This window comes from Streptomyces sp. NBC_01451, assembly GCF_036227485.1.
Classification (GTDB): Bacteria; Actinomycetota; Actinomycetes; order Streptomycetales; family Streptomycetaceae; genus Streptomyces.
In genome coordinates this window covers 8,932,565-8,989,064 of record NZ_CP109479.1, presented here as the reverse complement: position 1 = coordinate 8,989,064, position 56,500 = coordinate 8,932,565, and the positions used below count along the sequence as shown (strand labels likewise).

Sequence of the window (56,500 nt, the reverse complement as noted above, 5' to 3'; positions counted from 1 at the left end):
CGACCACCGCGACGACGGGTGCCTGGCCACGCAGAACGGAAGGGCGCGGCGGGGCGGTGACGGTCCCGGTCCGGATGTCGGGGGCTGTCATGGTCGTACGTCTCCTACGCGCCTGTGTGCGCAAGCAGGGACGCGGTTCGGATACGACGGGCCCCACCGCCGCGCCGCGAAGGGAATCACGGCCGCTGAACAGCGTAACGGCAGAGGCCGCGTACGGCGCCCCGGCAGGGGTGCTGGGCCGTATCGGTCTGCGGCTCCGCCGGGTGGGTGCGACCGGTCGTCACCGGCCCGCGGTCGACTCGCACACCAGGTTCGGAGACCCCCCGGCTACCACCCCTTCTCGAACATCCGCGCCACCTCGGCGATGCGGATCTCGTCGGGTCGGTAGAAGGTTCGCCAGCGGATCCGCTTCGTCCGGACCGCGCCGATGCCCGCCAGCAGGCCCAGGTGGGTGGTGGCGACGGAGAGGGGGACGCCGAGTTTCGCGGCGACGGCCGCCGCCGTGACTCCGTCCTCGACCGGATCGCCGTGCCGCTGGGGCGGGAAGTGCGCGCCCGGGTCCTTCAGCCACTCCAGGATCTCCAGGCGTTGCCCGCCTACCGGTCTCTTCAGCATCGCGCCTCCTCGTCCCGGTCACCGCGTGCCCTGCCCCCCAATGTCCCGCAGTTCGGGCCGCCACGTCCGGGGCTTCGCACCTGTTGGCCGAGGTCGGTCGCTTTCCGCCACGCACGTGAGTTCGAGCAAGCCCTTGCATCCCTGTGCGCAGGGGCCCGGCCACCCCCCTCAGGCAGCCGGGCCCCCGTCACTTCCGGCTCAGCGGTGGCTGAACCACGTCATCGCGGGGAGCGCCTTGTCGTCGTAACCGAACAGGGCCTGGTTCTCCCAGCCGTTGCCGGAGGAGGCGTCCGTGGGGTCCCAGCCGTTGCCGGTGACCGCGGTCCAGGTCGCCTCCCAGTAGAAGACGCCGAGACCGCGGCCGTTCGGCACGGCCTCCACGATGTTCAGGATGTCCCGGAACCAGGCCGACTGCCCGGCTGTGGACGCCGCGTACCCGGAGACGAGCTCACCGGTCGTGTCGATGATGTTCTCGTGCGAGTCCTCGCTGTCGAGCCGGAAGGGGTAGGCCGTCTCGGCGACGAACACCGGCTTGCCGTAGCGGGAGGCCGCGTCGTCCAGGGTGGTCTGGAAGTCGTAGAGCGAGCCGTGCCAGTAGCCGTAGTAGGACAGGCCGATGGCGTCGAACTTCACTCCGTTGGAGACCGCGCTGTCGAACCACCAGCGGGTGCCCGACAGGTCGCCGCCCTTGGCCAGGTGCAGCGCGACGGTCGTGCCGGAGTTGACCGCCTTCACCGCGTCGTAGCCGGAGTTGAGCAGCCCGGCGAGCTGCGACCAGTTGTCGGTCGAACCCTCGGACCACAGCATGCCGCCGTTGATCTCGTTGCCGACCTGGACCATGTCGGCCGTGGTGCCCTGGGACTTGAGGGCGTTGAGGACGTCGTAGGTGTGGTTGTAGACGTCCGTCTTCAGCTGGCTGTACGAGTGTCCGGCCCACGCGGACGGCTTGCTCTGGGCGCCCGGGTCGGCCCAGGTGTCCGAGTAGTGGAAGTCGACCAGCAGCTTCATGCCCTGCGCCTTGACGCGCTTGGCGACGGCGAGGACGCGCGCCTTGTTGTTGTAGCCGTCGGCCGGGTTGACCCAGACCTTGACGCGCGCGTAGTTCATGCCGGAGTTCTTCAGGACGGTGAGCGCGTCGCTCGTCGTTCCCGAAGCGGTCTTGTAGACGCCGCCCAGCGCCTCGCTCTTGGGGAGGGAGGAGATGTCGGCGCCCTTGACGGGCACCCCGCCCGTGCCGGAGGCGAAGGTCAGGTCGTCGACGTTGATCCAGTTGCCCGCGTTGGCATCGGAGTTGACGCTGATCGTGCACTGGTTGTTCGTCACGGCGATCGGCACGACGATGCGGATCCACCCGCTGGCGGAGACCGGCAGGTCGGTGCGCTGCTCGGAGCTGCCGCAGTTCTTCAGCGCTATGTAGGCCGACTTCTGGCCGCCGCCCGAGCGGACCCACGCGGTGAGCCTGTAGTTGCCGTTGGTCAGCCCGGACAGGTACTGGTAGGTCTCCACCTTGTAGGCGGAGGCGGAGTAGTGGGACAGGCGGTAACTGCCGCCGTGGCCACCGGACTCCACGTACGAGGCGCCCGTGTCCCCGTACTCCGACCAGCCGGCCGGGACGGCCGCACCCGAACCGTCGGCCTCGAACCCGCCGTTGGTGAGGGTACTGGCCGCCTGCGCCGACGTGGCGGGGAGCGCGGTGAGGGCGAGACCCGCGGCGAGCGGGAGCAGCAGGGCCCTGAGTGTGCGCCTGGTGGTGCGCCCTGGTGTGCGTCTGGGATGGAACATCGTCGTCCGTCGTCCCTTCGACGTAATGGGTTGGGGGTGTCCCTCCTGAGGGGCGGGAGGGGCCCCTCCGCCCGCGGCTCTCGTGGCACGCACGGGCGGAGGGGAACTTGCGGCTCAGCCGTCGAGTCGTACGACCCGGACGGCTCCGGCGGGCAGCGCGAGGCGGCCCGCTGCCCGTTCGCCCGTCAGCAGTTCGGTGCCGGGGGCCTCCAGGGGCACCTTGGCGTCCGACGCGCTGTGGTTGACGGCGAACAGGTAGGTGCCCGACTCGCCGGTGCGGCGGACGAGTTCGACGTCGTGCGGGAGATCGGCGCGGGGTGCGATGTCGGCGTCCTCGGTGGCCCAGCCGAGCAGGGCGTCCAGGCCGTACGCGTCGAGGCGGGTCGACACGTACCAGGCGGTGCCCTCGCCGAGGCGGTGGCGGGTGACGGCCGGCTGGTCGGCGGTGAGTCCGTCGGCGTACGTCCACACGGTCTCGGCGCCGCGCGGGACGACGGACTCGGTCCACACGTCGCCGGTCAGCTCGGAGCCGTCGGGGCCGGTGATGCGCACGGAGTCGCCCTGGAGCAGCGGGGAGAACTCCTCGACGGTCAGGCCGAGTACGTCGCGCAGGGCACCCGGGTAGGGGCCCTCGTGCACGGCGTCGTGCTCGTCGACGATGCCGGAGAAGTACGAGACGACGAGGGTGCCGCCGTTCTCGACGTATTCCCTGAGGTTGTTCCCGGCGGCCTCCGTCATCAGGTACAGGGCGGGAACGACGACAAGGGGATAGGCCGACAAGTCGGCTTCGGGGTGGGCGAAGTCGACCGTGAGGTGGCGGTCGTACAGGGCCTCGTAGAAGGCGTCGGCACGCTCGCGCGGGTCGTGGTCCTCGCTGGGGCGCCACTGGAGGTTCTGCGCCCACCAGGAGTGCCAGTCCCACAGGACGGCGACGTCGGCGACGGTGCGGGTGGAGCGGATGGACGCCAACGAGTCGAGGGAGGCGCCGAGTTCGACGACCTCGCGCCAGACGCGGGTCTCCGTGCCGCCGTGCGGGAGCATCGCCGAGTGGAACTTCTCGGCGCCGCGCCGGGACTGGCGCCACTGGAAGAACATCGCGCCCTCGGAGCCCCGGGCGACATGGGCGAGGGAGTTGCGGGCCATCTGGCCCGGTGCCTTCGCGGGGTTGCGGGCCTGCCAGTTGACGCCCGAGGTGGAGTGTTCGAGGAGGATCCAGGGGGCGCCGTCGCCGACGGATCGGGTGAGGTCGGCGGCCATCGCCAGGTTGACGTGGGTGCGGCGGCCGTCGGTGATCAGGTAGTGGTCGTTGGTGACGATGTCGACCTCGCGGCCCCAGGCCCAGTAGTCGACGGAGTCGCACTGGCTGAGCGCGGTCATGAAGTTGGTGGTGACCGGCACGCCGGGCGACAGGCGGTGCAGGATGTCCCGCTCCATCACGAAGTTCTCGCGCATGGTGGCGTCGGCGAACCGCTTGTAGTCCAGTGCCTGGCCCGGGTTGCCGACGGTGGGCGTGGCGCGCGGTGGGTTGATGTGCTCGAACGTGGCGTACCGCTGGCCCCAGAAGGCGGTTCCCCATGCCTCGTTGACGCCGTCGACCGTCTCGTACGCCGTCTCCAGCCAGCGGCGGAAGTGGGCGGCGCAGGAGTCGCAGTAGCAGGCGGAGACGGGGACGCCGTACTCGTTGTGGACGTGCCACATGGCGAGTGCCGGATGGGCGCCGTAGCGCTCGGCGAGTTTCGTGGTGATGTTCGCGGCGGCGGCTCGGTAGTCGGCGTTGCTGTGACAGATCGCGGCGCGGGAGCCGAACTCGAAGCGCACACCCTCGGGGGTGACCGGCAGCGCGTCCGGGTGCTCGCGGTAGAACCAGGCCGGCGGTGCCACGGTGGGCGTACCGAGGTCGGCGCGGATGCCGTTCTCGTGCAGCAGGTCCAGCAGGCGGTCGAGCCAGCCGAAGTCGTACACCCCGGGCGCGGTCTCCAGCAGGGCCCACGAGAAGATTCCGACGCTGACCATCGTGACACCGGCCTCGCGCATCAGCCGGACGTCCTCCGGCCAGACGCTTTCCGGCCACTGCTCGGGGTTGTAGTCCCCGCCGAAGGCAAGCCCGGTGAGGCCCGTGGGGGTGGTCTCCGGCATGGAATGTCTCCCGGTCGGTTGGTCACTCTGGAACGAATCTTGGGAACGTGCACACACAGCTTCCGTGGTGCGGGGCCTAGATAACCGCACGGCAACAACCATTGACAAGTGTCCAGTGTGTTTCTCTACTGTGAACGCTCACAGAAGCATGGCGGGTCTTCGCAGCAGGCGAGGGCCCCACCGGGTCAGGGGAGAACGTTCCATGCCGAACACGAAGCAGTGGCGCCTCGTGGCAACCGCAGTCGCCGTCACGCTCGGCGCCACCACACTCGCCGCTTGCGGGTCCGACGACGACAGCGACGCCCAGTCGGGCCCGGTGTCGCTGACGTACTGGACCTGGACGCCCGGCATGGACAAGGTCGTCGACCTGTGGAACAAGGGGCCGGGCAAGGAGCAGCAGATCACCGTCACGGTGAAGAAGCAGGCTTCCGGCGACACCCTGGTCACCAAGATCCTCACCGCGCACAAGGCCAAGAAGGCGCCGGACCTGGTGCAGGCCGAGTACCAGGCGCTGCCGACGCTGGTCAGCAATGACGCGCTCGCGGACATCTCGGGCGATGTCGGCGACACCAAGAAGGACTTCGCCGACGGTGTCTGGCAGCAGACGACGCTGGGCACGGACGCGGTGTACGCGGTGCCGCAGGACATCGGACCGATGATGTTCTACTACCGCGAGGACCTCTTCAAGCAGTACGGCCTGAAGGTCCCGACCACGTGGGCCGAGTTCGCGGACACCGCCCGCGCGCTGAAGAAGAAGGCCCCGGACAAGGACCTCACCACCTTCTCCGCCAACGACTCCGGCCTCTTCGCGGGGCTGGCCCAGCAGGCCGGCGCCAAGTGGTGGACGACCTCCGGCGAGAAGTGGAAGGTCGGGATCGACGACGCGGCGACCCAGAAGGTCGCCACGTTCTGGGGCGGCCTCGTCAAGGAGGGCGCCATCGACAACCAGCCGATGTACACCCCGGCCTGGAACAAGGCGCTCAACACCGGCAAGCAGATCGCTTGGGTCAGCGCGGTGTGGGCGCCTGGCACGCTGACGACGGCCGCACCGGACACCAAGGGCAAGTGGGCCATGGCCCCGCTCCCCCAGTGGTCGGCCAGTGAGGACGTGACGGGCAGCTGGGGCGGCTCCTCGACCGCCGTCACCACCGACTCGGGCCACAGGTCGGCCGCCGCGAAGTTCGCCGCCTGGCTGAACACCGACCGTGCCGCGCTGGCCGCGCTCGCGAAGGAGGGCGGGATCTACCCGGCCGCCACGGGCGCCCAGCTCAGCGGCGCGTTCGTCAAGTCGCCCGACTTCTTCTCCAACCAGGCGGACTTCTACACCAAGGCCGCCGAGATCGCGAAGACCACGGCGCCCTCCGCGTGGGGCCCGAACGTGAACGTGGCGTACACCTCCTTCAAGGACGCGTTCGCCGCCGCCGCGAAGAACAAGTCGGACTTCGGTGCAGCCCTCAAGACCATGCAGGACGACACGGTCGCCGACCTGAAGAAGCAGGGCTTCGGAGTCGCGGAGTGACCAGCGCACGCCGGAGGTCGTACGGGGTCAAGGGGGCCCCGTACGCCTTCCTCCTCCCCGCGGTGACCCTCTTCGCCCTCTTCTTCGCACTGCCCATCGGCTACGCGCTCTGGCTGAGCCTGCACAAGGTGAAGGTGTCCGGCCTGGGCCTCGGCGCCGGGGCGCGGAAAGAGGTCTGGGCGGGCATCGGCAACTACACCGACGCCCTCACCGACAGCGAGCTGCTGGACGGCGCCCTGCGCGTGGTCGGCTACGGCGCGATCGTGGTCCCGGTGATGCTGGGTCTCGCCCTCGTCTTCGCGCTGATGCTCGACGCGGACAAGGTGCGGTTCACCCCCTTCACCCGGCTCGCGATCTTCCTGCCGTACGCCATTCCTGGCGTCGTCGCCGCGCTGCTCTGGGGCTTCCTGTACCTGCCGGACGTCAGTCCGTTCTACTTCGTCCTCGACAGGCTGGGGATGCCGCAGCCGGACCTGCTGGACGGCGGTCCGCTGTACCTGGCCCTCTCGAACATCGCGGTGTGGGGCGGTACCGGCTTCAACATGATCGTCATCTACACCTCGCTGCGGTCCATCCCGGCCGAGGTGTACGAGGCGGCGAAGCTGGACGGCGCCACCCCGCTGCAGACCGCGCTGCGGATCAAGATCCCGATGGTGGCGCCCTCGCTGGTGCTGACCTTCTTCTTCTCGATCATCGCGACGCTCCAGGTGTTCAGCGAGCCGACCACCCTCAAGCCGCTCACCAACTCCGTGTCCACGACGTGGAGTCCGCTGATGAAGGTGTACCAGGACGCCTTCGGCAAGGGTGACATCTACTCGGCCGCGGCCGAGGCGACGATCATCGCGATCGTCACACTGGTCCTGTCGTTCGGCTTCCTGCGGGCCGCGAACTCCCGTAACAAGCAGGAGGCAGCACGATGAGTTCTCTTGCCATGGGCAAGGCGGAAGCGGCGACGGGCACCAGGCCCGGCACCGTGCGGCGCCCGCCGCTGCGCGGCCGGATCGCCCTCGTCCCGACGCTCACCCTGCTGCTGGGCGCCCTGTACTGCCTGCTGCCGGTGGCGTGGGTGGTGATCGCGGCGACGAAGTCGGGCAGTGAGCTGTTCTCCACGTTCACGTTCCTGCCCGGCAGCGGCTTCACCGACAACGTGAAGGAGCTGAGCGCCTACCGCGACGGCGTCTACTGGAAGTGGATGGGCAACTCCGCCCTCTACGCCGGTCTCGGCGCCCTCCTCTCGACAGCCGTCTCGGCGATCAGCGGCTACGCGCTGGCGGTCTACCGCTTCCGCGGCCGGGAGACGGTGTTCAGCGTCCTGATGGCGGGCGTGCTGATGCCGCCGGTGATCCTCGCGATCCCCCAGTACCTGCTGCTGGCGAAGGCCGACATCACGGACTCCTACGCGTCCGTGCTGCTGCCGCTGATCCTCTCCCCGTACGGGATATACCTCGCGCGGATCTACGCCGCCGCGGCGGTGCCTGCCGACGTGGTCGAGGCCGGGCGGATGGACGGCGCGGGCGAGTGGCGGATCTTCACCCGGGTCGCGCTCCCGATGATGATCCCGGGCCTCGTGACGGTGTTCCTGTTCCAGTTCGTGGCCGTGTGGAACAACTTCCTGCTCCCCTACATCATGCTCAGCGACGACGAGAAGTTCCCGATCACGCTGGGTCTGTTCACGCTCCTCGAACAGGGAGCGAACACCCCGGCCCTGTACACGCTGGTGATCACGGGCGCGCTTCTGGCGGTCATCCCGCTCATCGCGCTCTTCCTGGTCATCCAGCGGTTCTGGAGCCTCGACCTGCTCTCCGGAGCCGTAAAGTCATGACCATGAGCAATACCGGGGGCCGGCGCAAACCGCCGACGATCCACGACGTGGCCCGCGAGGCAGGAGTATCCCGAGGCACCGTCTCACGCGTGCTCAACGGCGGGCACTACGTCAGCCCGACCGCCCACGAGGCGGTGAACGCCGCGATCCGCAAAACGGGTTACGTGGTGAACCGCCACGCCCGCTCGCTCATCACCGGCCGCTCGGACTCGATCGGCTTCCTGCTGACGGAGCCTCAGGAACGCTTCTTCGAGGACCCCAACTTCAATGTGCTGCTGCGGGGTTGCACCCAGGCACTGGCAGCGCACGACATCCCGCTGCTGCTGATGCTGGCGGGCACCGAGGACGAGCGGCGCCGCATCACGCGGTACATCACCGCCGGTCATGTCGACGGGGTGCTGCTGGTCTCCAGCCACTCCGGTGACCCGGTCGCCCAGGAGCTGTGCGAGGCGGGTGTACCGCTCGTCGCGTGCGGCAAGCCGATCGGCCTCGGCTCCAAGGTGAGCTACGTGGCGGCGGCCGACCGCGACGGCGCCCGGGACATGGTCCGCCATCTCCTGTCGCTGGGGCGCCGCCGTATCGGCATGGTCACCGGCCCGCTCGACACCCCGGGCGGGGTGGAACGCCTCGCCGGCTACCGCGAGGTCCTCGCCGAGGAGGGCATCGAGCACGACGACCGCCTCGTCGTCTCCGGCGACTACAGCCGGGCCAGCGGCGAGGCGGGCGCGGAGAGGCTGCTGGCCCAGTCCCCGGACCTGGACGCCGTGTTCGTCGCGTCCGACCTGATGGCGCAGGGAGTCCTGACCGCACTGGAGCGTGCGGGACGCAGCGTTCCCGGGGACGTTTCGGTGGGCGGCTTCGACGACTCCTCCGCCGCCCTGGCCGCCCGCCCCCAGCTGACGACCATCAGACAGCCCTACGACCGGATCAGCGCCGAGATGGTCCGGGTGCTGCTCGCCCAGATCGGCGGCGAGGACCCGGCGGCGGTGATCCTGCCCACCGAGCTGGTCGAGCGGGGCTCTGCCTGAGTCGGCTCTCACACCACCTCGGACACGTCGGTTTTTATGCATACGCATTAACATGGAGTGCATGGCAACGAACAGGGCCGGTGCGGGGCTGGCGGACCAGTGGCGGGACATCCTGGCGGCGCACGCCCGCACGATGTGCGAGATCGACCGTGTGCTGCATCCGCACGGCCTGGGCGCCAGTGACTTCGAGGTACTCGACGTCCTCGTCTCCGGGGCAGCCGCCGTGACGGACACCTCCGACTCTGGCGAGCAGTGCAGGGTGCAGGACATCGCCGGGCGGGTCCACCTCAGCCAGAGCGCGCTGTCGCGGCTCATCGGGCGGCTGGAGAAGGAGGGTCTGGTGGAGCGCAGCATGTGTGTGGAGGACCGGCGGGGGGTTCGGGTCGCTCTGACGGCCCGGGGGCGTGAGCTGCACGAAGAGGTTTTGCCGCTCCAACGTGCCGCTCTGGCGCGGACGTTGGGGACCTGAGCTGCTACGTAGTTCGTCTGCTGCGCGTCCGTGGGGGCTGGTCGCGCCGTTCCCCGCGCCCCTGTCGGGGCGCTTCCGCTCAGGTCAGTAGTCGTCTCACCGCCGCGAATGCCGCCTCCACCGTGGCCGGGTCCGCACCCGGGCGGGCCAGGGCGCTCATCGGGATCGGCGGGACCGGGGGCAGGCCCTTGTACGGGGTGAGGCCATCGGGGGCGGGGCCCACCGTAGCCAGGAGGGCCACGCCCCGGCCGGTGCGGGCGAGGTCGAGCACGCCCGCCAGATAACCCGCGTCGCCGACGACCGACGCCACGACGCCCTGCTCGGCGAGGGTCGCGATGGCCCGGCGACGGATGGCGCACGGGTCCTCGATCGCGACCAGCGGGACGGGGGCCGGGGCGGCCGGGGGCGCCCAGCCGGGCGGAGCGTGCCAGGTCAGCGGCAGACCGCCGACCGGCGTGCCCTCCGTCGCGGCTGCCTCCGTGACGTACACCGCGACATCCACACTGCCACGTTCCACCGCCTCCACCAGCCGCGCCGACCGGTCGATGCGGAACCGCACCCGGCAGCCGGGGCGCACCGCCTCGACGGCCGCGGTGAGCAGGGGCAGGAACTGGTCGGCGGCGTGCTCGGTGGAGCCGAGGGTGATGGTGTCGCCGTCGACGTCGAGCAGGGTGCGTACGGCCTCGTCGTGGACGGCGAGGACACGGCGGGCCTGTTCGAGGAGCAGCCGCCCCTCCGGGGTGAACCGCGTGCCCCGGCCCTCACGCTCGACGACGGGCCGCCCCAGGGTCTTCTCCAGCCGGCGCACGTGCTGGCTGACCGCGGACTGGCTGAGGGCGAGCGCCTGGGCCGCGCGATGGAAGCCGCCGTGGTCGGCGATCGCGGTCAGGCTGCGCAACGCCACGATGTCGAGCACAGGTTGGGGCATACGGTGACGGTAGCCCGCACCGGCCACCGATCACCATTCCCGATCGATCACGGATTCCGATCGATTTCGATGCGGAATCGTCGTTGGACGTGGCGCACCGGTGCCGGTCATGATGAGCGCATGGCGTATCCGACCGCATTTGCTGCCCTTCTCACGCAGCGCCGAGTCATCGACTTCGGCGTGGCGTGCAGCGCGCGCTGTCGTTGATCCCACGCCGCCTCCCGGCGTTTCCCTACGGCCTCCGCTGATCGGCTTCCCGCTGCTCGCGTATCGGTAGGCCGTCCTCCCGGTCCGCGCCCCGTCCTTCCCCCCTCTCCTCCCCTTCCCTCTCTCCGCACGCCCTTCTGCCTGCTCTGAAACGGGAGTTGCCCCCTCATGTCCTCTTCCACGCCCTCCTCCGCCCCGGCCTCCTGGGACGAACCCGAAGGTCTGGCCGCGCGCGGCACACTGATCGTGCTGCCGGGCCGCGGCGAACACGGCGGTGTGTACGAACGGTTCGGCCGCCGTCTGGCCTTCGACGCCTACCGTGTACGGGCGTTGGGCGACGCGTCCGCCGATCCGGCCGTGCTCGACGAAGCGGCCAAGCTTCTCGCCGACGAGTCACTGCCGGGCCCGAAGATCCTGGTCGGTTCGGACACGGGTGCCCGGTACGCCGTCCGGCTCGCCGCCGAGCATCCGGCGGGCGTCGACGCGCTGATCCTCGCCGGCCTGCCCATCGGCTCCTGGAAGTCGGGGAGTTGGGAGGAGGAACTGACGGCACGCACCGCCTGCCCGACCCACCAGGGGCGCCTCGCCGGGGACGCCGCCTTCCGGCGCGGGGCGATCGACGCGGCCGTCGACCTGCTGGGGCCACCGCTCGACCGGGTTCAGGTGCCGGTACTCGCCCTGCACGGCAAGGACGACCGGGTCAGCCCGCTCGACCGGGCTCTGGGCGCATACGCGGGACACACGAACGTCCGTACCGTGACCTTCGTCGGCGGCCGGCACGACGTGCTCAACGACGCGCTGCACCGCACCGTTGCCGCCACGGTCGTCCTCTTCCTCGAACGGTTGCGCCTCTCCCCCGAGCTGCCCGCGATCGCCGAGGAGTCGGCATGAGCAGCACGCGTGTGACAACCACTGTCGCCGAACTGCGCGAGGCCCTCGCCGCCGAGCAGTCGCCCCTGGTCCTCGACGTCCGCTGGTCGCTCGGCGACCCGTACGGCCGCGACCACTACGCGGACGCGCACATCCCGGGCGCGGTGTACGTCGACCTGGACACCGAGCTGGCCGCGCCGCCGAGCCCGGACGGCGGGCGCCATCCGCTTCCGGAGATAGGCGACTTGCAAGTGGCGGCCCGCAGCTGGGGGCTCCGGCAGGGGCAACCGGTCGTGGTCTACGACGACTTGGGCAACACCGCCGCCGCCCGGGCCTGGTGGCTGCTCCGGTACGCCGGGGTCGCCGACGTGACTCTGCTGGACGGCGCGTTGGGTGCCTGGCGGGCGGCGGAACTTCCCCTGGAATCCGGCATCCCGGCCGATCCGCAACCCGGCGACATCGTTCTGCGCGCGGGCGGACTGCCGCTCACCGATACCGACGGCGCCGCCGAACTGGCCCGCGAAGGACTCCTGTTGGACGCCCGCGCCGGTGAACGGTACCGGGGTGAGGTGGAGCCGGTCGACCCACGCGCGGGGCACATCCCGGGCGCGGTCTCCGCACCCACCGGGGAGAACCTCGCGACCGACGGGACCTTCCTGTCGCCCGAGCTGCTGCGCGAACGGTTCGAGGTCCTCGGTGCGGATGCGACGTCGCGCATCGGCGTGTACTGCGGTTCCGGTGTCACCGCCGCCCACCAGATCGCCGCACTCGCCCTCGCCGGTTTCGACGCGACCCTCTTCGCCGGTTCCTGGTCCGCCTGGTCCGCCGATCCCACCCGCCCGGCCGCGACCGGCCCCGAGCCCGCCTGACCCCGGGGCCCACGGCTGTCCCCCGGGCCCCGAGCCCCGCGAGAGGAACCCCGACATGACGACCAAACCGCTCGACGCGGTGCCCCTGGCCCCGTCGCCGCCCCCCGACACTCCCCCGGGCACTCCCCCGGCCCCCGCACCCCGGGTCACGATCCGCGGAACCGCCCGCGCGACCCGCCGCCTCCAGGTTCCCCGTTCGGTGCGCCGGGCCGCCGGACCCGTGGGCCTCGTACTCCTCTGGTTCCTGACCTCGGCCACCGGCGTGCTGCCCGAGTCGGTGCTCGCCTCCCCCGTGGACGTCCTGAAACAGGCCGTCGACCTGACGAAGAACGGTGAACTGCCCGGCGCCGTCGCCGCGTCGGGCCGCCGCGCCGCCATCGGGTTCCTCATCGGGGCGAGCGTCGCACTCGTGCTCTCTCTCCTCGCCGGGCTGTTCCGGCTCGGCGAGGACGTCATCGACTCCTCGATGGGCATGTTCCGGGCCATCCCCTGGGTGGGCCTGATCCCCCTGTTCATCGTGTGGTTCGGCATCGAGGAGACCCCGAAGATCGCGCTGGTCGCTCTCGGCGTCACCTATCCGCTGTACTTCAACATCTACGGCGGGATCAGGTCCACCGACGCCCAACTCGTCGAAGCCGCACGGATGATGGGGCTCGGCCGGCTCGGACTGATCAAGTACGTCATCCTGCCGAGCGCACTGCCCGGAGCACTCGTGGGGCTCCGGTACGCGCTCTCCACCGCCTGGCTCGCGCTCGTCTTCGCCGAGCAGATCAACGCGGACGCGGGGCTCGGCTATCTCATGAGCAACGCCCAGCAGTACTTCCGTACCGACATCATCGTGCTCTGCCTCGCCGTGTACGCACTGCTCGGCCTCGCCTGCGACTTCGCCGTACGAGTCCTGTCGCGCCGCCTGCTGACCTGGCGGGCCAACTTCGAGGGCGAGGCATGATCCCCATGGCCAACAGCGTGGAGATACGCGGGCTTTCGCGGGCCTTCGACGGCAACACCGTGCTGCACGAGCTGGATCTCGACATCAGGGAGGGCGAGTTCGTGGCCCTGCTCGGGCACAGCGGCTGCGGCAAGTCGACGCTGCTGCGCATTCTCGCCGGGCTCGACGACGAGATCGGGGGCGAGGTGACCGTGCCCGCGCGGCGCAGCGCGGCCTTCCAGTCGCCCCGGCTGCTGCCCTGGCTGAAGGTATGGCGCAACGTCGTCCTCGGCCTGCCCGGACGGCCGGACCGGGCGCTCGCCGCGAAGGCACTGGACGAGGTCGGGATCGCCGACCGCGCGACCGTCTGGCCCAAGACCCTGTCCGGCGGTCAGGCCCAGCGGGTCTCACTGGCCCGCGCCCTGGTCCGCGAGCCCGAACTCCTGCTTCTCGACGAGCCGTTCGGCGCACTCGACGCCCTGACCCGGGGCAAGGTGCAGCAACTGGTCGGCGAGCTGTGGCAGCGGCACGGCTGCGCGATCCTCCTGGTCACCCATGACGTGGAGGAGGCGCTGCTGCTCGCCGACCGCGTCCTGGTGATGGACGAGGGCCGTATCGCCCACGACCTCACCGTCGGCCTGCCCCGCCCGCGCGATCTCACCTCACCCGAGTTCGTCACCCTCCGCGCCCGCCTCCTCGGCTGGCTCGGCGTCACCGCACACACCCTCGAAGGGACCCCCTCGTGATACGCAGACTCGCCACCGCCGCGCTGAGCGTCACCGCCCTGCTGGCGCTGACCGCCTGCGGCGCGGACTCCTCGGCGGACGCCGCCGGGAGCGGCTCCGAAGTGACCCTCACCGTCGGCGACCAGGCCAAGACCCTCCAGACCATCGTCGCCGCCTCCGGGGCCCTCAAGGGCGCCGAGTACAACGTGAAGTGGGCCGAGTTCGAGGGCGCGGCCCCCCTCTACCAGGCCGTCCAGGCGGGCGCCGCCGACACCGGATTCTCCGCCGACCTGCCGGCGCTCCAGGCCCTCAGCGGCGGGGTGAAGATCAAGAACATCGCCGCCCTGAAGAACGACGGCACGCATGTCGGGATCGTGGTCCGCAAGGGCTCCGGCATCGACAGCGTCAAGGACCTCAAGGGCCAGAAGGTCGTGGTGTCCTCCGCCAAGGGCAGCATCTCGGAGTACCTGCTGGCCAACGTCCTCAAGCAGAACGGCCTGGACTACAAGGACGTCAAGGTGCAGTACCTGCTGCCCACCGACGCGCAGGCCGCCTTCTCCTCCGGCAGGATCAAGGTCTGGGCGATCTTCGGCGTCTACCAGGCCGTCGCCCTGGAACAGGGCGGCAAGCTGCTGGTCGACGGCGCGGACGGCCGGGTCAGTGGCTACGGCTTCGTCAACGCCTCCGACAAGGCCCTCGCCGACTCCTCGAAGAAGGCCGCGCTGTCCGACTTCCTGAAGCGCCTCGGTACAGCCCTGAAGTGGACCAGCACGCACAAGGACGCCTACGCCAAGGCCATCCAGGAGCGCAACGGCGCCGACGCCTCGGTGGCGAAGACGCTGGCCTCGGCGGCGTACGGCCAGGTCCTGCCGATCACCGACGACGTCAACAAGACGGTCCAGGACGTGGCCGACCTCATGAACAGCATCGGCGTCCTGGACCCGAGCGTCGACGTCGCGAAGTCGGCGGACGCGTCCCTTCTCAAGTAACCCTCACGACAAGGAAGTTCTCCATGCCTGTCGAGTTCATCAGCGCCGTCCACACCGACACCGGATCCAACGGCCCCGCCTCCAGCAGCCGCACCGGCGGCTTCGACCCCGACTTCGTCCGCAAGTACGCCCGTACCCTCGACGACGGCGGCTTCGACCACACCCTGGTCGCCTACCACTCGGCTTCCCCGGACGCCCTCCAACTCGCCCAGTTCGTCGCCAACAACACCGAGCGGATCCGCCCGATCCTGGCCCACCGACCGGGCGTGATCTTCCCGACCCACGCGGCCCGCGCGCTCGCCACCCTGGACCGGATCAGCAAGGGCCGCCTGTCGCTGCACATCATCTCCGGGGGCAGCGACGAGGAGCAGCACCGGGAGGGCGACTACCTCAACAAGTCGGAGCGCTACGAGCGTTCGGACGAGTACATCCAGATCCTGCGGAAGGTGTGGCAGGCCGACGGGCCCGTCTCGCACGAGGGCAAGTACTTCAGGTTCGAGGGTTACCACTCGGACGTGAAGCCGGTGAACGGCCTGGTGCCGATCTCCGTCGGCGGCTCCTCCCAGGACGCCTACCGGGTCGGCGGTCAGCAGGGTGACATCTTCGGGCTGTGGGGCGAGCCGTTGAAGGAGACGGCCGAGCAGATCGCCGCCGTCAACGCGGTCGCCGAGGCCGCCGGGCGCCCCCACCCCCGTATCTGGGTGTCGTTCCGTCCGATCATCGCGCCCACCGACGAACTGGCCTGGGAGAAGGCCCACCGCACGCTCGGCGTCCTCAAGGACCAGGCGTCGAACACCGAACTGCTGCGCCACTACCGGACCGACGGCCGTCCCGCGAACGTCGGTTCGCAGCGGCTGCTGGACATCGCCGAGCGGGGCGAGGTCCACGACCGGTGCCTGTGGACCGCACCGGCCGTCGCCACCAACGCGGCCGGTGCCTCGACCGCCCTGGTCGGCTCACCGGAGACAGTCGCCAAGGCGCTCCTGGACTACGTCGACATCGGCTGCGACCTGCTGTCGATCCGCGGCTACGACCCACTCAACGACGCCATCGACTACGCCCGTTACGTCCTTCCGTTGGTCCGCCAGGAACTCGCCCACCGCGCGGCCACGACCGCCCGGGCCGCCTGACCACGTCAACTCCCCTCCCACCACATCCTGTCTGCGAACACCCTTATGGAGACTCCGTGTTGCGCCGCTCACGCTCACTGCGCACGTCCGCCGCCGTCCTGCTGCTCGCCCTCACAGCGGCCTGCGGGAGCCAGGCCCAGGCCGAATCGCCGTCAGACCGCTCCGCCGTCACCCTGAAGGTCGGCGCGACCGGCTGGAAGGTCGAGGAGGCGGTCCTGAAGTTCGCCCACCTCGACGACACCCCGTACAAGGTCAAGTGGAACGTCTTCCAGGGCGGTGACCTCCAGCTCCAGGCGATCCGCGCCGGCGCCCTCGACGTCGCCTCCTCCAGCGAGATCCCGCCGATCTTCGCCGCCGCCGACGGCAAGCCGAACTTCAAGGTCGTCGCCGTGCAGCGCGGCTCCACGCTCAACCAGGAGGTCGTCGTCCCCAAGGGCTCGAAGGTGACCGGCATCGCCGCGCTGAAGGGCAAGAAGGTGGGCTACGTCCAGAACACCACCGCCCACTACTTCCTCTACCAGCTGCTGAGGCAGGCGGGCCTGAAGTGGTCCGACATCGATGCCAAGCCGCTGCTGCCCAACGACGGACTGGCCGCCCTGAACGGCGGCGGCATAGACGCCTTCGCCTCCTACGGCACGTCGATCATCACCGCCCACCAGCAGGGCGCCACCACGGTCGGCTCGGGCAAGGACATCCTGTCGGGCAACTTCCTCTGGACAGCCCGCGACAGCGTGCTGAAGAACCCCGCCCAGCAGGCGGCGACAGCCGATCTGATCGCCCGGATCACCCAGGCGTACGCGTACGTGCGGGACGGCCGCGAGGCCGAGTTCGCCGAGGTGGTGTCCCAGAACACCCACCAGCCCGTCGCCCAGGCGAAGAAGGACCTGGTCGACGCGCAGACCCAACGCCCGACGCAGGCCCGCACGGTCGGCGACGACACCATCGCCTCGCAGCAGAAGGTGGCGGACGTCTTCACCGAACTCGGCGCGCTCAAGGAGCACTTGGACGTGAAGTCGTTCTGGTCCACCGAGCTCGACGCCGAGCTCTCCGCCGACCTGAAGAAGACGCTGTGACCGCCCGCATCGCCGAACTGGCCGCCGGCTACGACCGGTCGGGCGCGTTCCCCGCCGAGTCCCTCAGAGCCGCCCACGAGGCCGGCCTGCTCACCGCCACCATCGGCGAGCGGTACGGCGGCCGGGGCGCCGGCGTCGAGGAGACCGCACGCATCCTGCACACCCTCGGCCAGGGCGACCCGTCCGTCGCCCTGATCGCCGCGATGACCCTCACCACCCACGGCCGGCAGTCGGTCCGGCCGCACTGGCCCGAGGAGCTGTACGCGCGGGTCGTCAAGGAGTCGTTCGTACGGCCTGTGCTCATCAACCACGCCCGCGTGGAACCCGAGCTGGGCTCCCCCGCACGAGGCGGACTGCCCGCCACCCGGGCTCGCCGCACCGGGGACGGCTGGTCGGTCAGCGGGACCAAGCGGTTCGTCACCGGCGCCGAGGGCCTCGACTGGTTCCTGGTGTGGGCGACCACCGACGAGCCGGAGCCGCGTGTGGGCACCTTCCTGGTGGCCGGCGACTCCCCCGGCATCGAAGTCACTGGCCACTGGGACCAGTTGGGGCTACGGGCGAGCGGCAGCCACGACGTGACGTTCCGGGACGTCGAGGTGGCGTACGAGCACGTCATCGGGCTGGCACCGTACGGTCCGGCCGCCGAGCAGGACAACCGGACGGGCGCCTCCCTTCATCTGCCGCTCGCCGCCCTGTACTTGGGCGTCGCGCGGGCCGCGCAGTCGTACTTCCACACGTTCGCGCAGACCCGGGTGCCCGCCAACCTAGGGCACCCGGTAGCCCGTACGGAACGGTTCCGGCGGACGGCCGGGGAGATCGAGGTGCTGCTCGCGGGGGCCGAGCAGCTCGTCTTCGGTGGTGCCGCCCGGGTGGACGCCGCCGACCCCTCCTACACCCCCGAACAAGCGCTGGGCGCGCGGGTGTTGGCGGACCGTCACGGCGTCCGGGCGGTCGGGCTGGCCGTGCGACTGCTCGGCAATCCCGGGCTGGCCCGGGACAACCCCCTGGAACGGCACTTCCGTGACATCCAGTGCGCGCCGGTGCACGCGCCGCAGGAGGACATCTCCCTTCTCGCCATCGGCACGAAGGCCCTGGAAACGAAAGCGTCAAAGACCCCCGCCCCGGAGAGGCAGGACCGGTGAGCGCCCCCACCACGACCGCGTCCGCTCAGCTCCTCGGCCTACTGGCCCGCGATCTGCCACCCGACCGGCTGGGCACCGACCCGGTGACGCTGGCCGCATACGCCACCGACCGTTCCGGAACACGGGCGTACGGCGGACCGCTCGCCGTCGTGCACGCGCTGCGGACGGAGGACGTGACCGTCACGCTCCGGCACGCGCACGCCCTGCGCGTGCCGGTGGTGCCGCGCGGCGCGGGCACCGGACTGTCGGGCGGTGCGACGGCCGGCGACGGCACCCTCGTCCTCGATCTGTCCGGCATGAACCGGGTCCTCGAACTGTCGGTGGACGATCAGCTCGCCGTCGTCGAACCCGGCGTCGTCACAGCCGAGTTGGACCGGGCCGCGGGCGCGCACGGCCTGCGGTACGCGCCCGATCCGGCGAGCGCCGCCCTGTCGACCATCGGCGGGAACATCGCCACCAACGCGGGCGGGCTGCGCTGCGCCAAGTACGGCGTGACACGGGACAGCGTGCTCGGTCTGGAGGCGGTGCTCGCGGACGGCACGGTGGTGCGCACCGGCCGCCGTACCGTCAAGGGCGTCACCGGGTACGACCTGACCGCACTGCTCACCGGCTCGGAGGGCACCCTCGCTGTCATCACCTCGGCGACGCTGCGGCTGCGCCCGCTGCCCGTGGCCACCGCCACCCTCGCCGCCTACTTCCCGACCTTCGAGGAGGCCGCCGAGGCCTCGCACGCGATCGGCAGGGCCGGGGTCGTACCGGCGCTGGCCGAGCTGGTCGACGGGCCGGTGCTGCACGCCGTCGACCCGGCACTGCGGGAACGGGGTGCGGCGCTGCTGCTGGTGCAGTGCGACGGGGCGGGGGCCGGCGCGGAGGCGGCGGCGGTCGCCGAGGTCCTCGCCGGGACGGGAGCGACGTCGGTCGAGCGGACCGAGGACCCGGCCGAGGCCGAGGCCCTGCTCGCCGCCCGCCGGGGCGCACTGCCCGCGCTGGAACGGCTGGGCCGTCCGCTGATCGAGGACATCGCGGTACCCCGCTCCCGGCTCGCGGAGGCGGCCCGGGAGATCCGCGACATCTCGCGGCGCCACGACGTCCCGGTGTTCACCATCGCGCACGCGGCGGACGGGAACCTGCACCCGATCATCGTCGTCGACCCGGCCCTTGACGGGCTGCCGGACGCGGCCTGGGAAGCGGCCGGCGAGATCTTCGCCCTGGCGCTGCGGCTCGGGGGGACACTGACCGGAGAGCACGGCGTGGGGGTGCTGAAGCGGCAGTGGGTCGCCGACGAACTGGGGCCCGCCGCCCATGCGCTGCAGCGGCGCATCAAGGACGCGTTCGATCCGCGGGGCATCCTCAATCCCGGCAAGTCCCTGTAGCCGGGCGGGGGTTCAGTACTGGAACGACCGGGCCAGCAGGGTGCGTACGCCCTCGGAGGTGACCGTCATCCCGTGCGGGGAGGCGGCGTCGATGGTGAGCGAGAGGTCGCCGGTGGGCCACTGGTCGGCGAGCGCGCCCAGCGGGATCAGCCGGTAGCGGGAGACGGACGGCAGCAGTTCGGCCAGTTCGGGCTCCGAGGTGAACACGGGCACGGCCTCCCGCCCGTCCGCCTCCTCCAGGACGGGCAGCGCCACGGTCGAGGGATTTCCGGCATCGACGTCACTGACGTCGTCCGGTACGGGGACAAGGACGTCGCTCATCGCGAGGACGTCCAGCGCGGCCGGGTCCTGGGAGTTGTCGGCCAGGGCGTCGAGCGCCCGTCGGGCCGGTGTGGCGGTGTGATCGTGTGCGGGCGTCTCCATGGTGGGTCCTCTGGTCGCGGCGGTGATGCGGGCCGCCCGGGACACGGTCGGCCCCGGGCACAGTGTGCGTCGCCTACCCGACCGGGTCACGGGCATGCGTGGCCCGGACGGGGATGTCCGGCCCTCGCTGCCTCCGGGTGCGGAAGGCCCGGCCCTCGCATGCAGTTCCTCCACGCCTGGAAGTAGGTGAAGGGATCGCACAACGACCGGCAGCGATGGTGAAAACGGACCAGTAGTGGTGACCCGCGCCCACGCGCGCGCCGACCGCCCCTGCCTAGCGTGGGCGTATGCCGATGCAACCCTGGTTCTCCGATGCCAAGCTGGGCATCTTCATCCACTACGGCATCTACGCCGTGGACGGCTGGGCCGAGTCGTGGTCCTTCTACACGGGCGAGGTCACGCACGAGGAGTACATGAAACAGCTCGACCGTTTCACCGCTTCGCGCTACGACCCGCAGGCCTGGGCGGAGCTGTTCGCCCGGGTCGGCGCCCAGTACGCCGTCCTCACCACCAAGCACCACGACGGCGTGGCCCTGTGGGACACCGACCACCGCAGTCTGGACGTGGTCCGGGACACCCCGGCCGGCCGCGACCTGGTCACCGGCTTCGTCGACGCCCTGCGCGAGCGGAACCTGAAGGTCGGCCTCTACTACTCGCACTCCGACTGGAACCACCCCGACTACGCGAGCGAGCGCCACCCCGGCCCGCACATCGTCGAGCCCAACGACTACTCCCACGCCCGCCCCGGCGAGGAGGACCCGGAGGCCTGGGCACGCTATCTCGCCTACCGCGACGGCCAGGTGGGGGAGCTGGTCGAACGTTTCCACCCTGACATCCTCTGGTTCGACGGCGAATGGGAGCGCACCGAGGAACAGTGGCGGATGCGGGAGCTGTCCGAGCTGATCCTCGCGGGCAACCCGGACACCATCCTCAACGCCCGCATGCTCAGCTACGGCGACTACGCCACCCCCGAGCAGGGCGTTCCGCTGACCGCACCGGACGGCCCGTGGGAGCTGTGCCTGACGATCAACGACTCGTGGAGCTACCGGGCCAAGGACCGCGACTTCAAGTCGGTCAGCCAGCTGGTGCGCTACTTCACGGAGACGATCGGCATGGGCGGCAACCTGCTGCTCGGGGCCGGCCCGGTGGAGGACGGCACGATCCCCGAGGAGCAGGTGGAGCGCCTGGAGGGCCTCGGCTCCTGGGTCACCAAGCACGCCGACGCCGTGTACGGCACGGTCGCCGGCCTGCCCGCCGGGCACCACTACGGCCCGAGCACGCTCTCCGCCGACCGCCGCACCCTTTACCTGATCTGCTTCGACGCGCCCCGCGAGGCCGTGTCGGTCCGGGGCCTGCGCAACGCCGTACGGCGCGTCTCGGTCGTCGGCACGGGCACCGAACTGGGCCACCACGTGACCGGGGGCCTGGACAAGGTTCCGGGCGTGACCTGGATCGACGCTCCGGGGGCGGCCGACCTCGACGAGTACGCGACCGTCCTGGCCGTGGAACTCGACGGTGAGCTGGATCTCTACCGGGGCACCGGCCGCGACTGACCCGCGAACGCTTCCCGGCCGACCTGCTGCCGGGCCCGGAACCCACGATCGGCCCGCCGGAACATCCGGCGGGCCGATCACCGTGCCGCGGCGGTCACGTCAGGCGAAACTCGCGAAGCCCGTGGTGTCGAACCAGGTGGGCGCCCCGGCGTCGGACATCGCCTGCTTGATCCGGAACAGCGCGAACTCGTTCAGTTCGGGCAGCGCGTCCACCGCGAACCAGCCGACGTCCAGGGACTCGTCGTCGTTGACCCGCGCCTCCCCGCCGACGGCCCGGCAGCGGAAGGTGATGTCCATGTACTGGCAGACGTCCCCGTTCTCGTACGTCACCGGGTCCAGGGCCTGGACGAGCACGACCCGTTCGGGCACGCACCGGACGGCCGTCTCCTCGTAGACCTCCCGCACCGCGCACGCCGCCGGCTGCTCGCCCGGGTCCGGGATGCCGCCGACCACCGACCACTTGCGGGTGTCGGTGCGCCTGCCCAGGAGCACCCTGTCCTCGTCGTCGAAGACGAGGGCGGTGACACCGGGGAGCCAGAGCAACTGGCGGCCGGCGGAGGCACGGAGAGCGCTGATGAAGTCAGGAGTAGCCATGCCCCGACCCTAACCGGGCCGCCCGGTCACTCCTGTTGATCACGGGGGCGTGCGACCGGCGTACGACTACACGCCACGGGCGCGCCGCCCGCGCACACCTGCGCCGATCGCCCAGCCGAGGCCGCCGGCGGCGACCAGGACGAGGAGCATCTCGGGCAGGATGCCGAGCTTGGTTGCGGGCGTCTCGGAGGAGCGCAGCGGCACCTTCTGGACGAGGGAGTCGGCGACGAACATCCCTGTCTTCTGGGTGATCCTCCCGTCGGGCATGATGATCGCGCTCACACCGCTGGTCACCGGGACCGTGACGGTCCGGCTGTGCTCGACGGCGCGGATACGGGACATCGCGAGCTGCTGGTAGGTCATCTCGCTGCGGTCGAAGGTGGCGTTGTTGCTCGGCACGGAGATCATCTGGGCGCCGTGGGTGACGGTGTCGCGCACGGCCCAGTCGAAGGCGGCCTCGTAGCAGGTGGCCAGGCCGACCTTGGCGCCGTCCATGGTGAACACACCCGGCTTCGTGCCCCGGCTGAAGTCCTGGTGGACCATGGTGGTCCAGTTCTTGTTGATGTGTTCGAGCATCGAGCGCAGCGGAAGGTACTCGCCGAAGGGCTGCACCTGCCGCTTGTCGTACGTGTCGGTCGGGCCCTTCGCCGGGTCCCACAGGATCTGCTCGTTGTAGAGCTTGCCGTCCCGTTCCACGACGCCGCCGACCGAGATGGGGGCGCCGATCGCCTTGGCCGCGTTCTCGATGACCGCGGCGGCGTCGGGGTTGGCGAAGGGGTCGATGTCGGAGGAGTTCTCCGGCCACAGCACGAAGTCGGGCTGGGCGGTTTTCCCCGCCTTGACCTGGGCGGCCAGCCGCAGGGTCTCTCGTGCGTGGTAGTCGAGCACGGCCCGCCGCTGGGCGTTGAAGTCGAGGCCCGCGCGGGGCACGTTGCCCTGGATGACGGCGACGGTCGCGGTGCCGGCCTCGGCCTTGTCGCTCACCAGTGTCCGCGCGGCCAGGGCGCCCACCACGGGGACGGCCACACTCAGCGCGGCGACGGCCGCGGCGACGCGCGGTACGGCACCGGTACGGCGCCACTCGATCACCTGGCGGACGACCTCGTACAGGCCGAATCCGCACAGAACGACCGCGAAACCGAGGACGGGGGTCCCACCCAGCGCGGCGAGCGGCAGGAAGACGCCGTCCGCCTGGCCGAAGGCGATCTTGCCCCAGGGGAAGCCCCGGAACGGCACCCGCGCGCGTGCCGCCTCGCCGGCGATCCACACGGCCGCCGCCCACAGCGGCCATCCGGGCAGCCTCGACACGGCGGCGACGCCCGCGCCGACCAACGCGACGAAGACGGCCTCGATGACGACCAGTGCCAGCCAGGGACCGGGACCGACCTCCACACCCGTCCACACCAGCAGCGGCAGCAGGAAACCGAGGCCGAACAGATAGCCGAGACCGAGCCCCGCCTTCCAGGACCGGCCGCGCAGCACCCAGCCGAAGATCCCGAAGGCCGGCAGGGCGAGCCACCACAGGGTGCGCGGCGGGAAGCTGATGTACAGCAGCACTCCGGCGAGCGCGGCGGTGGCGGCGGGCCAGAGTCGCAGCAGCCGCGCGCGGCGCGAAGCGGGCGCGAGCTGCGGTTCGAGCTGGTCCGGCTCGTCTATGGAAGGAGCGGTGGCAGTCACTCCGGGAGTGTACGGCGCCTGCCCAGGGCGCCGACAGCACGGTCCGGACCGTGGCCGCGGGCCCGCTCCGCCCGCTCGCCTGCATCGTTTCTGCGCGACTCGTCCACAAATGACACATCAGCCGTTACCGTGTGCCGGAGCCTCTGACGTGCGCACCGGTGACGGCCCCGCGCGGTCGGGGCCCGTCACGGGGCGGGGGGCGACGGGTTGGGGTCCACGGGTATGACGACGGCTGCCGGCGCATCGCCGGACGGTGAGAGACGAAACGTTTCCGACGCGGCGGGCGTCGTCGCGCTGGGTGCGTGTGCCACCTGGTCGCTGATCACGGCGGCCACCCATGACGGCCGTCCCGAGGGCGTGCTCCTCGCGGTGCTCGCGGTGGCCGCCGGTTACGCGGCGGGACGGATCTGCGGGGCGCTGCTGCCGGTCGCCGCCCCCTGTACGGCGGCGCTGGCAGGGCTCGGACTCGCGGTCGCCGCACCGCACACGCTGCCGGGGCCTCAGACCGCCACCCCGCCCGGGCATCTCGGGGCCGTGGCCGCGCTGCTGGTCCTGGCGACCGGCGCCGCCTGCTGTGCCGCCTGGGCGGCCCGCCCGCCCCTGCTGCGGCTGGCCCTGCGCAGCCTGGCCGTGGTGCTCACGGCGGCGTCCGCGGTTCTCGGCCCGCTCGCCGGATCCGCCCTCTGTGCCGCTGTCCTGCTCTGCTCACTCGCCGCCGGTCACATGCCGCGCCGGGGCATGGGCCTCGCGGGGCTGGCGCTGACGACGGTCCTGGTGACCGGGACGGCGTGGGCGGTCGCCGAGGACGTGCTGCCCGACGGGCTCGCCGACTCGCTGGAGGGTCAGGTGAGCGGTCACCGGGTCGACCTGTGGCACGACGCCCTGCTGCTGGTCCACCGGAACCCCGCGACGGGGGTGGGGCCGGGCAGGTTCGCGGAACTCGGCCCGACGGCTTCCCAGTCGCTGCCGGCCGAGGCCAGACCGCACTCCGCGCCCTTCCAGCAGGCGGCCGAGCAGGGCGTGGTCGGCGTGGCCCTGCTGGCGGCGGTCTTCTGCTGGGTGCTGTACGCCCTGTGGCGCAGTCCGCGCCCCACCTCGGTCGTCCTGACCGGGGGCGCGGCCCTGACGGCGCTGGCCGCCCTCGCCACGGTCGGCAACGTACTGAGCTTCACCACGGTGACCGTGGGCGCGGGTCTTCTCGCGGGCCTGGCGACGGCCCGCCCGTTCGTCTACGACACACCGGACACGGTGCCGACACGGGCGTGGGAGCAGCGGGAACAGCGGGAACACCACTGAGCCGCCCGGAGGGCGGCCGGCATGTCAGTGCGCGGCCCCCGCCGCACCCGACCGCAGCCGGTCCCTGATGACACGTACGGCCGCCTCCGCGTTGTCCACCGTGATCGTGAACGTATGCCCGTCACCGAGGCGCAGCACCACTCCCTCGCCCCGGCGTACGACGACCGCGGTGCCCTGGTGGGGCCGCCAGCGGTAGCCCCAGCCGCCCCACTGGCGCGGGGTGACCCTGGCCACGAACTCGGCGCCGACGATCTGGGAGAGCGGGATACGGCGGCGCGGCACACCGATGTGGCCACAGCGCACTTCGAGGGAGTCCTTGTCGACCTTCACGGCGACATGCACGAACGCGAGGGTGCCGAAGAGGACGAGCAGTCCGGCCGCGATGCAGCCCACGACGGACATGGCGAGCGGTGCGACGCCGGACGTCCACGCCGAGTCAACCGCCAGTTCGATGCCGAGCGCCATGAAGGCGCAGCCACCGAGCGCCAGCAGCCACTGGGCGCGGTTGGTGGCCCGGCCGGTCCAGATCTCGGTCGGCACGACTTCGTCGCGGGGGAGGTCCCTCATGCTTATGAGACTACTCAGGTTCCGCTGTGCGGGCACCGGCTTGCGGAGGGTGACTGCTCCGCCTGGCCGCCGGATGCCCCTCGGTCAGCGGACGGGCGTGGCCGCCTGCAGCAGCCGGCCTTCCTCGTAGGCCAGCGCGGCGGCGGGCAGCGGGCCCTCCGTACCGTTCAGCAGGGCGGTGAGCCTGCCGTCCGCCTGCGCCTCACGGGCGGGGTGTGCCCCGAGCCTGCGGAGCGTCTGGGCGGCCACCGCGCCGGCGGAACCGTGCAGGACGAGCGGCGGGTGGCCGGGCCGCTGGACGGCCGCCCGGATGCGTTCGGCGACGAGTTCGTAATGGGTGCAGCCCAGGACGACGGTCGTTACTTCGTCGGGGGTGAGCGCAGCCGCGGCGCCGATGGCGGCGTCGATGGCCGACTCGTCCGCGTGTTCGACGGCCTCTGCCAGTCCCCAGCAGGGCACCTCGGTGACCGCGACACCCTCGGCGAAGTCCCGGATGAGCCCGAGCTGGTAGGGGCTGCCGGTGGTGGCGGGCGTGGCCCAGATCGCGAAGGGCCCGCCTCCCGAGGCGGCGGGTTTGATCGCCGGAACCGTGCCGATGACGGGAAGCTCCGGTTCGAATCGGGCGCGCAGAGCGGTCAGGGCGTGCACGGTCGCGGTGTTGCAGCCGACGATCAGGGCGTCGGGCCGCCGGGCCGCGGCGGCCTCGGCGACGGCCAGGGCGCGCTCGGTGAGATCCTGCGTGGTGCGCGGGCCCCAGGGCATGCCCGCGGGATCCAGGGAGAGCACGAGTTCCGCGTCGGGCCGCAGCCGCCGTACCGCCGCGGCCGCCGGCAGAAGTCCGATTCCGGAGTCCATCAGCGCGATCTTCACCCGGTCACTATAAACGGCGTGCCCCTACGGACCGCCGGGGTGGGGCAGACTGCGGCGGGTGAGCGCCGTTGTGTGGATCGCCGTCGGATCACTCGCCGCATGGCTGTGGCTGCTGCTGTGCCAGGGCTTCTTCTGGCGCACGGACGTCGGACTGCCGTCCTACGACCGGGAGCCGGAGTCCTGGCCGTCCGTCTGTGTCGTCGTCCCGGCACGCGACGAGGCCGCCGTACTGCCCGCGAGCCTGCCTTCGCTGCTCGCCCAGGACTATCCGGGGCGGGCCGAGGTCTTCCTTGTCGACGACGGCAGTTCGGACGGCACCGGGGAACTGGCCCGGGAACTGGCGCGGCGCCACGGCGGGCTGCCGCTCACCGTGGACTCGCCCGGAGAACCGCCCGCGGGCTGGACGGGCAAGCTGTGGGCCGTACGCCATGGCATCGACTCGGCACGCGCGCGTGGACCCGAGTTCCTGCTGCTGACCGACGCGGACATCGCCCACGCGCCGGACAGCCTGCGGGAGTTGGTGGCGGCGGCGAAGAGTGGCGGCTTCGACGCCGTGTCGCTGATGGCCAGGCTACGGGTGGAGAGCACCTGGGAGCGGCTCGTCGTGCCGGCTTTCGTGTACTTCTTCGCGCAGCTCTACCCCTTCCGCCGGATCGGCAGGAAGGGAACCCGGACGGCCGCCGCCGCCGGCGGGTGCGTGCTGCTGCGTACGGAGGCTGCCGAGCGGGCCCGGATCCCGGACGCCATCCGGCACGCGGTCATCGACGACGTGGCACTCGCGCGGGCCGTCAAGGGCGGCGGGGGCCACATCTGGCTGGGGCTCGCCGAACGGGTGGACAGCGTGCGGCCCTACCCCCGTCTGCACGACCTGTGGCGGATGGTCTCGCGCAGCGCGTACGCGCAGTTGCGCCACAGCCCGCCGCTCCTTCTCGGCACGGTGCTCGGCCTCGCGCTGGTGTACCTGGTGCCCCCGATCGCCCTGGTCGCCGGGCTCGCCACCGGGACGACGCCCGCGGCGGTGTGCGGCGGCCTCGCGTGGCTCGTGATGGCGGGGACGTACGCCCCGATGCTGCGCTACTACGGGCAGCCTCTGTGGCTCGCTCCCCTGCTGCCCTTCACCGCGTTCCTGTACCTCCTGATGACGGTCGACTCGGCGGTGCAGCACTACCGGGGGCGTGGCGCCGCCTGGAAGGGACGGACGTACGCGCGTCCGGAACCCGCCGCGGACGAGAGCTGATCCGGATGTGTCACTTGCGGCCGGGGGTCCAGTTCATGCCCCAGCCGTAGACGCGGTCGACGGTCCGCTGCGGGCTCACCCCTCGGTCGGGGACGAGATAGCGGGCCTCGCGCTGGACGATCAGATCGCCGCCGTTGTTGGTGATCAGGGCGAGCGCGCACACCGTGGAGGGCACCGTGCACTCGTCGAGCGAGAAGTCGACCGCCGCCCCGTTCGCCGGGGTCAGGGTGACCGTGGCGTGCAGGTCGGCGAAGGAGCGCGCGCCCGCGTAGATGGTCACGAAGATGAGGATGCGCCGGAAGGCCTGCTTGTGGTCCAGGTTGACGGTGAGGTTCTCGCCGCTCGACACGGCGCCGGTGCGGTCGTCGCCGTCGAGGTGGATGTACGGCGGCTGGTGCAGTGCCCCGAAGGCGTTGCCGAGGGCCTGTACGACGCCCTTGCTGCCGTCGGAGAGTTCGAAGAGGGCACACAGGTCGAGGTCGAGGTCGGAGTGCTGGGCGACCGCGCGGCCCAGCTTGCTGCCCCACCCCGAGAACTGCTTGTGGACCTGCCAGTTGAGGTTGACGCGCAACGCGCCCGAGGTGCCGCCCTGCTTGGTGAGCGAGACGGAAGGGGCCTCCTTGGTGAGCGTCACCTTGGTCAGGCGTACCGGCGCCGCGGGAGGGGCGGGCGGGGTCACGGGTCGTGGAGGCGGCGGGGGCATGGTCAGCGGAGGGGCGACGGGCGGAGCGGCCAGCGGGGCGGGCGGCGTGTGCTGGGGCTCGTCCACGGTGATGCCGAAGTCCGTGGCCAGGCCCGCCAGCCCGCTGCTGTAGCCCTGCCCGACCGCGCGGAACTTCCAGGCACCCTGGCGACGGTAGAACTCGCCGAGCACGAACGCGGTCTCGACGCCGGCGCCCGCGTTGTCGAAGCGGACCACCACCGTGTCCTGTGCCGCGTCACGGACCTCGATGTACAGGTCGGGCACCTGCCCGAACGTTCCTCCGTCCGCGGAGGCGGCGAGGACCACGGTCTCGACGGCGGGCTCCACGCGCGCGAGGTCGACGAGAAGGGTGTCCGTCACCCGGCCTCCGACGTCCCGCTTGCCCTCGTGCCGGACCGCTCCGGAGGAGTGCACGGGCTGGTTGTAGAAGACGAAGTCGCTGTCGGAACGGACCTTTCCGGCCACCAGCAGCAACGCGGAGGCGTCCGCGTCGGGCACGCCCGGCCCGGACCGCCAGCCCAGTTCGACCCGGAGTGCCGCCGTGGGCACCGGAGCATTCGATCCCTTAGCCATGGACATGACCGCCCCCATCTCTGCTGGACTCGCGACCGAACCTATTCTCCCGGGCCTGTGAACTCCTGTTGAACTGCCCTGCCGAACACAGGAAGAACGCGGGGCGACCCGTCGGTAACCCAGCCGGAACCTGGCCTTTACCTGATCTCAGCATGACCCGCTGCCCCTTTTTGGCGAGTTCGGTCGCATTGGGGATCCCACGTCGCTGCCGACACGGAAAACAACCCTCTTATCGGTCTCCCCAACCAGCTCATGTGGGTTTAACTTATGTCCCATGACCTCCCCCCGCTCCACCTACGGCGGCGGCTACTACTCCGCCTTCCCGGACACTCCGATCTACGACTCGCTCGTCGCCGAGCGGGGGGCCCCGCAGATCGCTCCGATCCGGGTCCCAGCCGCGTACGACACGGGCAACAACCTGCCCGCGCTGCCGTCGGCGCTTCCCGCGCTGCCGGCCGGCCCGTCCCAGCAGGTCCCCTCCTACGGCTACCAGCAGGCGCAGCAGCCCTCGCCGCTGCAACAGGCGCCTGGGGCGTACATCCCGCAGCAGGCACCGCCGCGCGGATACCCCGGCGGCCAGCCGATGCAGCAGCAGCGTCCGGCGGCGGCCACCGGCTACGAGGCGATGCGGCCCGCCGCTCCCCGGCCCGCCCAGCCGCAGTACCAGGACCCGTACAGCAACCAGCAGCAGTACCGCGGGTACTGATCTCACCCCGGAGCGTCCGTGCCTGCTGGCACGATGGTGGTATGGGGAATGCGGAGCTGCACTCGATTCACATTCATCCGGTCAAGGCGTTCCGGGGCCAGGCGCCCCGGCAGGCCGTGGTGGAGCCCTGGGGGCTGGCCGGAGACCGCCGCTGGGTTCTGATTGACGCCGGGGGAAAGGTCGTCACTCAACGCCAGCAGCCGCGCCTGGCACAGGCGGCGGCCGAACTGCTGCCGGGTGGCGGAATTCGCTTGTCCGCGCCCGGCCGCGCGCCCCTGACCGTGCCCGTCCCGGAGGTGACGGGCACGGCGACGGTGGACATCTTCGGCACCAAGGTGCAGGCGGTGCTCGCGGGCGACGCCGCGCACGACTGGTGCGGCGGGTATCTGGGCGAGGACGTGCGCCTGCTGCACATGGACGACCCGGGCACGCGCCGCGCGGTCGACCCGGAGTTCGCACTGCCCGGCGAGACCGTGAGCTTCGCCGACGGCTTTCCGCTGCTGCTCACCACGCTGGCGTCGCTCGATGCCCTCAACTCCCTGATCGCGCAAGGCGATCAGCCGCAGGAGGGCCCGCTGCCCATGAACCGTTTCCGGCCCAACGTGGTGGTGTCGGGGACAGCCGCCTGGGCCGAGGACGGCTGGTCCCGGATCGCCATCGGCGACGTCTCCTTCCGGGTCGCCAAGATGTGCGGACGGTGCGTGGTGACCACCACCGACCAGGACACCTCCGTACGCGGGCGGGAACCGCTGCGCACACTCGGTCGCCATCGCCGCTTCGGCAACCAGCTGGTCTTCGGCCAGAACCTGGTGCCCGAAACTCCCGGCACGATCAGCGTCGGCGATCCGTTCAAGATCCTGGAATAGGCGGGCGGGATCTTCGGGCCTTGTCCGCGGACGTGCTCCTCCGATTGATCCCGGGGGCGGGAACACCGGAACGGGGCCCGGCCGTTGGCTTTGTGAGAAGTCCATGAGACGGCCGGTGAGAACCGGTGAGGGGTGATTTCGCTCTCTCTTCGGCCGGCATCGTGCGTGAACTGCTCAGGCCGGGGTTATCACGGAGCGGAAGGGGGTGCGGCTGTGCGGGCGATCGGCGGACTCTGGCGCTGGCGGCACAATCCCCTGCGCCGTACGACCGACCTCGCGGAAGCCTGGGTGGCGCTCGCGGCCCTGCTGCTGATCCTGCTGGTGGCGCCCCTCATCGGCGCCCTCGTCGGCGGCGCCGCCCAGGACGCGCTGCAACAGGCCGTACGGGACCAGCGCGAGGCCCGCCATCTCGTGACGGCCACCGTGGTCAAGAAGCTGGCCCGTTCCCCGTTGGAGCCCGACCCCGAGGCGGCCTCCCCTCGCGAGGCGAGGAGCCGCGTGGAAGCCGACTGGACGGGGCCGGACGGAACGGAGCAGCACGGCAAGGTCGTGGCGGCCCTCAAGTCCCCGCATCCCGGGGACCACTTCACGCTGTGGACGGACGGACAGGGGCGAATAGCCGCCCGGCCCCTGGACACCGCCACCGCGACGACGCACGCGGTCCTTGCCGGGTTCGGTGCGGCCGTCCTGTCGGCCGGGTTCGTCGAGGGCGGCCGGCGCCTGATCCTCTGGCGCATGGTCCGTCGCCGGTACGCGCGCTGGGACCAGGCCTGGGACCGGGCCGGACCCGACTGGGGCCGGACCGGCACCGGCAGTTGACCGCCTTCCCGCTCTGGTCAACCCACCGTGCCCGCGCACGCTACGGTGGACCGGCCGACATCGTTCGGCACCTTCCGCTACATCCCGCGTTCCACGAGGTGGGGGCACAGCAGCGCCATGGCACAGGGCACGGTCCAGGTGACGCACACCGGTACATCGAGGTGGCGGCGCCGCACGGGTGAGTACCTGTCGCTCGCCGCCGCCCTGGAGGCCGCGGCGGACGGTGACGTCCTCACCGTCGCGCCCGGCACCTACCGGGAGAACCTCGTCGTCGAGCGGGCGGTGACGCTGCGCGGACCCGAGGGATCCCCCGGCTCGGTGCGCATCGCGCCCGTGGACGGCGTGCCGCTCACCGTGCGGGCCTCGGCAGTGGTCCAGGACCTGCATGTGGAGGGCCAGGACTCCACCGCGGCGGCGGTGCTCGTCGAGGAGGGCACACCGGAGCTGCTGGACCTGCGGATCGTCACTCGGTCCGCCGCGGGCATCGAGGTGCGCGGCGGCGCCCGCCCGACGGTGCGGCGCTGCACGATCGACAACCCGGCGGGCGCCGGCATCGCCGTACTGGACGACGCGGGCGGGGTGTTCGAGGAGTGCGAGGTCGTCGCGGCCGGCCAGGCGGGCGTGACCGTGCGCGACGGCGGTCATCCGCGTCTGGAGCGCTGCCGGGTGCACCACGCCTCGGGCGTCGGTCTGTCCGTCTCGGGCGAGAACTCGGCGCTGGAGGCGGTCGGTTGTGAGGTCTACGAGGTCAAGGGCAGCGGTGTCCAGATCACCGGCCGGGCCACCGCCCACCTCACCGACTGCGATGTGCACCGCACGTCCGCGGACGGCGTGACGCTCGACACCGACGCGGTGCTGACGCTCGCCGACTGCCGTATCCACGACATCCCGGAGAACGCGGTCGACCTGCGGTCCCGCTCGGTCCTCACGCTGACCCGCACGACGGTCCGCCAGTTCGGGCGCAACGGGCTGTCGGTGTGGGACCCGGGCACGCGGGTGGACGCCAACCAGTGCGAGATCTTCGACAGCACCGGCGACTATCCGGCGGTGTGGATCAGCGACGGTGCCACGGCGGTTCTCGAGTCCTGCCGGGTGCACGACGTGCCGGACGCCCTGTTCGTGCTCGACCGGGGCTCTCGCGCGGACGTCATCGACAGCGACCTCTCCCAGGTGCGCAACACCGCCGTGTCGGTCAGCGACGGCGCCACGGCGCAGCTCGACGACTGCCGCATCCGGGACGCGGCGACGGGCGCCTGGTTCCGTGACCACGGCAGCGGCGGCACGCTCAACGGCTGCACGGTGGTCGGCACCCAGACGGGCGTGATCGTCACCAAGGGCGCCGACCCCACCATCGAACGCTGCACGGTCGACTCCCCCGCCGAGGCGGGCTTCTACGTGTCGGCGGGCGGCCGGGGCAGCTTCCTGCAGTGCCGGGTCACGGGCAGCGAGGGCTACGGCTTCCATGTGATAGACGGCTGCCGTTCCACGCTGACGAAATGCCGTACGGAGCGGTGCGCGCGCGGTGGTTACGAGTTCGCCGACGGCGGATCCGGCGCGGCCTCCGGCGGCGGGCCGCTCGTCGAGGACTGCACCAGCGACGAGAGCGCGGCGCTGCGGACCCCCTCGCTCCCGGAGACGGCGGTACAGACAGCGGTGGCCCAGTCGCCGGGGCTGCTGGGCTCGATCCCGGGCCAGCGCACCATCGAGCCGGAGCCGGCGGTCGGCGCCCCGGAGTCGGAGGTGTCCGCGCGGTCCCCCAAGGACGTCCTCGGCGAACTCGACGCGCTGGTGGGCCTGGAGAGCGTCAAACGCGAGGTGCGGGCCCTCACCGACATGATCGAGGTCGGCCGGCGCCGGCAGCAGGCGGGCCTCAAGGCGGCCTCCGCCCGACGCCATCTGGTCTTCACGGGCTCCCCCGGCACCGGCAAGACGACGGTCGCCCGGCTCTACGGCGAGATCCTGGCCGCGCTCGGCGTCCTGGAGAAGGGCCATCTCGTCGAGGTGTCCCGGGTGGACCTGGTCGGCGAGCACATCGGTTCGACGGCGATCCGCACCCAGGAGGCCTTCGACCGGGCGCGCGGCGGTGTGCTGTTCATCGACGAGGCGTACGCGCTGTCCCCGGAGGACTCCGGCCGTGACTTCGGCAAGGAGGCCATCGACACGCTGGTGAAGCTGATGGAGGACCACCGGGAGGCCGTGGTGGTCATCGTCGCGGGCTACACGGCCGAGATGGAGCGCTTCCTTTCGGTCAACCCCGGTGTGGCGTCCCGCTTCTCGCGGACCATCACCTTCGGTGACTACGGCCCCGAGGAACTGCTGCGGATCGTGGAGCAGCAGGCGGAGGAGCACGAGTACCGGCTCGGTCCGGGCTCCTCCGACGCCCTGCTGAAGTACTTCGAGGCGATCCCGAAGGGGGCCACGTTCGGCAACGGCCGCACGGCGCGGCAGACGTTCGAGGCGATGGTCGAGCGGCACGCGGGCCGGGTGGCCCAGCACGCCGAGCCGAGCACGGACGACCTGACCCTGCTCTACCCGGAGGACCTGCCGGAACTGCCCTGAGCCCCGGCTTCGGGCCGGGGACCGGGCAGCGCCTCACGGGGCAGCAGCCGCCCCAGCAGTTCTTTCCGCTCCTCGACGAAGCAGGGGTCGGCCTGGTAGTCGGAGTGGCCGAGGATCGGCGAGGGCAGCGGATGCTCCTTGTCGCGGCCGTAGGCGAGCGGGTCCTTGAGGGGTGCCCGGTCCACCTCGGGGCCGCAGTCGCCGGGCAGGTGCACGGGGCCGCCGATGGGGTCGGTGAGCCGGTACAGGTTGCGCCAGCAGGCCACGTCGTGATGCAGCGAGGTGAGCGCGGCAGGTCCGAAGTGGGCAGGGAACCAGCGTCCGTACAGCCGCTCCAGCGGTGAGCCGTACGTCAGCAGTGCGACGCGCTTGCGTACGGAGGGCTTCAGCTGCCAGGCGGCGGCAGCCGCGAGGACGCTGCCCTGGGAGTGCCCGGAGAGGACCAGGCGTCCGCCGGTGGCCTCGGTCCAGGTGGCCATCCGCCAGGTCAGGTCGGGCACGGCCCGCTCGGCGTAGCAGGGCGGTGCGAAGGGGTGGGAGGCACGCGGCCAGAAGGTGCCCACGTCCCACAGGATGCCGATGGTGCGTCGTGCCGCCGGGTCCTTGTAGGCGCGCCGCCCCCAGGTGACGAACAACAGGAAGCCGAAACCGATCAGCCAGGACCCGAGCGCCTGGGCCGTCTCGGCAGCGCCCTGGACGACCGCGTACGCGTCGTGGGATGCCTCTCCCGGCGTGTCGTCCGTGGCCTGGGCCCCGGCCAGTGCGGCGGCACCCAGGAGCAGCGTCACGGCGGAGGTGATGCCGACGATGCGGGGCGCCCGGTCGGTGAGGGCGGCCATCGCGCGCATGCTCGCGATCCGGCGGGTGCGCACGGCGTCCATGGGCTCACCGGAGCCGTCGTCGTAGTCCTGCTCCACGGCGTCCAACTCGGCGCGGCGCAGTTGCAGAGTGCGGCGGGCCAGCCAGCCGACGAGGCCCAGGACGACGAGGAGGACCGCCGGGATCACGGATGCCTGCCAGGTCAGCAGGACGGGCGGGCCCGCGATGGTGCCGCCGGTGCCGTCCAGCCAGTCGGCGACGCGCTGGGAGACGCCGCCGGACATCACACCGCCCAGCGCGCAGGCGAGCGTCGTGACGGCGGGTCCGCCGAGGCCGCGCATGGCGGAACGCGGGTCGGGGTGGGCGCGGTACAGCAGGCGGGCGACGAAGGCCAGGACGATGACGACGATGCCCTGGAGCAGGGTGAGGGCGCCGAAGGTCGTGTCGCCCGGCAGCCGCCCCGCCGACCGCCACCCGGGGCGCGACCAGCCGGCGTACACGGCCGAAAGGAGCAGCAGGGCGAGCGCGCCGCCCGGGAGGAGGCGGACGAGCCGGGCGTCGAGTTCCTGGTCCAGGCGTCTCTCGCTGCGCCCCCTGCGGCACACCACCCACACCACGGCAACGGCCCCGACGGCCAGCGCCACGTAGAGGAGCCAGGCCAGGGTCGCCAGGGCCGCCGGACCGCCGGGCTCGCGGTCGTGACGGGCGGCGGCGGAGCCGAGCGCGGCGGCGACCGTCAGCAGACCGGCCGCGGTGTGGGCGGCGCGCAGCCGGGCGACCAGCCGCCGTCCGTACCAGAAACCGGGCCGCCCCAACGCCGTACGGATGTTCTCGTCGGCGGGTTCGGGAGCGTGGGTCATCGGGCGCTGGGACTCGTACGCGCTCCAGGTGCGGCGGGAGAGGAACCACAGCAGGCCGGTGAGCGCGGCGGGCACCACGGCGGCCAGGGCCAGGCGGCGGCCCGGCGCGCTCCACCAGCCGCCGCCCGACTCCGTCGGGGAGAGGAAACCGAGCCAGGAGTGCGCCTCGGCGCACGCGCGCGTGCCCGCGCACTGCCAGGCCGTGAGGTCGAGGGCGACCTCACAGGCGGCGGCGACCAGGAGAACGGTGAGGCTCAGGCCGGCGAGGCGCACCAGAAGGCCGTAGAAACGGACCGTGGCCTGCCGGTTGCGGGCGGTCGGGCGCATCCAGTGGGCGAGGTTGACCACCATGAACGGCAGCAGCAACAGCCACAGGGCGCGCGTGCCGTTGCCCGAGGTGAGGTTGCACCAGACGTACGCCTCGCGCACCGGCGCGCCGTGCGGGTCGGCGGGGCGGTCCTCCGCGCCGACGTCGTCCACGCGCCGGAAGACGGCGGCCGTGTCGTCGCCGGTGACGCGGACGGTCCGCGGATCGTTGAGCATCTTCTCGGGCCTGGCACCGCCCACGCCGTGGACCAGCAGTTCCAGGGCGATGCCGGTGGTCGTCCCCGGTCCGGTCCGCTCGGCCCCTCCGGGCGGTTCGGCCGCGCTGTTCGCCCCGGTCGTCGAGGCCCGTTCCTGTGCACGCTCCACTGTTCGCACTTCCCCCGTTGTTCGTGCTTCCCCCGTGCCACGCGGACGGTCGTCGCCCTGTGCGGGGCGATGCCGTGCGGGACTGAAGGATCTCCGCCGGGCGGGCTCCCTACACCTCTCGGCACGGAATCTCCCCGATCTGTGTGACGAGCGGGGAGCCGGTGTTGCCAGAGTGACATGTTCGCGTCGTGACGGGCAGTGGCGCGACGAGTACCGGCCCATGCGAGTATGGGACGTCCGCCAGGCCGGTAGCAGGAGGAATGTCCTTGTCGGAGCGGGTTCGCAGCAGGTTCGCAGCGGGTGTGCGGGACGTGTCGGAGAAGGTGGGGGCGAGTGGACCGACAGGCCCGAGGGAACCCCGGAAGGACGTGGAGCGGTCGTGAATGACAACCAGAACCTCCTCGCGGAGCAGCGCCGCGCCCTGATTCTCGACGAGGTACGCCGTCGGGGTGGTGTTCGCGTCAACGAACTGACGCGCAAGCTCGGCGTGTCCGACATGACGGTCCGCCGTGACCTCGACGCGCTGGCCCGCCAGGGCGTCCTGGAGAAGGTGCACGGCGGCGCGGTGCCGGTGGTCGAGGCGAGCACCCACGAGCCGGGGTTCGAAGCCAAGTCCGGCCTGGAACTGACGGCCAAGGAGGACATCGCCCGGGCCGCGGCGGAACTGGTGTCACCGGGCTCGGCGATCGCCCTGTCGGGCGGCACGACGACGTACGCGCTGGCGCATCAGCTGCTGGACGTGCCGGATCTGACCGTGGTGACCAACTCGGTGCGCGTGGCCGACGTCTTCCACGCCGCGCAGCGCGTGTCGGGACAGCGGCAGGGGGCGGCGACGGTGGTGCTGACCGGTGGGGTACGGACACCGTCCGACTCACTGGTGGGGCCGGTGGCCGACCAGGCGATCGCGTCGCTCCACTTCGACGTGCTGTTCCTCGGTGTGCACGGGATATCGGTCGAGGCGGGGCTGTCCACGCCCAACCTCGCCGAGGCGGAGACGAATCGGCGGCTGGTCCAGTCGGCTCGGCGGGTCGTGGTGGTCGCCGACCACACCAAGTGGGGGACGGTGGGGCTCAGTTCCTTCGCCGCGTTGGAGCAGGTGGACACGCTGGTGACGGACTCGGGGCTGGTGCCCGAGGCCCGGGGTGAGGTTTCGGAGCATCTGCGACGGCTGGTCGTCGCCGGTGAGGCCGGTGGTTGAGGGGCGCCCGAGCGGAGTCCCCCAGTAGGTGCGCCTGCGGGGGCGGGTCCGCTGTGGCTTGTCGCGCAGTTCCCCGCGCCCCCGTGGGTCAGTCGGGCCACACTCCTGTTTTCAGGAAGCCATCGATCTTCTCCCCGTAAGGCGCGATGTCGAGGTTCTGTTCCTTCAGCCAGGTGTCCGAGTAGTACTTGTCCAGGTAGCGGTCGCCGTGATCGCACAGAAGGGTCACCACGCTGCCCTGCCGGCCGGCCGCGACCATCTCCGCCACGATCTTGAGGGCGCTCCACAGACCCGTGCCGGTCGAGCCGCCGGCCCTGCGGCCGATGGCTCGGTCCAGGGCTCTCACCGCGGCGATGCTGGCCGCGTCGGGGACTTTCATCATGCGGTCCAGCGCGCCGGGGACGAAGCTGGGTTCCATGCGGGGGCGGCCGATGCCCTCGATGCGGGAGCCGCAGTCACAGGTGACGTCCGGATCGCCGGTGGTCCAGCCCTCGAAGAAGCAGGAGTTCTCCGGGTCGGCGACACAGATACGGGTGTCGCGCTGCGTGTAGTGGACGTAGCGGGCGAGCGTCGCCGAGGTGCCGCCGGTGCCCGCCGTGGCGACGATCCACGCGGGCTCCGGAAAACGTTCCAGCTCCAGCTGCCGGAAAATGGATTCGGCGATGTTGTTGTTCCCGCGCCAGTCCGTGGCCCGTTCCGCGTAGGTGAACTGGTCCATGTAGTGGCCGCCTGTCTCGGCCGCGAGGGCTGCCGAGGCTTCGTACATTTTCCGGGAGTCGTCCACGAAGTGGCACCGGCCGCCGTGGAACTCGATGAGGCGGCACTTCTCGGCGCTGGTCGTGCGGGGCATCACCGCGACGAAGGGCACGCCGATCAGTTTCGCGAAGTACGCCTCCGAGACGGCGGTGGAGCCGCTGGACGCCTCGATCACCGGGCGGCCGGGGCGGATCCAGCCATTGCACAGACCGTAGAGGAAGAGGGAGCGGGCGAGGCGGTGCTTGAGGCTTCCGGTGGGGTGGGTCGACTCGTCCTTCAGGTACAGGTCGATACCCCATTTCTCGGGCAGCGGGAAGCGCAGCAGGTGCGTGTCGGCCGAGCGATTGGCGTCGGCCTGGACCTTGCGGACGGCCTCTTTGAGCCAGGCGCGATAGTCGGCGTCACTCCGGTCCACGTCGAGCGTGTCCAGGGTTTCGGCGGTCCCGGTGGGGTCGGGGATGCTCACTTCAGGCTCCTCGTGCAGCGCTCGCCGACGGCACCTCGGCCGACCGGACGCACCGATCATAGACACCTTCCACACGCTCCTCACCTGCATAAACATCCCTTTGGGCGTCCCAAAGGGAGACCTGGGGTGAGGGCCTGGGACAGACCGGGCGGGGGCCGGAGGGACCCGGGGCGCATCCCGGTGAGTGCTTCCACCGATTGCCGGAGAGCGCCGTACGCACTGGTGCTCGACGCCGGGGGCGGGCAGACTGCTCGGCACGGGGGCGCACACTGGATCACGTTCCAGGCGGGATCACCACGCATCTCGGCGGAAGCCGACAAGGGGGCGGAGCATCATGGCGGAGCCGGAGTTCACGGCCACGGGCGTGCGGATCGGGAAGAGGTTGCGCTCCCTCACCCGGGCCGGACAGGTCCGTATCAGCGGCGGCAGGCTGGAGTTGCTCACCAGCTACGGGAGCGAGATCGACAGCGCTCCCGTGCAGGCGGTGCGCGCGTCGAAGCCCTGGTTCGCGGCCCACGACAGGGCGCTTGCCGACATCAACGGCAAGCGGTACCTGCTGACGCTGGGGGAACACGACCCCGCGCCGGGCCGGCCCGGGCCACCCGCGGCGAGCCGGTTCATCGAGGCCGTACGCAAGGCGGCGGGGCGCGGGCACTGAACAGGGCGGGGACCGTGGGGCCGCACCTCGCGCGGACACCGGTGCACGCGGGGACGACCGTGCCGCGAGTTGCGGGTTTCCACCCCCTGAGCCACGCTTGTCACACATCACTCTGGGTTTACCGGCGATAACGCTGCGAACCAGCCCGCCGGCCATCCACAGCAGGCGGCCATTGCACGCTGGCACCCTGCTGGATCGGATCTCGTGTCTTCTTCCGGACCTCAATTCGGGGAGTCGCAAGCCGTGATCAGTCACCCAAGCAGGCACTGCACGGTGGAGCTCCAAGCCCTGCCGTCGCGGATCGGCCAGGTCCGCAGAATCGTCTCTGCGCAATTGCGCTACTGGCATCTGGATCCCTTGATAGACCGGGCCTCGCTCGGTGTGACCGAACTGCTGACCAACGTCCACCGGCATGCCCAGCCCGACAAGATGTGCACCGTGGACATCGAGGTCCTGCTCGACCGGCTCACGGTCTCGGTGCACGACCACGACCCGCGCCTTCCCGAACTGCGGGACGCGGATCCCACGGCCACCTGCGGACGCGGCCTCGCGATGGTCGCCGCGGTCAGCGAGAGCTGGGGGGTGCGGCCGGACGGCGAGTCGGGGAAGGTCGTGTGGTTCACCCTGCCGACGCTCGCCCCGGTCGTCTCGGCCCCGGAGACCAGGCCCGCGACGGCGGCGCCCGCGCTTCAGACGTTCGAGGAGCGGTTGTGCGACGCTCCCGGGTACGACGAACCGCCGTACGACATGGGACACAAGCCGGGGGTACTCCGGCGCAGGCCGGAACACGCTCCCGCCCGGTCGGCCGTTGCCGGCTGACCGGGCGGTGACCAGCGGAATCCCTCCCCCTCCGACCTCCGTACCTCACTCGTTGGCGATGGCACGCGGTACGTGAAGGCATGCCGCCCGCAGAGCCGGGCACGGACCCGCACGGATCTCGGTGGGAGCGGCGGGAACGGTGGTCAAACCACACCGCCCTTGCCCGCACGGCCGGCCGCGCCGCCGAACTGCTCGTCGAGGACGGAGAGCCGCCGCCAGTACTCGTCCTCGTCGATCTCGCCGGAGGCGAAGCGCCGGCCCAGTACGGCCAGGGGCGCGTCGCCGGAGAGGCGGCCCTGGGCGTCGTGGCGGCCGTCCATGGCACGCCACGGGCCAGGGCGACCGCGCCGGGCCGTGCGGCGCAGGACGGTGACGACACCGATGACGACAGCCGCCCAGATCAGCGGGAAGAACAGGATCCACGGGCCGGGGCCACCGCCGTTCCAGTTCGCGAGGGTCTGCATGTCGAGTCATCTCCCGGGTCGGGGTTGTGTGCGATGACTCCACGTTCGCGCCGGCAGGGGGTCCGGGTCGTCGTACGGCCGACGGCAGTGCGCGTACCTCCCCGGGAGTACACGGGCCGTTTTCCGGCTGCTCCTCCGGGGATTGGGACCGTCGGCCCCGACGACGACTACGCCAGCGCCCCCAGCGGATCGTCCAGCACCGGCTGCCACGCCAACTCGGCCGCTCCCACAAGGCTGTTGTGGTCCAGCGTGCAGGCGAGGATGGGGACGCCGCCGCTGCGGCCCCACAGGCTGCGGTCCGCGACCACCGCGCGCAGACGGTCGGGGTCGGCGTCGAGAAGGGTGCGGTGCAGGCCGCCGAGGATGATGCGGTCCGGGTTGAGGATGTTCACGAGGCCTGCCAGGCCCAGGCCCAGGCGGCCGATCAGGATCTCGGTGGCCGTGCGGATCGCCGGGTCCGTGTACCGGTCGCGGATCAGGTCGTTGGCCTGCTGGAGCAGCGACACCTCGGGGCCGGGTTCGCGGCCCGCCGCCGTGAGGAAGGCGAGCGGGTCGGCCTCGACGTCCAGGCAGCCCCGGCTGCCGCAGTGGCAGGGGCGCCCCTCGGGGTTGACGGTGAGGTGGCCGACTTCGAGTGCCAGGCCCGAACTGCCCGTGTGCAGGCGCCCGTCGAGGACCAGCGCTCCGCCGACGCCCCGGTGTCCGGTGGCCACGCACAGCAGGTCGCGGGCGCCGCGGCCGGCGCCGTGCCGGTGTTCGGCGAGCGCGGCGAGGTTGACGTCGTTGCCGGCGAAGGCCGGTCCGGCGATGCCCGCCGCCCGTACCCGCTCGGCGAAGATCTCCCGTACCGCCGCGCCGGCCGGCCAGGCGAGGTGCAGCGGGTTCAGGGCGAGACCCTCGGGTTCGGCGACGGCCGACGGCACCGCGAGACCGGCGCCCACGCACCGGCGCCCGGTGTCGCGCAGCAGGTCGGCGCCCGCCTCGACGACGGAGCCGAGCACCTTCGCCGGGTCCTCGTCGACGGTCTCGCAGCCGGGCGCGGTGGCGACGATGCGCCCGCCGAGCCCGACCAGCGCGGCCCGGAACCCGTCGGCGTGCACCTGCGCGGCCAGCACGACCGGCCCGTCCTCGGCGACGTCGAGCCGGTGCGAGGGGCGCCCCTGCGAACCGGCCGCCGCCCCGGGCCGCGCGTCCACCCTGATCAGCCCGAGCGCCTCCAGTTCTGCGGCCACCGCACCGGCCGTCGCCCGGGTGACCCCCAGTTCGGCGGTGAGCACGGCCCGGGTGGGCGCCCGGCCGGTGTGCACGAGCTCCAAGGCGGGCCCGAGTGCGCCGCGCCCCCGGTCCAGCCGCGTCCTTGAAGTGGTCCCCTCGACCTTGCCGCTCATGAGGGCGAGTCTCCCATGATCCGTACGACCGCCGACCGCGCCGTCGGCCTAGAGGCCACTGACCCGGAGCGTGATGTTCAACCGGCCGGTCAGCCCCAACTCGGGCGGCGCAGTGCCCGCGTACACCCGTGGCACCCCGTGGTACGCGAGCCGGGACGCGCCGCCGAACACGAAGAGGTCGCCGCCGCGCAGCTCGACGTCGGTGTACGGCCGGGTCCGCGTCGTCGTGTTCCCGAAGCGGAAGAGACAGGTGTCGCCGAGACTCAGGGACACCACGGGCGCGTCCGACTTCTCGTCGCTGTCGCGGTGCATGCCCATCCGGGCGTCGGCGTCGTAGAAGTTGATCAACGCGATGTCGTAGTCGGCGTCACCGTCGTACGCCGCCGCGGTGGCCGCGTTCCTCCCCAGCTCGCCGAGCCACTTCGGGAACGGTTTCACGGGCGAGCCGTCGCCGTCGACGACGGTGCTCGCATAGCCGTACGGATACCAGTGGCGGCCGAGACAGACCTGCCGGGCGGTCATCGTGCCGCCGCCGGGCGTCCGGACGGTACGCAGGCCGGCGGGCGGGCGCGCCCAGTCGCGGCAGGCGTCCAGCAGCTCGCGCTGCCGCCCGGCGTCCAGCCAGTCCGGCACGTGCACCGCGCCCGGCGCGATCTCCGTACGGGCTCTGGGGAACAGCTCGGTGTCCATGGTTCACATCCTGCCCGACCGGGCCGACAGGGCGTGAGCTGCGGATCGGTAGGGTGGGGCACGATGACCGACCGTATGAAAACCCCCTGGTCCGAGCTGACACTGACCCGTTTCCCCGCCGACCCGCGTGAACGACTGCGCGCCTGGGACGCCTCCGACGACTATCTCCTCGGGCACCTCGCGGAGTCCGGGACCGATCTGTCCGGCACCGTCGTGGTCGTCGGCGACCGCTGGGGCGCGCTCACCACGGCGCTCGCCGCGTACCGGCCGACGCAGATCACCGACTCCTTCCTGGCCCAGGAGGCGACACGGGCGAACCTGCGGCGGGCCGATGTGGACGAGGATTCCGTACGGCTGCTCACCACCCAGGATCCGCCGCCCGAGCGGATCGACGTGCTGCTCGTGCGGGTGCCGAAGAGTCTGGCCCTGCTGGAGGACCAGCTGTTGCGGCTGGCGCCCGCGCTGCACGAGGGCACGGTCGTCGTCGGCACCGGCATGGTGAAGGAGATCCACACCTCGACGCTGAAGCTGTTCGAGCGGATCATCGGTCCGACCCGGACCTCCCTCGCGGAGAAGAAGGCCCGGCTCATCCACGCCACCGTCGATCCGTCGGTGGACGGGGGTGCCAGTCCCTGGCCGTACCGATACGAGCTGCCCGACGGGATCGGCCCGGCGTCGGGTCACCCTGTCGTGAACCACGCGGGCGTCTTCTGCGCCGAGCGCCTCGACATCGGCACCCGGTTCTTCCTCCCGCATCTGCCGGAGCCGTCGGGCGCCGCCCGGGTGGTGGACCTGGGCTGCGGGAACGGTGTCGTCGGTACGTCGGTGGCGCTGGCCGCTCCGGGGGCCGAGCTGCTGTTCGTCGACGAGTCGTTCCAGGCGGTGGCCTCGGCGGAGGCGACGTACCGGGCCAACGGGTTGCCGGACGCGCGTGCCGAGTTCCGCGTCGGGGACGGGCTGGCCGGGATCGCGGACGAGAGCGTGGACCTCGTGCTCAACAATCCGCCGTTCCACACCCACCAGGCGACGTCGGACGCCACCGCGTGGCGGATGTTCACGGGGGCGCGGCGGGCGCTGCGGCCGGGCGGTGAGCTGTATGTGATCGGCAACCGGCATCTCGGCTATCACGTCAAGCTGCGGAAGCTGTTCGGCAACAGCCGGCTCGTCGCGAGTGACGCCAAGTTCGTGGTCGTGAAGGCCGTGAAGCAGTGAGGCCGCCAGGTAGTCGGGGGCGTCACGGCGTCGTGGCCATGCAGTGAATTCCGACCACTCTACGGAATGGTCGCGACTGTCTCTCCCCGCAGGGCGCGGGGTGACGCGCCGAGTTCGCGGCGGCATGCCTTGTTGAAGGCGTGCAGGTCGGGGATGCCGACGGAGGCGGCCACGGCGGGGATGGAGAGGGTCGAGGCGCGCAGCAGGTGGTGGGCGCGGTCGAGTCTGCGGCGGCGGACGTAGCCGACCACGGTGTCGCCGGTCGCGGCCTTGAACAGCCTGGTCAGGTGGTTGTGCGAGACACCGGCCGCCTGGGCGACGGCGGGAACGGTGAGCGGAGCGGCCAGTCGGCTCTCGATGTACGCGATGGCCGCGCCGACCGCCGGGTGCGGGCCGGGGCCGGGGCGCCCGGTTTCCGGGGCGAGGTGGGCGATACGCCACAGCGCGGTCCAGATCTCGGCTCTCGTGTGCTCGGGTGTGCGCGGCAGTGCTGCGATCGCCGCGAGCAACAGGCCGGTGAGGGTGGGGAGTTCGGGGCCCGCGTCCTGGACGACGGGCACCGTGCGCGACGGGCCGACGGCCGGGACGCGCAGGTGCGCGTAGAGGTGCTCGGAGCGGCCCTGGTAGCGGAAGCGGACCGTGCTGCCGGGCGGTACGAGGCTGACGCGGCCCGGGCGGACCTGGTGCACTGTGCCGTCGACGGTGAGCTCGGCCTCGTACTGGTAGAGGTGCAGCTGCCACAGTTCGGGCAGGCGGAAGACGTCGGTGCGGCTCGCGACGCCGTGCACGCCGACGCCGGCGTTCGCCACCCGAGGCGGTTCACCGAGGTGCAGCTCTGTCTCACGCATGGTGAAAAAGTACCAGCGTCCGTCCGTGTCAGCTCAGCACGCCGATGATCCGTGTGACCGCCCGCGTCATCGCCTCCCGGCCCACACCGAGGTACTTGCGCGAGTCGACCGCCTCGGGGTGGCCGTCAAGGAACTCCCTGATGGCGCCGGTCATGGCGATGTTGAGGGCCGTCCCGACGTTGACCTTGGTGATGCCGGCCGCGACGGCGGCCACCAGGTGGCCGTCCGGTACACCGGACGAGCCGTGCAGGACGAGGGGGACGTCCAGCGTGGCGGACAGTCGCTTCAGGAGGTCCTGGTCGAGTGCCGCCGTACGGGTGGTCATGGCGTGCGAGCTGCCGACCGCCACGGCCAGGGCGTCCACCCCGGAGTCGGCGACGAAGGCACGGGCCTCGGCGGGGTCGGTGCGGGCACCGGGTTCGTGCGCGTCCAGCGGGGCCCGTCCGTCCTTGCCGCCCACCTGGCCCAACTCGGCCTCGATCCAGAGTCCTTGGGCGTGCGCCCAGTCGGCGGCGGCCCGGGTCGCGGCGAGGTTCTCGGCATAAGGCAGGCGGGCCGCGTCGTACATCACGGAGCTGAATCCGGCGCCGGGTGCCTGGCGCAGCAGGTCGTCGCTCTGTACGTGGTCGAGATGCAACGCGACGGGTACGGCGGCATGTTCGGCGGCCGAGGCGGCGGCCCGGGCCAGCGGGAGGAGCCGTCCGTGGCGGAACTTGACCGCGTTCTCGCTGACTTGGAGGACGACGGGTGAACCCGCCTTCTCGGCACCGGCGATGACGGCTTCGACGTGCTCCAGGGTGATGATGTTGAACGCGGCGACCGCCGTGTGCGCGGCGGCGGCCCGGGTGATGAGCTCGCCGGTGGTGACAATCGTCATCCGTCGCTCCTCTCGGTCGACAACTGGGCGGCAACTGGGTGTCCGCGGGGCCTCAGGGGGCGAGGATCACCGATCGGGTGAGGTGGCGCGGGCGGTCCGGATCGAGGCCCCGCGCCGCCGCCACCGCGACCGCGAGGCGTTGCGCGCGCACGAGTTCGGCGAGCGGATCGAGAGTCCCGGCCACCCACAACGCCCCCGTGTCCTTGACCTGTCGGGCCAGCCCCTCCGGTGCCTCGCCGAACATCCAGGTCGCCGTGGACCGGGTGGTGACGCTGATGGGACCGTGCCGGTACTCCATCGCCGGATACGCCTCGGTCCAGGACAGGGACGCCTCGCGCATCTTCAGCCCGGCCTCGTTGGCGAGCCCCACCGTCCAGCCCCGGCCGAGGAAGGTGAACTGCGTGCACTCGACGAGCCCTTCGGGAAGGGGAGTCGCCAGCGCCGTACGGCAGTCGTCGACCACGGCCTCGGTGTGCAGTCCGAGGTGGGCGCGGAGAAGTGTGAGGGCGGTGGTGGCGAACCGCGTCTGCACGACGGACCGTTCGTCCGCGTAGCCGAGCACGACGAGGTCGTCGGCGGCTTCCGCAACGGGAGTCCGGGGGTCGGCGGTTATCGCGGCCGTCCGGGTCCGCGCACCCGTGGGTGTGGCGCCCCGCAGTCGTCCGAGCAGGTCGAGCACCTCGGTGGTGGTACCCGACCGGGTGAGGGCGAGGACCCGGTCGTACGGGCGGCCGTAGGGGAACTCGGAGGCGGCGAAGGCGTCCGTCTCGCCCTGGCCGGCGCCTTCCCGCAGGGCCGCGACCGCCTGCGCCATGAAGTACGAGGTGCCGCAGCCCACGATCGCCACCCGCTCCCCCGCGACCGGCAGCACGTCGGCGTGTCCGGCCGCCTCCGTGGCGGCGCGGGTCCAGCACTCGGGCTGACTGTTCAGCTCGTCCTCTACATGGGTCATGCCCTGCCCCTCCCCCAAAGAATCGATGAGATGCTCTTTTCTGCAAGATATAGCCATCTTTCGAGCACAATCAAGCACGCGACTGAAGGAGTGGGGTGAACTTTCGGTGCGCTAGGGTCGCCGAAGATCGAGGAACGGAGAGTCCGGATGTCCCGGGACGACCGCTGGAAGTCCCTGCTGGAGCTGCTCGTCGAGCGGGGCCGGCTGGAGGTCGAGGAGGCGGCTGCCGAGCTCGAGGTGTCGGCCGCGACGATCCGCCGCGACTTCGACCAGCTCGCCGAGCAGCAGATGCTGGTGCGCACCCGGGGCGGCGCGGTCGTGCACGGCGTGTCCTACGAACTGCCGCTGCGCTACAAGACCGCTCGCCGCGCCTCGGAGAAACAGCGCATCGCGAAGGCGGTCGCGGGCCTGGTCACAGCCGGTGAGGCGGTGGGTCTGACGGGCGGCACGACCACGACGGAGGTGGCGCGCGCGTTGGCCGTACGCAGCGATCTGGCCTCCGGTTCGCCCGCGCTGACGATCGTCACGAACGCGCTGAACATCGCCAACGAGCTCGCCGTGCGGCCCCAGTTCAAGATCGTGGTGACGGGCGGGGTCGCCCGCCCGCAGTCGTACGAGCTCATCGGGCCGCTCGCCGACGGTGTGCTCGGCCAGATCACGATCGACCTGGCCGTGCTGGGCGTGGTCGCCTTCGACGTCACGCACGGAGCGGCGGCGAACGACGAGGCGGAGGCCGCGATCAACCGGCTGCTGTGCGAGCGCGCCGAGCGTGTGGTGGTCGCCGCCGACTCCAGCAAGCTGGGGCGGCGGGCGTTCGCCCGGATCTGCGCGGTGGAAGCCGTGGACACGCTGGTCACGGACACGGCGGCCGACGCGGAGACGGTGGGACGGTTCGAGGAGGCCGGACTCAGGGTGATCACGGTCTGATCGGCGGTCCGGCGCCCACCACCCGGCTCCTCAACTGCCCTGATTCACCGGGCACTTCTGCCGCTGTCGAGCCGTTGCACGCGGGCCACGTTCGCCCGGTCCTCGGTGTCCTCGCTCGCCTCGGCGGCGAACCAGGCGTCGAGGATCTCCTTGAGCAGCGGCTCCGACGTCAGGCGCAGGCTGAGCGCGAGCACGTTGGCGTCGTTCCAGCGGCGTGCGCCGTCCGCCGTGTAGGCGTCCGTGCACAGGGCCGCGCGTACTCCGGGCACCTTGTTCGCGGCGATGGACGCGCCCGTGCCGGTCCAGCAGCAGACGACGGCCTGGTCGGCGTTCCCGGCGGCGACCTCGCGGGCCGCCGCCTCGGAGCAGGCGGCCCACTGCGGATCGTCGCCGGGGCTCAGCGCCCCGTATGTCACCACTTCGTGGCCGCGGTCGCGCAGTTGGCCGAGAAGGGCGCGAGCCACGGGTTCGTCCATGTCCGAGGAAACGGAGATCCGCATGCCCTGAGACTACCCAGCCGCGGGACGGTGGCGAGGCGGACGGGCACGTGAGCGGGCTGGCGGCCTCGGTAGCCCCCCGCTCTCGGGGGAGCAGCAGTCCTCGCGTCGCATCCGGTGGCCGACCTCCAGCCAGTCCTCGGCCGAGGCCGACCGCCGTGGGTCGGGGCCCGCGTGGAGATGCGCGGAGTCGACGTGTCGGGCGGATCGGGCGGCAGGGGCCGGTGGGGAGAACGTACGGGGCGGAGCCCGTCTCCGGGCCCCGCCCCGATGCTTCCCGGCCGATCCGAACCCGGCCGACCCGCACGAGCCGCGGGCGTGGTGTCAGCAGCAGCGGCTCTGCGGATGGGTCTCCCGGTGCAGGGTGCGCAGTACCTCGTACTCGCGCCGGGTCGGTACCGGGGCGTGCGAGTGGTGGCCGCGGTGGCGCTCGCAGTAGCGGTCGTACTCCGCCTCTCCGGTCAGTTCGCGCAGGTACCAGCGCACGGCCCGGACCCAGCGCCGGACGTTCACGAGCGGGCCCCGACCAGTGGCTCGGCGGCGTCCTCCCGTACAGCGATGCGGGACTCGACGTACGGCGACTCGGTCGTCGGGAGCGGGACGGGTGAGCGTACGGCCCGGACGCACACCACGGCCGCGTTGACGATGACCACCGCGACGAGCAGCAGGAACAGGGCGATCAGGACGCCGTCGACCGTGGAGTTGGTGACCACGGTGTGCATGTCGTCGAGGGTCTTGGCGGGCGCCAGTACCTGACCGGCGTCGATGCCGTCGGCGTACTTGGCGCGCTGGGCGAAGAAACCGACCCGGGGGTCGTCGGAGAAGATCTTCTGCCAGCCCGCGGTGAAGGTGATCGCGACCACCCAGGCGAGCGGAACGCCGGTGACCCAGGCCCAGCGCAGTCGGCCGGATTTGATCAGCACCGTCGTGCAGACGGTGAGGGCGATGGCCGCGAGCAGCTGGTTGGCGATGCCGAAGAGCGGGAAGAGCTGGTTGATTCCGCCCAGCGGGTCGGTGGCGCCGGAGTGGAGGAAGTAGCCCCAGGCTGCGACGACGAGTCCGCTGCACAGCCAGATGCCGGGCTTCCAGTTGACCCGGCCGAGGGGCTTCCAGACGTTGCCGAGCATGTCCTGGAGCATGAAGCGTCCGACCCGGGTGCCCGCGTCGACCGTCGTGAGGATGAACAGGGCCTCGAACATGATCGCGAAGTGGTACCAGAAGGCCTTCAGGGCCGCCCCGCCGAAGATGCCGGAGAAGATCTCCGACATGCCGACGGCGAGGGTGGGCGCGCCGCCCGAGCGGGCGATCAACGTCTGTTCCTCCACGGCCTTGGCCGCCTGCGTCAGTTGGTCGGGCGTGATGGTGAAGCCGAGGCCCGCCACCGCGTGGGAGGCGGACTCGGCGGTGGTGCCGAGGAGCCCGGCGGGGGCGTTCATGGCGTAGTAGAGGCCGGGTTCGAGGGTGGCCGCGGCGATCAGGGCCATGATCGCGACGAACGACTCCATGAGCATGGCGCCGTAGCCGATCATCCGGACCTGGGACTCCTTCTGGATCAGCTTCGGAGTGGTTCCGGAGGCGACCAGTGCGTGGAAGCCCGAGAGGGCGCCGCAGGCGATCGTGATGAAGAGGAACGGGAAGAGCGATCCGGCGAAGACGGGGCCGGTGCCGGAGGAGGCGAAGTCGCTCACCGCGTCGGCGCGCATGACGGGCGCGGCGACGACGACCCCGACAGCGAGCAGGGCGATGGTGCCGATCTTCATGAAGGTGGAGAGGTAGTCGCGGGGCGCGAGCAGCATCCACACCGGGAGGACGGAGGCGACGAAGCCGTATCCGACCAGGCAGAAGACCAGGGTGGTCGGGCTGAGGGTGAAGGTGTCGGCGAGCGAGGAGTTCTGGATCCAGCTGCCGCCGATGATCGCGAGCAGCAGCAGGGCGACCCCGATGAGGCTGGTCTCGACGACCCGGCCGGGCCGGATGACATGCATCCAGAAGCCCATGAACAGGGCGATGGGGATGGTCATGGCGACGGAGAAGGTGCCCCACGGCGAGTGGGCGAGTGCGTTGACCACGACCAGGGCCAGCACCCCGAGCAGGATGATCATGATGGCGAACACGGCGATCAGGGCCGCCGCGCCGCCCGCCCTGCCGATCTCGTCCCGGGCCATCTGCCCGAGCGACTTGCCGTCCCGCCGCATGGACAGGAACAACACCACCATGTCCTGCACCGCCCCGGCGAAGATCACTCCGGCGACGATCCACAGGGTGCCGGGCAGATACCCCATCTGGGCCGCGAGGACCGGCCCCACCAGCGGCCCGGCGCCCGCGATGGCGGCGAAGTGGTGGCCGAGGAGCACCCGGCGGTCGGTCGGCTGGAAGTCGACACCGTCATCGAGGCGTTCGGCGGGAGTGGCCCGCCGGTCGTCCGGCTTCAGCACGCGCCGGACGATGAAGCGGGAGTAGAAGCGGTAGGCGATGGCGTACGAGCCGAGGGCGGCCATCACCAGCCAGACCGCGGAGATCTCCTCGCCCCTGGCCAGCGCGAGAACGCCCCAGCCGACCGCGCCGACCAGTGCCACAGCGGCCCAGAGCAAGGCCGAGCGCGGTGTCAGCGGTGTCATACGGGAGGGACCGGACGGCGTGGACGGCGGGCCTTCCGGCGCCGGGTGAGCGGATTCGGGCATGGCTGATGCGGGCATGGCGGCTCCTCACCTTGACGGTGGTGGGTGATGGCTGTCGCGCGACGGGTGCGCGCGGTTCAGCGGAAGTGATGTCGGTGGCCGGCCGACCCGGTCAGGGGTCGCGGCCTTCCCTCCTGGTCAGCGCGTAGGCGGCGAGCAGGCAGAGCCCGCTCCCCGGCACCCACGCGAGCTGGTACCAGTAGAAGAACGGCGTCCCGGCCAGATCCGGGCTCGCACCGGAGTACCAGGGGACCCACAGCAGCCCCGCCGCGGGCGCGAGCAGCAGCACGGCGACGGCGACGTACCGTAGCCGCTGGTGTCCGGTCCGTGCCATGACCTGCGCTCCCTTCCCGCTCGTTGTGGGTCTGTGCAAGAGTTGCCCACCCGCCGGAAACGGTTGACACCGAATTTCCATCAGATTTCCCGCCGGTTCCCTGTCCACCGAACCTGCCGGCCGCGCAACTCTCCGGCGAGGGCTTCAGGCACACCAAGGACGGTGACCCATGGCGGACAGCGCCATGACCGCGACGTTCCTCGCCGTGATCGGCGGGGCGTCGCTGCTCGCCGTGACCGCGCGCCGCCTGCGCCCCAGCGACCGCCTGCCCTCCCTGGAGGGCTGGGCACTGGCCGACCGCAGCCTCGGCCCGGTGTGGACCTGGCTGCTGCTCGGCGGCACGATCTTCACCGCGTACACCTTCACCGCCGTGCCCGGACTGGCGTACGGCAACGGGGCGCCGGCCTTCTTCGCCGTGCCGTACACGGTGATCGTCTGCCCGCTCGCGTTCGTCCTGCTGACCCGGCTGTGGGCGGTGGCACGGCGGCACGGGTACATCACCGCGGCCGACTTCGTACGCGGGCGGTACGGCTCGCCGCCGCTGGCGCTGGTGGTCGCGCTGACCGGGATCCTCGCGACGATGCCCTATCTGGCGCTCCAACTCCTGGGTATACGCGCCGTGTTGACCGCCGGGGGCCTCTATCCGCAGGGCGCTGCCGGGGATCTCGTCATGGTGGCCCTGTTCGCGGGGCTCGCGGTGGCGACCTACCGGCACGGACTGCGCGCACCGGCCGTCATCTCGGCGCTCAAGGCGGTGGCCGTCTTCGTGTCGCTGGGCGCCGTCTGCTGGCTGGTCCTCGACCGGTTCGGCGGGCCCGGGCCCGTCTTCGACGGGGCGGCGCGCCGCCTCGGCGGCACGGACGCCGCCCACTCGCCGCTGCTCCTGTCCCCCGCCCAGCAGCCGGCGTACGCCACTCTCGCCCTGGGCTCCGCACTGGCCCTGCTCGTGTACCCGCATGTGCTCACCGCCGGTTTCGCGGCCGACGGCACCCGCACCGTCCGTAAGGTCACCGTCTCGCTGCCCGCGTGGACGGGCCTGCTGGCGCTCTTCGGCTTCCTCGGCATCGCGGCCCTGGCGGCGGGGGTACGGGCACCGGAGGGCGGGGCCGAGGCGGCCGTGCCGATGCTGGTCGACCGGCTGATGCCGGGCCCGCTGGCCGGGCTGGTGTTCGGCGCGATCACCGTGGGCGCGCTGGTCCCGGCCGCGGTGATGTCGATCGCCGCCGCCACCAGCTTCGTACGCAATGTGTACGTCGAGTACGTGCATCCGACGGCCACGCCCAAGCGGCAGGTGCGCATCGCCAAGGCGGTGTCGCTCACCGCGAAGGTGGGGGCCGTCGCGTTCGTGTTCGGACTGCGCGACCAGGACGCCGTCAATCTCCAGCTCCTCGGCGGGGTCTGGATCCTGCAGATCTTCCCGGCGGTCGCCGTCGGCCTGTTCACCGGCCGGCTGCATCCGCGCGCACTGCTCGCCGGATGGGCCACCGGTATGGCGGCGGGAACGTTCATGGTGGTGCGCGAGGGCTTCTCGTCCATCGTGCCCTTCGGTCCCGCCGACCAGCCCCTGCAGATCTACGCCGGGCTCGCCGCCCTCCTCCTCAATCTGGCCGTCGCCGTGCTCGGCACCGCGGCCCTCGAACGTCTCGGCGTCCCGCGCGGCGCCGACGCGACCGACCTGCCGTCCCGCCTGACCGTCAGGCGGCGCCCCGAGACGGGAGCGAACAACCCGTGAGACGCAGACAGCACACACCGATGCCGGTGATGCCACCGTTGGCCGCGGCCATGGCCGATCCGGCCGTCACCGCACCGCCGCCCGTTCCACGGCCCGCCGCCCCGAGCGAGGTTCTCGCTCCCGTGGCGGGCGATCCGGCCGAGGCCGAACGGGAGGCCGCTCTCGCCGGCCTCTTCGAGCTGCACTACGCCTCGATGCTTCGGCTGGCCGTCCTGCTCGGCGCGGACGACCCGGAGAACGTGGTGGCCGAGGCCTACTACCAGCTCTACCGGAAGTGGCGGCGGCTGCGCGAGACCGCGGCGGCGGAGGCGTATCTGCGCTCCACCGTGTGCAATCTGACCCGGATGCGCATACGCCACCTCCAGGTGGCCCGCAGACATGTGGAGAACCCGCCCCTGCCGGACGACTCGGTCGCCTCCGCCGAGAGCACCGCTCTGCTCCACGACGACCAGCGCGTACTGATCGGCGCCCTCCAGCAGTTGCCCGCCCGGCAGCGCGAGGCGCTCGTCCTTCGTCACTGGCTCGGCCTCAAGGAGAGCGAGATCGCCGCCGCGATGGGGATCTCCTGCGGATCGGTCAAGACACACACCGCACGCGGCATCGCCGCTCTGACCCAGGCGATGGAGGCACGGCGATGAACGACACCAGCCCGGACCGGGCCGACGAGAACCTCACGGAACGGGACGTCAGGGAACAGGAAGTCCCGGAGCCGCATCTCACAGAACAGGACCGCACGGAACGGGAGTTGCGCGCCGCCCTGGAAACGCTGGCCGGCGGAGTGAGCGCCGCTCCGTCCCCCGACGCCTACCGCACGGCACGCGGCGACTGGCTGCGACGGGAGAGACGCCGCCGGCTCGTCCTCGCCGTGCTGATCGCCGTCGTCTTCGCCCTCGCCGTACTGATCGGCCTGTGGGTCCTCAACCACGCCCCGTCCGACCCCGGGGTCATCTTCTCGGGCACCCGGAACGCCGTCGTCCCCGGCGTGGTCCCGGGTGTCTCGCCCTGAGCGTCGCTCTTGCCCGAGCATCGCCCTTGCCCCGATCACCGACACCACCCACACGTTCACGCGCCGGCCTGGCCTGGACGGAGTCGCCGGCAACCACCCGGCGCCCGCCACTGCCAATGCCTCCGCCGCACCGGTACGCGACACCCGCCCGCCGATCCCGTACCTGACCTGCCATCAACTCACTGCACTCGCCGAAAGCCTGCGGCCAGGCACGGCCACCGTCCGGCCGACAGCACGGGGGCGCCGGGGCCGTCGTGGTCACGAGGTTCTCCGCGCCCGTGCCGTCCAGCTCAGTGCGGCGGCTCTGGCCAGGTGCAGGTGTGCGCGTTCCTCGGGAAGTCCCGGCCCGCACATGCGGACGTGGTGGAGATGCAGCAGGTCCGGGAGCACCTCCTGCGGGGGCAGCGTCCCCGCGCTCTCCAGCGCGCCGCGGTAGGCGTGCAGCGCGGCGCGGCGTGCGGACCAGCTCGCGGTGACGCGCGCGTCCGGCACCGGGGTGCCGGGGGCCCGGGACGTGAGGAGGCCGGCCGTCAGGGCGATGGTCTGGTCGTAGACCGCTCGGCTCGGGGCGCTCCTGTCCGTGTGGGTGTGCCCGACCAGCCACCGCATCGCCTTCGTGGCGTCGCCGAGCAGGCCGACGGCGATGTCCACCATGCTCGCGGCGGTCACCGCGCGAGCGTCGGGAGCGTCCCGGCCGGCCTGCGCGGACAACTGGGCCAGGACGGCTGCCGAGTCGGCGGCGAAGTACTCCTCGGCCGCTTCCATCGCCGCGGGGCCACCGAAGCGCGCGGTCTGCGGGTAGTAGGTCTCCAGGCTCGCGTGGGTGATCAGGCCCGCGTGCCGAAGCCGCCTGGTCCACTCGCCGATCTGCCCGACAGTGGTGCCGAGTGAACCGGGCGCGCAGGCCAGACGGAGACGTAGGTGATCCTCGGGATCACGGTGTCGGACGAACCACCAGCGAGGCTCTCCCAACTCCCCCAGCAGGGACGGCAGATGCCGGGTCAGGAGCGGATCCTGACGGTCGCGGTACCCGTGCAGCCCGATGGAGAGCAGGTTTCCGCAGCCGGGCAGCCGGCCGTCCTCCCGACCGACGACGTCGCCCGTTCCACGGACCGGTGTACGGGTCTGCTCCACAGCGGCCAGGGGTATGACGATCTCGTGGGCGCGCCCACCGGTCCAGCCCAGGTCCCCGGGCTCCGGTGCGGCACGCAGCAGTGCCCTGCCGTCACGCTCCACGTGGGTACGGAGCAGGACCCGGTGCGAGGGCTCCGCCAGGTCCAGGTTCATGCGCCGGTCTCCGTCGCCCAGGTAGACGTGCTCGGGCAGGAGAACATCGCGGCGCCACTCGGCCAGGGCCTCGTCCCACTGCGGCCACGGCGTCCGCGCGCCGGGCAGGTCGTCCTCGCCGAGTGTCCAGCGGGCCGGGGACAGTACGGTGCGCCCGTAGCGCAGTGCGGGCAGGAACGGCAGGCTGGAAACGGCGGCGCCCCACGAGAACCCGGTGCACGGGACGGCCAGTGCCACCGGTGCCTCCACCAGGAACCGCGCCAGCGGATGGGTGTGGTGGGTCAGGTCCACCGCGTTCAGGAGCATCGTGTGCACCGGGCGGCGGCGGGAGAGCGAGACCAGGTGCAACCGCTCGGTATCGGCGGTCACCGCCAGGTCCGTCACGGGCAGCCGGTCCCTGTCCGGGCCGTGGTAGTCGCCCAGGGGGATCACCAGCTCCGCGACCTGCGGGGTGTGCGCGACGTTCGCCGAGCGTATGTACAGCGGGGTGGTACTGATCTGCGCGATCAGCGCGTCCTGTGGCACGCCCGGCAGGCCGGCGTACGAGTCGATCATCCGGCGGCGGTCGTCGGCGTCGAACAGGTGGAGGAAACGCCCGGTGGCCGTTCCCGCCGCACGGGCCACCCCGACGACGTGCAGCGTGAACTCCCCCTGTTCCAGGGCGGACAGGCTCGCGGCGTGGATCCGGAAGGTCATCTCGGTGCTCGGCTGGACGGGCCTGCCGGGATCCGCCACCGCCAGTTCGTCGATCGCGGCATCATCTAGTCGGACCTGGCGGCGGCGCCTCGTCGCGGCGGTGTACGCGAGCGCCAGCAGCCGGCTGTCACGGGCGGTCAGCGTCGGGCCCGTCGGCGCGGCTGGGGACCCGAGGTAGCCGGACGGGTAGCCGAGGAGGTCGACGGCGTCCAGGACGGGTACCACCGCTCCCGGGCCGTAGCGGTCGAGGAAGCGGTCGTGCCAGGCAGCCCACCCGGGGCTCAGCACCGCCCGCGGCGCGAGGCGCGTGAGCACCGCGGCGGCCGACGCCACTTCCTCGGCGACCGCCTCCGGGATCACCAGGTCCCAGTCCAGCCGCAGGTCGAGGGCGAGCGCGGGTTTCGCGGCGGGACACAGCCGTGTCATCGCGGCCGTCACTCGCGCGCGTTCGGCGCGGACGCCCGCGGGGGCGACGGTCGCGTCGTCGTGCCGTGCGAGTCCCGCCGCGACCTCGCGCAACTCGGCGGCTTCGGCCGCGGGCAGATGCTGTACGTGTCCCAGCAGGGCGGCGATCGGGTCGGAGGCCATGACCGCG

53 protein-coding genes (2 of these 53 cut by a window edge) are annotated in these 56,500 nt (G+C 71.6%); 29 read left to right on the top strand and 24 right to left on the bottom strand.

Features of this window, described 5'->3' with window-relative positions; genetic code table 11:
* The 4 genes from OG595_RS39625 to OG595_RS39610 all read right to left on the bottom strand — a co-directional run.
* Window positions 1–91, bottom strand: the beginning of a protein-coding gene (locus OG595_RS39625) for a fluoride efflux transporter FluC (protein ID WP_329280792.1). 368 nt of this gene lie to the left of the window's left edge; 91 of the gene's 459 nt are visible here — the first part of the coding sequence; its start codon is at window positions 89–91; its stop codon lies off the left edge, out of view.
* A gap of 236 nt (window positions 92–327) precedes the next feature.
* Complete coding sequence (locus OG595_RS39620; RefSeq protein WP_329280790.1) at window positions 328–615, bottom strand: ArsR family transcriptional regulator; 288 nt, start codon at window positions 613–615, stop codon at window positions 328–330.
* Window positions 616–813: 198 nt separating this feature from the next.
* Complete coding sequence (locus OG595_RS39615; protein WP_329280787.1) at window positions 814–2,397, bottom strand: glycoside hydrolase family 53 protein; 1,584 nt, start codon at window positions 2,395–2,397, stop codon at window positions 814–816.
* A 114-nt stretch (window positions 2,398–2,511) separates the two neighbouring features.
* Window positions 2,512–4,533 carry a beta-galactosidase gene (locus OG595_RS39610; protein WP_329280785.1) on the bottom strand — a complete coding sequence of 674 codons (2,022 nt, stop codon included), beginning with the start codon at window positions 4,531–4,533 and terminating at the stop codon, window positions 2,512–2,514.
* 202 nt (window positions 4,534–4,735) lie between these two features.
* Between OG595_RS39610 and OG595_RS39605 the strand changes: the two genes are divergently transcribed.
* The 5 genes from OG595_RS39605 to OG595_RS39585 all read left to right on the top strand — a co-directional run bounded on the left by OG595_RS39605 (window position 4,736) and on the right by OG595_RS39585 (window position 9,371).
* Window positions 4,736–6,052: an ABC transporter substrate-binding protein gene (locus OG595_RS39605; protein WP_329280783.1), complete on the top strand. Its 1,317-nt coding sequence runs from the start codon at window positions 4,736–4,738 to the stop codon at window positions 6,050–6,052.
* A complete protein-coding gene (locus OG595_RS39600; RefSeq protein ID WP_329280781.1) occupies window positions 6,049–6,972 on the top strand; it encodes a carbohydrate ABC transporter permease in 924 nt (307 codons plus the stop codon). The genes OG595_RS39605 and OG595_RS39600 overlap by 4 nt, the downstream gene beginning before the upstream one ends.
* Window positions 6,969–7,874, top strand: a complete 906-nt coding sequence (locus OG595_RS39595; RefSeq protein WP_329280779.1) for a carbohydrate ABC transporter permease — start codon at window positions 6,969–6,971, stop codon at window positions 7,872–7,874. Before OG595_RS39600 ends, OG595_RS39595 begins: the two co-directional genes overlap by 4 nt.
* A complete protein-coding gene (locus OG595_RS39590) occupies window positions 7,871–8,902 on the top strand; it encodes a LacI family DNA-binding transcriptional regulator (protein WP_329280777.1) in 1,032 nt (343 codons plus the stop codon). The genes OG595_RS39595 and OG595_RS39590 overlap by 4 nt, the downstream gene beginning before the upstream one ends.
* A gap of 61 nt (window positions 8,903–8,963) precedes the next feature.
* Window positions 8,964–9,371: a MarR family winged helix-turn-helix transcriptional regulator gene (locus OG595_RS39585; RefSeq protein WP_329280776.1), complete on the top strand. Its 408-nt coding sequence runs from the start codon at window positions 8,964–8,966 to the stop codon at window positions 9,369–9,371.
* Window positions 9,372–9,450: 79 nt separating this feature from the next.
* On the opposite strand, the gene OG595_RS39580 is transcribed toward OG595_RS39585, so the two are convergent.
* Entirely contained in the window at window positions 9,451–10,299 is an 849-nt protein-coding gene (locus tag OG595_RS39580; RefSeq protein ID WP_329280774.1) for a LysR family transcriptional regulator, read from the bottom strand.
* A gap of 375 nt (window positions 10,300–10,674) precedes the next feature.
* Here OG595_RS39580 and OG595_RS39575 point away from each other — a divergent pair, with 375 nt between their 5' ends.
* From OG595_RS39575 to OG595_RS39535, 9 genes are read left to right on the top strand one after another with little or no spacing between them, the layout of a single operon-like run.
* Window positions 10,675–11,397 (top strand): alpha/beta hydrolase, encoded by a 723-nt coding sequence (locus tag OG595_RS39575; RefSeq protein ID WP_329280772.1) that lies wholly within the window; start codon window positions 10,675–10,677, stop codon window positions 11,395–11,397.
* Complete coding sequence (locus tag OG595_RS39570; RefSeq protein ID WP_329280770.1) at window positions 11,394–12,245, top strand: sulfurtransferase; 852 nt, start codon at window positions 11,394–11,396, stop codon at window positions 12,243–12,245. The genes OG595_RS39575 and OG595_RS39570 overlap by 4 nt, the downstream gene beginning before the upstream one ends.
* 55 nt (window positions 12,246–12,300) lie before the next feature.
* Complete coding sequence (locus tag OG595_RS39565; RefSeq protein ID WP_329280768.1) at window positions 12,301–13,194, top strand: ABC transporter permease; 894 nt, start codon at window positions 12,301–12,303, stop codon at window positions 13,192–13,194.
* Window positions 13,195–13,199: 5 nt separating this feature from the next.
* Entirely contained in the window at window positions 13,200–13,919 is a 720-nt protein-coding gene (locus tag OG595_RS39560; RefSeq protein WP_329280766.1) for an ABC transporter ATP-binding protein, read from the top strand.
* Window positions 13,916–14,887, top strand: coding sequence for an ABC transporter substrate-binding protein (locus tag OG595_RS39555; RefSeq protein WP_329280764.1), 972 nt, complete (start codon window positions 13,916–13,918; stop codon window positions 14,885–14,887). The genes OG595_RS39560 and OG595_RS39555 overlap by 4 nt, the downstream gene beginning before the upstream one ends.
* A 23-nt stretch (window positions 14,888–14,910) precedes the next feature.
* On the top strand, window positions 14,911–16,017 hold the full coding sequence (locus OG595_RS39550) for an LLM class flavin-dependent oxidoreductase (protein ID WP_329280762.1): 1,107 nt from the start codon (window positions 14,911–14,913) through the stop codon (window positions 16,015–16,017).
* A gap of 56 nt (window positions 16,018–16,073) precedes the next feature.
* Window positions 16,074–17,090, top strand: coding sequence for a PhnD/SsuA/transferrin family substrate-binding protein (locus tag OG595_RS39545; protein WP_443073294.1), 1,017 nt, complete (start codon window positions 16,074–16,076; stop codon window positions 17,088–17,090).
* Complete coding sequence (locus OG595_RS39540) at window positions 17,087–18,232, top strand: acyl-CoA dehydrogenase family protein (RefSeq protein WP_329280761.1); 1,146 nt, start codon at window positions 17,087–17,089, stop codon at window positions 18,230–18,232. Before OG595_RS39545 ends, OG595_RS39540 begins: the two co-directional genes overlap by 4 nt.
* Window positions 18,229–19,605: an FAD-binding oxidoreductase gene (locus OG595_RS39535; RefSeq protein ID WP_329280759.1), complete on the top strand. Its 1,377-nt coding sequence runs from the start codon at window positions 18,229–18,231 to the stop codon at window positions 19,603–19,605. Before OG595_RS39540 ends, OG595_RS39535 begins: the two co-directional genes overlap by 4 nt.
* A gap of 12 nt (window positions 19,606–19,617) precedes the next feature.
* On the opposite strand, the gene OG595_RS39530 is transcribed toward OG595_RS39535, so the two are convergent.
* Window positions 19,618–20,028 (bottom strand): SseB family protein, encoded by a 411-nt coding sequence (locus tag OG595_RS39530; RefSeq protein WP_329280757.1) that lies wholly within the window; start codon window positions 20,026–20,028, stop codon window positions 19,618–19,620.
* 287 nt (window positions 20,029–20,315) lie between these two features.
* On the opposite strand from OG595_RS39530, the gene OG595_RS39525 reads away from it, so the two are divergent.
* Complete coding sequence (locus OG595_RS39525) at window positions 20,316–21,581, top strand: alpha-L-fucosidase (protein WP_329280756.1); 1,266 nt, start codon at window positions 20,316–20,318, stop codon at window positions 21,579–21,581.
* Window positions 21,582–21,680: 99 nt separating this feature from the next.
* On the opposite strand, the gene OG595_RS39520 is transcribed toward OG595_RS39525, so the two are convergent.
* Entirely contained in the window at window positions 21,681–22,175 is a 495-nt protein-coding gene (locus tag OG595_RS39520; RefSeq protein WP_329280754.1) for an NUDIX hydrolase, read from the bottom strand.
* A gap of 66 nt (window positions 22,176–22,241) precedes the next feature.
* Window positions 22,242–23,852 (bottom strand): apolipoprotein N-acyltransferase, encoded by a 1,611-nt coding sequence (gene lnt / locus OG595_RS39515; RefSeq protein WP_329280752.1) that lies wholly within the window; start codon window positions 23,850–23,852, stop codon window positions 22,242–22,244.
* 222 nt (window positions 23,853–24,074) lie between these two features.
* Between lnt and OG595_RS39510 the strand changes: the two genes are divergently transcribed.
* On the top strand, window positions 24,075–25,148 hold the full coding sequence (locus tag OG595_RS39510; protein WP_329280751.1) for an O-antigen ligase family protein: 1,074 nt from the start codon (window positions 24,075–24,077) through the stop codon (window positions 25,146–25,148).
* 24 nt (window positions 25,149–25,172) lie between these two features.
* On the opposite strand, the gene OG595_RS39505 is transcribed toward OG595_RS39510, so the two are convergent.
* Both OG595_RS39505 and OG595_RS39500 read right to left on the bottom strand, forming a co-directional pair.
* Window positions 25,173–25,715, bottom strand: coding sequence for a hypothetical protein (locus tag OG595_RS39505; protein ID WP_329280750.1), 543 nt, complete (start codon window positions 25,713–25,715; stop codon window positions 25,173–25,175).
* Window positions 25,716–25,799: 84 nt separating this feature from the next.
* Window positions 25,800–26,585, bottom strand: a complete 786-nt coding sequence (locus OG595_RS39500; RefSeq protein WP_329280748.1) for a glutamate racemase — start codon at window positions 26,583–26,585, stop codon at window positions 25,800–25,802.
* Between the two features lie 70 nt (window positions 26,586–26,655).
* Here OG595_RS39500 and OG595_RS39495 point away from each other — a divergent pair, with 70 nt between their 5' ends.
* The gene (locus OG595_RS39495) at window positions 26,656–27,822 is read left to right on the top strand and encodes a glycosyltransferase (protein WP_329283544.1); all 1,167 of its coding nucleotides are present in this window, start codon (window positions 26,656–26,658) and stop codon (window positions 27,820–27,822) included.
* A 10-nt stretch (window positions 27,823–27,832) separates the two neighbouring features.
* Here the strand turns inward: OG595_RS39495 and OG595_RS39490 are convergent, their stop codons facing one another.
* The gene (locus OG595_RS39490) at window positions 27,833–29,116 is read right to left on the bottom strand and encodes a TerD family protein (RefSeq protein WP_329280747.1); all 1,284 of its coding nucleotides are present in this window, start codon (window positions 29,114–29,116) and stop codon (window positions 27,833–27,835) included.
* A 256-nt stretch (window positions 29,117–29,372) separates the two neighbouring features.
* Here OG595_RS39490 and OG595_RS39485 point away from each other — a divergent pair, with 256 nt between their 5' ends.
* The 4 genes from OG595_RS39485 to OG595_RS39470 all read left to right on the top strand — a co-directional run bounded on the left by OG595_RS39485 (window position 29,373) and on the right by OG595_RS39470 (window position 34,048).
* Window positions 29,373–29,804, top strand: a complete 432-nt coding sequence (locus OG595_RS39485; protein WP_329280746.1) for a DUF6643 family protein — start codon at window positions 29,373–29,375, stop codon at window positions 29,802–29,804.
* Between the two features lie 41 nt (window positions 29,805–29,845).
* Window positions 29,846–30,670: an MOSC domain-containing protein gene (locus OG595_RS39480; RefSeq protein ID WP_329280744.1), complete on the top strand. Its 825-nt coding sequence runs from the start codon at window positions 29,846–29,848 to the stop codon at window positions 30,668–30,670.
* A gap of 213 nt (window positions 30,671–30,883) precedes the next feature.
* Window positions 30,884–31,489, top strand: a complete 606-nt coding sequence (locus OG595_RS39475) for an Rv1733c family protein (protein ID WP_329280742.1) — start codon at window positions 30,884–30,886, stop codon at window positions 31,487–31,489.
* Between the two features lie 117 nt (window positions 31,490–31,606).
* Window positions 31,607–34,048, top strand: a complete 2,442-nt coding sequence (locus tag OG595_RS39470) for a right-handed parallel beta-helix repeat-containing protein (protein WP_329283542.1) — start codon at window positions 31,607–31,609, stop codon at window positions 34,046–34,048.
* On the opposite strand, the gene OG595_RS39465 is transcribed toward OG595_RS39470, so the two are convergent.
* Window positions 34,018–36,420 carry a hypothetical protein gene (locus tag OG595_RS39465; protein WP_329280740.1) on the bottom strand — a complete coding sequence of 801 codons (2,403 nt, stop codon included), beginning with the start codon at window positions 36,418–36,420 and terminating at the stop codon, window positions 34,018–34,020. The genes OG595_RS39470 and OG595_RS39465 overlap by 31 nt on opposite strands.
* A 379-nt stretch (window positions 36,421–36,799) precedes the next feature.
* Between OG595_RS39465 and OG595_RS39460 the strand changes: the two genes are divergently transcribed.
* Window positions 36,800–37,618: a DeoR/GlpR family DNA-binding transcription regulator gene (locus tag OG595_RS39460; protein ID WP_329280738.1), complete on the top strand. Its 819-nt coding sequence runs from the start codon at window positions 36,800–36,802 to the stop codon at window positions 37,616–37,618.
* Between the two features lie 88 nt (window positions 37,619–37,706).
* Here OG595_RS39460 and OG595_RS39455 read toward each other — a convergent pair whose 3' ends face one another.
* The gene (locus OG595_RS39455; protein WP_443073293.1) at window positions 37,707–38,840 is read right to left on the bottom strand and encodes a PLP-dependent cysteine synthase family protein; all 1,134 of its coding nucleotides are present in this window, start codon (window positions 38,838–38,840) and stop codon (window positions 37,707–37,709) included.
* Window positions 38,841–39,174: 334 nt separating this feature from the next.
* Here OG595_RS39455 and OG595_RS39450 point away from each other — a divergent pair, with 334 nt between their 5' ends.
* Both OG595_RS39450 and OG595_RS39445 read left to right on the top strand, forming a co-directional pair.
* Window positions 39,175–39,498, top strand: coding sequence for a hypothetical protein (locus tag OG595_RS39450; RefSeq protein ID WP_329280736.1), 324 nt, complete (start codon window positions 39,175–39,177; stop codon window positions 39,496–39,498).
* Between the two features lie 243 nt (window positions 39,499–39,741).
* Entirely contained in the window at window positions 39,742–40,317 is a 576-nt protein-coding gene (locus tag OG595_RS39445) for an ATP-binding protein (RefSeq protein WP_329280734.1), read from the top strand.
* 143 nt (window positions 40,318–40,460) lie between these two features.
* Here OG595_RS39445 and OG595_RS39440 read toward each other — a convergent pair whose 3' ends face one another.
* From OG595_RS39440 to OG595_RS39430, 3 genes are all read right to left on the bottom strand, one after another.
* Window positions 40,461–40,781 (bottom strand): SHOCT domain-containing protein, encoded by a 321-nt coding sequence (locus OG595_RS39440; RefSeq protein WP_329280732.1) that lies wholly within the window; start codon window positions 40,779–40,781, stop codon window positions 40,461–40,463.
* Between the two features lie 167 nt (window positions 40,782–40,948).
* Entirely contained in the window at window positions 40,949–42,169 is a 1,221-nt protein-coding gene (locus OG595_RS39435) for an ROK family protein (RefSeq protein WP_329280730.1), read from the bottom strand.
* A gap of 48 nt (window positions 42,170–42,217) precedes the next feature.
* Window positions 42,218–42,859 (bottom strand): alpha-ketoglutarate-dependent dioxygenase AlkB family protein, encoded by a 642-nt coding sequence (locus tag OG595_RS39430; RefSeq protein WP_329280728.1) that lies wholly within the window; start codon window positions 42,857–42,859, stop codon window positions 42,218–42,220.
* A 63-nt stretch (window positions 42,860–42,922) separates the two neighbouring features.
* Here OG595_RS39430 and OG595_RS39425 point away from each other — a divergent pair, with 63 nt between their 5' ends.
* On the top strand, window positions 42,923–44,071 hold the full coding sequence (locus OG595_RS39425; RefSeq protein ID WP_329280726.1) for a methyltransferase: 1,149 nt from the start codon (window positions 42,923–42,925) through the stop codon (window positions 44,069–44,071).
* A gap of 59 nt (window positions 44,072–44,130) precedes the next feature.
* Here the strand turns inward: OG595_RS39425 and OG595_RS39420 are convergent, their stop codons facing one another.
* Genes OG595_RS39420 through OG595_RS39410 form a run of 3 tightly spaced genes read right to left on the bottom strand, consistent with a single transcriptional unit; the run spans window position 44,131 to window position 46,748 of the window.
* The gene (locus tag OG595_RS39420; RefSeq protein ID WP_329280723.1) at window positions 44,131–44,919 is read right to left on the bottom strand and encodes an AraC family transcriptional regulator; all 789 of its coding nucleotides are present in this window, start codon (window positions 44,917–44,919) and stop codon (window positions 44,131–44,133) included.
* Between the two features lie 28 nt (window positions 44,920–44,947).
* Window positions 44,948–45,796 carry a class II fructose-bisphosphate aldolase gene (locus OG595_RS39415; RefSeq protein ID WP_329280721.1) on the bottom strand — a complete coding sequence of 283 codons (849 nt, stop codon included), beginning with the start codon at window positions 45,794–45,796 and terminating at the stop codon, window positions 44,948–44,950.
* A gap of 52 nt (window positions 45,797–45,848) precedes the next feature.
* The gene (locus OG595_RS39410) at window positions 45,849–46,748 is read right to left on the bottom strand and encodes an SIS domain-containing protein (protein WP_329280719.1); all 900 of its coding nucleotides are present in this window, start codon (window positions 46,746–46,748) and stop codon (window positions 45,849–45,851) included.
* Window positions 46,749–46,895: 147 nt separating this feature from the next.
* Between OG595_RS39410 and OG595_RS39405 the strand changes: the two genes are divergently transcribed.
* Window positions 46,896–47,675 (top strand): DeoR/GlpR family DNA-binding transcription regulator, encoded by a 780-nt coding sequence (locus tag OG595_RS39405; RefSeq protein ID WP_329280717.1) that lies wholly within the window; start codon window positions 46,896–46,898, stop codon window positions 47,673–47,675.
* A gap of 44 nt (window positions 47,676–47,719) precedes the next feature.
* On the opposite strand, the gene OG595_RS39400 is transcribed toward OG595_RS39405, so the two are convergent.
* The 4 genes from OG595_RS39400 to OG595_RS39385 form a co-directional block, all read right to left on the bottom strand.
* Window positions 47,720–48,175, bottom strand: a complete 456-nt coding sequence (locus tag OG595_RS39400) for an RpiB/LacA/LacB family sugar-phosphate isomerase (protein WP_329280716.1) — start codon at window positions 48,173–48,175, stop codon at window positions 47,720–47,722.
* A gap of 321 nt (window positions 48,176–48,496) precedes the next feature.
* On the bottom strand, window positions 48,497–48,685 hold the full coding sequence (locus OG595_RS39395; RefSeq protein WP_329280715.1) for a YbdD/YjiX family protein: 189 nt from the start codon (window positions 48,683–48,685) through the stop codon (window positions 48,497–48,499).
* The gene (locus OG595_RS39390; RefSeq protein ID WP_329280714.1) at window positions 48,682–50,868 is read right to left on the bottom strand and encodes a carbon starvation CstA family protein; all 2,187 of its coding nucleotides are present in this window, start codon (window positions 50,866–50,868) and stop codon (window positions 48,682–48,684) included. The genes OG595_RS39395 and OG595_RS39390 overlap by 4 nt, the downstream gene beginning before the upstream one ends.
* Before the next feature lie 94 nt (window positions 50,869–50,962).
* A complete protein-coding gene (locus OG595_RS39385; protein ID WP_329280711.1) occupies window positions 50,963–51,184 on the bottom strand; it encodes a DUF3311 domain-containing protein in 222 nt (73 codons plus the stop codon).
* A gap of 169 nt (window positions 51,185–51,353) precedes the next feature.
* On the opposite strand from OG595_RS39385, the gene OG595_RS39380 reads away from it, so the two are divergent.
* The 3 genes from OG595_RS39380 to OG595_RS39370 are packed head-to-tail and all read left to right on the top strand — an operon-like array spanning window position 51,354 to window position 53,922.
* Window positions 51,354–52,916 (top strand): sodium:solute symporter family protein, encoded by a 1,563-nt coding sequence (locus OG595_RS39380; RefSeq protein ID WP_329280709.1) that lies wholly within the window; start codon window positions 51,354–51,356, stop codon window positions 52,914–52,916.
* Window positions 52,913–53,554 (top strand): sigma-70 family RNA polymerase sigma factor, encoded by a 642-nt coding sequence (locus OG595_RS39375; RefSeq protein ID WP_443073292.1) that lies wholly within the window; start codon window positions 52,913–52,915, stop codon window positions 53,552–53,554. The genes OG595_RS39380 and OG595_RS39375 overlap by 4 nt, the downstream gene beginning before the upstream one ends.
* A complete protein-coding gene (locus OG595_RS39370) occupies window positions 53,551–53,922 on the top strand; it encodes a hypothetical protein (RefSeq protein WP_329280707.1) in 372 nt (123 codons plus the stop codon). The genes OG595_RS39375 and OG595_RS39370 overlap by 4 nt, the downstream gene beginning before the upstream one ends.
* Before the next feature lie 258 nt (window positions 53,923–54,180).
* Here the strand turns inward: OG595_RS39370 and OG595_RS39365 are convergent, their stop codons facing one another.
* A protein-coding gene (locus OG595_RS39365; protein ID WP_329280705.1) for a lantibiotic dehydratase crosses the window boundary here: on the bottom strand, window positions 54,181–56,500 show its 3' portion. 662 nt of this gene lie beyond the right edge of the window; 2,320 of the gene's 2,982 nt are visible here — the last part of the coding sequence; its start codon lies beyond the right edge, outside the window — the gene reads right to left on this strand; its stop codon occupies window positions 54,181–54,183.

Coding starts and splice junctions, on each gene's coding strand:
- OG595_RS39390 (WP_329280714.1), bottom strand. CDS start 50,868: ATGCCCGCATCAGCCATGCCCGAATCCGCTCACCCGGCGCCGGAAGGC.
- OG595_RS39420 (WP_329280723.1), bottom strand. CDS start 44,919: ATGCGTGAGACAGAGCTGCACCTCGGTGAACCGCCTCGGGTGGCGAAC.
- OG595_RS39530 (WP_329280757.1), bottom strand. CDS start 20,028: ATGGAGACGCCCGCACACGATCACACCGCCACACCGGCCCGACGGGCG.
- OG595_RS39440 (WP_329280732.1), bottom strand. CDS start 40,781: ATGCAGACCCTCGCGAACTGGAACGGCGGTGGCCCCGGCCCGTGGATC.
- OG595_RS39410 (WP_329280719.1), bottom strand. CDS start 46,748: ATGACCCATGTAGAGGACGAGCTGAACAGTCAGCCCGAGTGCTGGACC.
- OG595_RS39505 (WP_329280750.1), bottom strand. CDS start 25,715: ATGAGGGACCTCCCCCGCGACGAAGTCGTGCCGACCGAGATCTGGACC.
- OG595_RS39425 (WP_329280726.1), top strand. CDS start 42,923: ATGACCGACCGTATGAAAACCCCCTGGTCCGAGCTGACACTGACCCGT.
- OG595_RS39430 (WP_329280728.1), bottom strand. CDS start 42,859: ATGGACACCGAGCTGTTCCCCAGAGCCCGTACGGAGATCGCGCCGGGC.
- OG595_RS39415 (WP_329280721.1), bottom strand. CDS start 45,796: ATGACGATTGTCACCACCGGCGAGCTCATCACCCGGGCCGCCGCCGCG.
- OG595_RS39565 (WP_329280768.1), top strand. CDS start 12,301: ATGACGACCAAACCGCTCGACGCGGTGCCCCTGGCCCCGTCGCCGCCC.
- OG595_RS39405 (WP_329280717.1), top strand. CDS start 46,896: ATGTCCCGGGACGACCGCTGGAAGTCCCTGCTGGAGCTGCTCGTCGAG.
- OG595_RS39570 (WP_329280770.1), top strand. CDS start 11,394: ATGAGCAGCACGCGTGTGACAACCACTGTCGCCGAACTGCGCGAGGCC.
- OG595_RS39590 (WP_329280777.1), top strand. CDS start 7,871: ATGACCATGAGCAATACCGGGGGCCGGCGCAAACCGCCGACGATCCAC.
- OG595_RS39560 (WP_329280766.1), top strand. CDS start 13,200: ATGGCCAACAGCGTGGAGATACGCGGGCTTTCGCGGGCCTTCGACGGC.
- OG595_RS39615 (WP_329280787.1), bottom strand. CDS start 2,397: ATGTTCCATCCCAGACGCACACCAGGGCGCACCACCAGGCGCACACTC.
- OG595_RS39525 (WP_329280756.1), top strand. CDS start 20,316: ATGCCGATGCAACCCTGGTTCTCCGATGCCAAGCTGGGCATCTTCATC.
- OG595_RS39485 (WP_329280746.1), top strand. CDS start 29,373: ATGACCTCCCCCCGCTCCACCTACGGCGGCGGCTACTACTCCGCCTTC.
- OG595_RS39520 (WP_329280754.1), bottom strand. CDS start 22,175: ATGGCTACTCCTGACTTCATCAGCGCTCTCCGTGCCTCCGCCGGCCGC.
- OG595_RS39585 (WP_329280776.1), top strand. CDS start 8,964: ATGGCAACGAACAGGGCCGGTGCGGGGCTGGCGGACCAGTGGCGGGAC.
- OG595_RS39575 (WP_329280772.1), top strand. CDS start 10,675: ATGTCCTCTTCCACGCCCTCCTCCGCCCCGGCCTCCTGGGACGAACCC.
- OG595_RS39605 (WP_329280783.1), top strand. CDS start 4,736: ATGCCGAACACGAAGCAGTGGCGCCTCGTGGCAACCGCAGTCGCCGTC.
- OG595_RS39490 (WP_329280747.1), bottom strand. CDS start 29,116: ATGGGGGCGGTCATGTCCATGGCTAAGGGATCGAATGCTCCGGTGCCC.
- OG595_RS39610 (WP_329280785.1), bottom strand. CDS start 4,533: ATGCCGGAGACCACCCCCACGGGCCTCACCGGGCTTGCCTTCGGCGGG.
- OG595_RS39435 (WP_329280730.1), bottom strand. CDS start 42,169: ATGAGCGGCAAGGTCGAGGGGACCACTTCAAGGACGCGGCTGGACCGG.
- OG595_RS39480 (WP_329280744.1), top strand. CDS start 29,846: ATGGGGAATGCGGAGCTGCACTCGATTCACATTCATCCGGTCAAGGCG.
- OG595_RS39580 (WP_329280774.1), bottom strand. CDS start 10,299: ATGCCCCAACCTGTGCTCGACATCGTGGCGTTGCGCAGCCTGACCGCG.
- OG595_RS39400 (WP_329280716.1), bottom strand. CDS start 48,175: ATGCGGATCTCCGTTTCCTCGGACATGGACGAACCCGTGGCTCGCGCC.
- OG595_RS39550 (WP_329280762.1), top strand. CDS start 14,911: ATGCCTGTCGAGTTCATCAGCGCCGTCCACACCGACACCGGATCCAAC.
- OG595_RS39470 (WP_329283542.1), top strand. CDS start 31,607: ATGGCACAGGGCACGGTCCAGGTGACGCACACCGGTACATCGAGGTGG.
- OG595_RS39620 (WP_329280790.1), bottom strand. CDS start 615: ATGCTGAAGAGACCGGTAGGCGGGCAACGCCTGGAGATCCTGGAGTGG.
- OG595_RS39595 (WP_329280779.1), top strand. CDS start 6,969: ATGAGTTCTCTTGCCATGGGCAAGGCGGAAGCGGCGACGGGCACCAGG.
- OG595_RS39450 (WP_329280736.1), top strand. CDS start 39,175: ATGGCGGAGCCGGAGTTCACGGCCACGGGCGTGCGGATCGGGAAGAGG.
- OG595_RS39370 (WP_329280707.1), top strand. CDS start 53,551: ATGAACGACACCAGCCCGGACCGGGCCGACGAGAACCTCACGGAACGG.
- OG595_RS39380 (WP_329280709.1), top strand. CDS start 51,354: ATGGCGGACAGCGCCATGACCGCGACGTTCCTCGCCGTGATCGGCGGG.
- OG595_RS39510 (WP_329280751.1), top strand. CDS start 24,075: ATGACGACGGCTGCCGGCGCATCGCCGGACGGTGAGAGACGAAACGTT.
- OG595_RS39385 (WP_329280711.1), bottom strand. CDS start 51,184: ATGGCACGGACCGGACACCAGCGGCTACGGTACGTCGCCGTCGCCGTG.